The 57,316-nt window shown below is 48.7% G+C and carries 58 protein-coding genes and 1 rRNA gene (1 of these 59 cut by a window edge); 33 read left to right on the top strand and 26 right to left on the bottom strand.

Annotation, left to right across the window (positions count from 1 at the left end; translation table 11 throughout):
• Window positions 1-64 carry the 3' end of an RNA ligase family protein gene (locus DSZ37_RS15280; protein ID WP_242978644.1) on the top strand. 983 nt of this gene lie to the left of the window's left edge, so the window shows 64 of its 1,047 coding nt (coding positions 984-1,047); its start codon lies off the left edge, out of view; its stop codon occupies window positions 62-64.
• A 733-nt stretch (window positions 65-797) separates the two neighbouring features.
• On the opposite strand, the gene DSZ37_RS15270 is transcribed toward DSZ37_RS15280, so the two are convergent.
• The 3 genes from DSZ37_RS15270 to DSZ37_RS15260 form a co-directional block, all read right to left on the bottom strand.
• On the bottom strand, window positions 798-1,703 hold the full coding sequence (locus tag DSZ37_RS15270) for a hypothetical protein (RefSeq protein WP_109727737.1): 906 nt from the start codon (window positions 1,701-1,703) through the stop codon (window positions 798-800).
• A gap of 457 nt (window positions 1,704-2,160) precedes the next feature.
• On the bottom strand, window positions 2,161-3,192 hold the full coding sequence (locus DSZ37_RS15265; RefSeq protein ID WP_278299005.1) for a BspA family leucine-rich repeat surface protein: 1,032 nt from the start codon (window positions 3,190-3,192) through the stop codon (window positions 2,161-2,163).
• 152 nt (window positions 3,193-3,344) lie between these two features.
• Complete coding sequence (locus DSZ37_RS15260; protein ID WP_109727735.1) at window positions 3,345-3,830, bottom strand: hypothetical protein; 486 nt, start codon at window positions 3,828-3,830, stop codon at window positions 3,345-3,347.
• A 128-nt stretch (window positions 3,831-3,958) separates the two neighbouring features.
• Between DSZ37_RS15260 and DSZ37_RS15255 the strand changes: the two genes are divergently transcribed.
• From DSZ37_RS15255 to DSZ37_RS15240, 4 genes are all read left to right on the top strand, one after another.
• Window positions 3,959-4,417, top strand: coding sequence for a hypothetical protein (locus DSZ37_RS15255; RefSeq protein WP_109727734.1), 459 nt, complete (start codon window positions 3,959-3,961; stop codon window positions 4,415-4,417).
• A gap of 50 nt (window positions 4,418-4,467) precedes the next feature.
• Complete coding sequence (locus tag DSZ37_RS18180) at window positions 4,468-4,659, top strand: hypothetical protein (protein WP_347504738.1); 192 nt, start codon at window positions 4,468-4,470, stop codon at window positions 4,657-4,659.
• Between the two features lies 1 nt (window position 4,660).
• Window positions 4,661-5,203, top strand: a complete 543-nt coding sequence (locus DSZ37_RS15245; RefSeq protein ID WP_181380338.1) for a GrpB family protein — start codon at window positions 4,661-4,663, stop codon at window positions 5,201-5,203.
• 96 nt (window positions 5,204-5,299) lie between these two features.
• Window positions 5,300-5,797, top strand: a complete 498-nt coding sequence (locus tag DSZ37_RS15240) for an SMI1/KNR4 family protein (protein WP_109727732.1) — start codon at window positions 5,300-5,302, stop codon at window positions 5,795-5,797.
• Window positions 5,798-5,992: 195 nt separating this feature from the next.
• Here DSZ37_RS15240 and DSZ37_RS15235 read toward each other — a convergent pair whose 3' ends face one another.
• The 3 genes from DSZ37_RS15235 to DSZ37_RS15225 form a co-directional block, all read right to left on the bottom strand.
• Window positions 5,993-6,418 carry an SMI1/KNR4 family protein gene (locus tag DSZ37_RS15235; RefSeq protein WP_109727731.1) on the bottom strand — a complete coding sequence of 142 codons (426 nt, stop codon included), beginning with the start codon at window positions 6,416-6,418 and terminating at the stop codon, window positions 5,993-5,995.
• Between the two features lie 191 nt (window positions 6,419-6,609).
• A complete protein-coding gene (locus tag DSZ37_RS15230) occupies window positions 6,610-8,361 on the bottom strand; it encodes a 1-deoxy-D-xylulose-5-phosphate synthase (protein WP_109727730.1) in 1,752 nt (583 codons plus the stop codon).
• Window positions 8,362-8,378: 17 nt separating this feature from the next.
• Window positions 8,379-8,834 (bottom strand): flavodoxin, encoded by a 456-nt coding sequence (locus tag DSZ37_RS15225; protein ID WP_109727729.1) that lies wholly within the window; start codon window positions 8,832-8,834, stop codon window positions 8,379-8,381.
• A gap of 154 nt (window positions 8,835-8,988) precedes the next feature.
• Between DSZ37_RS15225 and DSZ37_RS15220 the strand changes: the two genes are divergently transcribed.
• From DSZ37_RS15220 to DSZ37_RS15205, 4 genes are all read left to right on the top strand, one after another.
• On the top strand, window positions 8,989-9,828 hold the full coding sequence (locus DSZ37_RS15220) for a LysR family transcriptional regulator (protein WP_109727728.1): 840 nt from the start codon (window positions 8,989-8,991) through the stop codon (window positions 9,826-9,828).
• 80 nt (window positions 9,829-9,908) lie between these two features.
• Window positions 9,909-10,367, top strand: a complete 459-nt coding sequence (locus tag DSZ37_RS15215) for a hypothetical protein (protein ID WP_109727727.1) — start codon at window positions 9,909-9,911, stop codon at window positions 10,365-10,367.
• Between the two features lie 353 nt (window positions 10,368-10,720).
• Window positions 10,721-14,428: a cellulose binding domain-containing protein gene (locus DSZ37_RS15210; protein WP_109727726.1), complete on the top strand. Its 3,708-nt coding sequence runs from the start codon at window positions 10,721-10,723 to the stop codon at window positions 14,426-14,428.
• A gap of 49 nt (window positions 14,429-14,477) precedes the next feature.
• Window positions 14,478-15,143: a hypothetical protein gene (locus DSZ37_RS15205; RefSeq protein WP_109727725.1), complete on the top strand. Its 666-nt coding sequence runs from the start codon at window positions 14,478-14,480 to the stop codon at window positions 15,141-15,143.
• Window positions 15,144-15,244: 101 nt separating this feature from the next.
• Here DSZ37_RS15205 and DSZ37_RS15200 read toward each other — a convergent pair whose 3' ends face one another.
• The 6 genes from DSZ37_RS15200 to DSZ37_RS15175 form a co-directional block, all read right to left on the bottom strand.
• Entirely contained in the window at window positions 15,245-16,582 is a 1,338-nt protein-coding gene (locus DSZ37_RS15200) for an MATE family efflux transporter (protein ID WP_109727724.1), read from the bottom strand.
• A gap of 139 nt (window positions 16,583-16,721) precedes the next feature.
• Window positions 16,722-17,165 carry a flavodoxin gene (locus DSZ37_RS15195; RefSeq protein WP_109727723.1) on the bottom strand — a complete coding sequence of 148 codons (444 nt, stop codon included), beginning with the start codon at window positions 17,163-17,165 and terminating at the stop codon, window positions 16,722-16,724.
• 35 nt (window positions 17,166-17,200) lie between these two features.
• Window positions 17,201-18,976: a CotH kinase family protein gene (locus DSZ37_RS15190; RefSeq protein WP_109727722.1), complete on the bottom strand. Its 1,776-nt coding sequence runs from the start codon at window positions 18,974-18,976 to the stop codon at window positions 17,201-17,203.
• A gap of 12 nt (window positions 18,977-18,988) precedes the next feature.
• Window positions 18,989-20,014 (bottom strand): immunity protein Imm33 domain-containing protein, encoded by a 1,026-nt coding sequence (locus DSZ37_RS15185; RefSeq protein ID WP_109727721.1) that lies wholly within the window; start codon window positions 20,012-20,014, stop codon window positions 18,989-18,991.
• Window positions 20,015-20,055: 41 nt separating this feature from the next.
• Entirely contained in the window at window positions 20,056-20,979 is a 924-nt protein-coding gene (locus DSZ37_RS15180) for a DUF4846 domain-containing protein (protein WP_109727720.1), read from the bottom strand.
• Window positions 20,980-21,099: 120 nt separating this feature from the next.
• Complete coding sequence (locus tag DSZ37_RS15175) at window positions 21,100-21,696, bottom strand: helix-turn-helix domain-containing protein (protein ID WP_109727719.1); 597 nt, start codon at window positions 21,694-21,696, stop codon at window positions 21,100-21,102.
• Between the two features lie 542 nt (window positions 21,697-22,238).
• Between DSZ37_RS15175 and DSZ37_RS15170 the strand changes: the two genes are divergently transcribed.
• The 3 genes from DSZ37_RS15170 to DSZ37_RS15160 all read left to right on the top strand — a co-directional run bounded on the left by DSZ37_RS15170 (window position 22,239) and on the right by DSZ37_RS15160 (window position 25,218).
• The gene (locus DSZ37_RS15170) at window positions 22,239-23,249 is read left to right on the top strand and encodes a C39 family peptidase (RefSeq protein WP_109727718.1); all 1,011 of its coding nucleotides are present in this window, start codon (window positions 22,239-22,241) and stop codon (window positions 23,247-23,249) included.
• 272 nt (window positions 23,250-23,521) lie between these two features.
• On the top strand, window positions 23,522-24,586 hold the full coding sequence (locus DSZ37_RS15165) for an iron-containing alcohol dehydrogenase family protein (RefSeq protein ID WP_109727717.1): 1,065 nt from the start codon (window positions 23,522-23,524) through the stop codon (window positions 24,584-24,586).
• Window positions 24,583-25,218, top strand: a complete 636-nt coding sequence (locus tag DSZ37_RS15160; protein WP_109727716.1) for an HAD family hydrolase — start codon at window positions 24,583-24,585, stop codon at window positions 25,216-25,218. Before DSZ37_RS15165 ends, DSZ37_RS15160 begins: the two co-directional genes overlap by 4 nt.
• Window positions 25,219-25,278: 60 nt before the next feature.
• On the opposite strand, the gene DSZ37_RS15155 is transcribed toward DSZ37_RS15160, so the two are convergent.
• The 6 genes from DSZ37_RS15155 to potA form a co-directional block, all read right to left on the bottom strand.
• Entirely contained in the window at window positions 25,279-26,007 is a 729-nt protein-coding gene (locus DSZ37_RS15155) for a hypothetical protein (RefSeq protein WP_109727715.1), read from the bottom strand.
• A 73-nt stretch (window positions 26,008-26,080) separates the two neighbouring features.
• A complete protein-coding gene (locus DSZ37_RS15150; RefSeq protein WP_347504731.1) occupies window positions 26,081-27,037 on the bottom strand; it encodes an AEC family transporter in 957 nt (318 codons plus the stop codon).
• 39 nt (window positions 27,038-27,076) lie between these two features.
• Window positions 27,077-28,348, bottom strand: a complete 1,272-nt coding sequence (locus tag DSZ37_RS15145; RefSeq protein ID WP_109727714.1) for an ABC transporter substrate-binding protein — start codon at window positions 28,346-28,348, stop codon at window positions 27,077-27,079.
• A 2-nt stretch (window positions 28,349-28,350) separates the two neighbouring features.
• The gene (locus tag DSZ37_RS15140; RefSeq protein WP_109727713.1) at window positions 28,351-29,151 is read right to left on the bottom strand and encodes an ABC transporter permease; all 801 of its coding nucleotides are present in this window, start codon (window positions 29,149-29,151) and stop codon (window positions 28,351-28,353) included.
• 12 nt (window positions 29,152-29,163) lie between these two features.
• Window positions 29,164-29,967, bottom strand: coding sequence for an ABC transporter permease (locus DSZ37_RS15135; protein WP_109727712.1), 804 nt, complete (start codon window positions 29,965-29,967; stop codon window positions 29,164-29,166).
• On the bottom strand, window positions 29,964-31,016 hold the full coding sequence (potA, locus tag DSZ37_RS15130; protein ID WP_109727711.1) for a spermidine/putrescine ABC transporter ATP-binding protein: 1,053 nt from the start codon (window positions 31,014-31,016) through the stop codon (window positions 29,964-29,966). The genes DSZ37_RS15135 and potA overlap by 4 nt, the downstream gene beginning before the upstream one ends.
• Window positions 31,017-31,333: 317 nt before the next feature.
• Here potA and DSZ37_RS15125 point away from each other — a divergent pair, with 317 nt between their 5' ends.
• Window positions 31,334-33,946, top strand: a complete 2,613-nt coding sequence (locus DSZ37_RS15125) for a cation-translocating P-type ATPase (RefSeq protein WP_109727710.1) — start codon at window positions 31,334-31,336, stop codon at window positions 33,944-33,946.
• Between the two features lie 163 nt (window positions 33,947-34,109).
• On the opposite strand, the gene DSZ37_RS15120 is transcribed toward DSZ37_RS15125, so the two are convergent.
• The 8 genes from DSZ37_RS15120 to DSZ37_RS15085 form a co-directional block, all read right to left on the bottom strand.
• Window positions 34,110-34,457: a type II toxin-antitoxin system PemK/MazF family toxin gene (locus tag DSZ37_RS15120; protein ID WP_028519914.1), complete on the bottom strand. Its 348-nt coding sequence runs from the start codon at window positions 34,455-34,457 to the stop codon at window positions 34,110-34,112.
• A gap of 108 nt (window positions 34,458-34,565) precedes the next feature.
• Complete coding sequence (locus DSZ37_RS15115; RefSeq protein ID WP_109727709.1) at window positions 34,566-35,690, bottom strand: acyltransferase family protein; 1,125 nt, start codon at window positions 35,688-35,690, stop codon at window positions 34,566-34,568.
• On the bottom strand, window positions 35,671-36,075 hold the full coding sequence (locus tag DSZ37_RS15110) for a DUF2809 domain-containing protein (protein WP_109727708.1): 405 nt from the start codon (window positions 36,073-36,075) through the stop codon (window positions 35,671-35,673). Before DSZ37_RS15110 ends, DSZ37_RS15115 begins: the two co-directional genes overlap by 20 nt.
• Window positions 36,072-37,271 carry a [FeFe] hydrogenase H-cluster maturation GTPase HydF gene (gene hydF, locus DSZ37_RS15105; protein ID WP_109727707.1) on the bottom strand — a complete coding sequence of 400 codons (1,200 nt, stop codon included), beginning with the start codon at window positions 37,269-37,271 and terminating at the stop codon, window positions 36,072-36,074. The genes DSZ37_RS15110 and hydF overlap by 4 nt, the downstream gene beginning before the upstream one ends.
• Window positions 37,272-37,287: 16 nt before the next feature.
• Window positions 37,288-37,536, bottom strand: coding sequence for a hypothetical protein (locus DSZ37_RS15100; RefSeq protein ID WP_109727706.1), 249 nt, complete (start codon window positions 37,534-37,536; stop codon window positions 37,288-37,290).
• A 72-nt stretch (window positions 37,537-37,608) separates the two neighbouring features.
• A complete protein-coding gene (locus tag DSZ37_RS15095; RefSeq protein ID WP_109727705.1) occupies window positions 37,609-38,688 on the bottom strand; it encodes a suppressor of fused domain protein in 1,080 nt (359 codons plus the stop codon).
• 160 nt (window positions 38,689-38,848) lie between these two features.
• Window positions 38,849-40,024 (bottom strand): NAD(P)-dependent malic enzyme, encoded by a 1,176-nt coding sequence (locus DSZ37_RS15090; RefSeq protein WP_109727704.1) that lies wholly within the window; start codon window positions 40,022-40,024, stop codon window positions 38,849-38,851.
• An 80-nt stretch (window positions 40,025-40,104) separates the two neighbouring features.
• Window positions 40,105-41,049, bottom strand: a complete 945-nt coding sequence (locus DSZ37_RS15085; protein ID WP_181380337.1) for an L-lactate dehydrogenase — start codon at window positions 41,047-41,049, stop codon at window positions 40,105-40,107.
• 391 nt (window positions 41,050-41,440) lie between these two features.
• On the opposite strand from DSZ37_RS15085, the gene DSZ37_RS15080 reads away from it, so the two are divergent.
• The 20 genes from DSZ37_RS15080 to DSZ37_RS14985 all read left to right on the top strand — a co-directional run.
• Complete coding sequence (locus tag DSZ37_RS15080) at window positions 41,441-42,676, top strand: argininosuccinate synthase (RefSeq protein WP_109727702.1); 1,236 nt, start codon at window positions 41,441-41,443, stop codon at window positions 42,674-42,676.
• A 177-nt stretch (window positions 42,677-42,853) separates the two neighbouring features.
• Window positions 42,854-43,297 (top strand): GNAT family N-acetyltransferase, encoded by a 444-nt coding sequence (locus tag DSZ37_RS15075; RefSeq protein ID WP_431768069.1) that lies wholly within the window; start codon window positions 42,854-42,856, stop codon window positions 43,295-43,297.
• Window positions 43,298-43,310: 13 nt separating this feature from the next.
• Entirely contained in the window at window positions 43,311-44,690 is a 1,380-nt protein-coding gene (gene argH, locus DSZ37_RS15070; protein WP_109727701.1) for an argininosuccinate lyase, read from the top strand.
• Between the two features lies 1 nt (window position 44,691).
• Window positions 44,692-44,940, top strand: a complete 249-nt coding sequence (locus DSZ37_RS15065; RefSeq protein ID WP_109727700.1) for a hypothetical protein — start codon at window positions 44,692-44,694, stop codon at window positions 44,938-44,940.
• Between the two features lie 200 nt (window positions 44,941-45,140).
• Window positions 45,141-46,094 carry an N-acetyl-gamma-glutamyl-phosphate reductase gene (gene argC / locus DSZ37_RS15060; protein WP_109727699.1) on the top strand — a complete coding sequence of 318 codons (954 nt, stop codon included), beginning with the start codon at window positions 45,141-45,143 and terminating at the stop codon, window positions 46,092-46,094.
• A 28-nt stretch (window positions 46,095-46,122) separates the two neighbouring features.
• Entirely contained in the window at window positions 46,123-46,551 is a 429-nt protein-coding gene (locus tag DSZ37_RS15055; protein ID WP_109727698.1) for a contact-dependent growth inhibition system immunity protein, read from the top strand.
• Complete coding sequence (argJ, locus tag DSZ37_RS15050) at window positions 46,538-47,833, top strand: bifunctional glutamate N-acetyltransferase/amino-acid acetyltransferase ArgJ (RefSeq protein ID WP_109727697.1); 1,296 nt, start codon at window positions 46,538-46,540, stop codon at window positions 47,831-47,833. The genes DSZ37_RS15055 and argJ overlap by 14 nt, the downstream gene beginning before the upstream one ends.
• Before the next feature lie 31 nt (window positions 47,834-47,864).
• On the top strand, window positions 47,865-48,494 hold the full coding sequence (locus tag DSZ37_RS15045; RefSeq protein ID WP_109727696.1) for a hypothetical protein: 630 nt from the start codon (window positions 47,865-47,867) through the stop codon (window positions 48,492-48,494).
• A 16-nt stretch (window positions 48,495-48,510) separates the two neighbouring features.
• A complete protein-coding gene (locus tag DSZ37_RS15040) occupies window positions 48,511-49,221 on the top strand; it encodes a hypothetical protein (RefSeq protein WP_109727695.1) in 711 nt (236 codons plus the stop codon).
• 17 nt (window positions 49,222-49,238) lie between these two features.
• Window positions 49,239-49,964 carry a hypothetical protein gene (locus tag DSZ37_RS15035; protein WP_109727694.1) on the top strand — a complete coding sequence of 242 codons (726 nt, stop codon included), beginning with the start codon at window positions 49,239-49,241 and terminating at the stop codon, window positions 49,962-49,964.
• Between the two features lie 33 nt (window positions 49,965-49,997).
• Window positions 49,998-50,660, top strand: coding sequence for a hypothetical protein (locus DSZ37_RS15030; protein WP_112308507.1), 663 nt, complete (start codon window positions 49,998-50,000; stop codon window positions 50,658-50,660).
• A 41-nt stretch (window positions 50,661-50,701) separates the two neighbouring features.
• A complete protein-coding gene (locus DSZ37_RS15025) occupies window positions 50,702-51,391 on the top strand; it encodes a hypothetical protein (protein WP_146198201.1) in 690 nt (229 codons plus the stop codon).
• 25 nt (window positions 51,392-51,416) lie between these two features.
• Window positions 51,417-52,283, top strand: a complete 867-nt coding sequence (gene argB, locus DSZ37_RS15020) for an acetylglutamate kinase (protein ID WP_028519895.1) — start codon at window positions 51,417-51,419, stop codon at window positions 52,281-52,283.
• Window positions 52,284-52,429: 146 nt separating this feature from the next.
• Window positions 52,430-53,599, top strand: a complete 1,170-nt coding sequence (locus DSZ37_RS15015; protein WP_109727691.1) for an aspartate aminotransferase family protein — start codon at window positions 52,430-52,432, stop codon at window positions 53,597-53,599.
• 2 nt (window positions 53,600-53,601) lie between these two features.
• Window positions 53,602-54,066: a hypothetical protein gene (locus DSZ37_RS15010; RefSeq protein WP_109727690.1), complete on the top strand. Its 465-nt coding sequence runs from the start codon at window positions 53,602-53,604 to the stop codon at window positions 54,064-54,066.
• A gap of 29 nt (window positions 54,067-54,095) precedes the next feature.
• A complete protein-coding gene (gene argF / locus DSZ37_RS15005; RefSeq protein ID WP_109727689.1) occupies window positions 54,096-55,004 on the top strand; it encodes an ornithine carbamoyltransferase in 909 nt (302 codons plus the stop codon).
• Window positions 55,005-55,107: 103 nt separating this feature from the next.
• Window positions 55,108-55,650 carry a hypothetical protein gene (locus DSZ37_RS15000; protein ID WP_109727688.1) on the top strand — a complete coding sequence of 181 codons (543 nt, stop codon included), beginning with the start codon at window positions 55,108-55,110 and terminating at the stop codon, window positions 55,648-55,650.
• Window positions 55,651-55,688: 38 nt separating this feature from the next.
• A complete protein-coding gene (locus DSZ37_RS14995; RefSeq protein WP_146198200.1) occupies window positions 55,689-56,216 on the top strand; it encodes a hypothetical protein in 528 nt (175 codons plus the stop codon).
• 15 nt (window positions 56,217-56,231) lie between these two features.
• Complete coding sequence (locus DSZ37_RS14990; RefSeq protein ID WP_109727686.1) at window positions 56,232-56,648, top strand: hypothetical protein; 417 nt, start codon at window positions 56,232-56,234, stop codon at window positions 56,646-56,648.
• A gap of 439 nt (window positions 56,649-57,087) precedes the next feature.
• Window positions 57,088-57,316 (top strand): 16S ribosomal RNA (locus DSZ37_RS14985); the annotation flags it as partial.

The following is a 57,316-nucleotide window of genomic DNA, read 5'->3' as shown; positions in this document are numbered from 1 at the left end:
TATCGGCGCTGAACTGAGCATGAAGGTGGTAAGCAACAGGTATCTGCTGAAAAATGATGACTGAAATCCAATTCAACCATTTATTGGTATTCTGAAAATTTCAATAATATTTCATGATTCTCTTGATTTTTGCCTCGAAATTGTATTAAATACAATTTCGAGACGATAATCGTGATTTTTACATCAACTCAATCCGATAAAAACATAGCAGCTCCGTTCGGGATTTGCCCGTATAATCAGAGCTGCTCTGGTCATTTTTTCCGGTAGAGACGCGCCAATCCAACCACTTATTTACCACTTATTGGCAATGAAAATCGCTTAAAATCACTTGAAGATGCTAAAAGTGAAGCTTCAAAAATCGCCGAAATACAGCCATTTTCGCATTTTACCAAAAGCTGCTGAAAAGCTCGGGATTTTTTCAATTCCCGTACGGGTCACCAGATCATATGCTCGGAAACAGCGTAAATACGTTGTTTCTGAGTTTTTCTTTTATAGTGAAAAAAAGCTTTGTCCGCTATTGCGATTCCGTAGCGGACATTCTTGTTATAATCCCCACTATCCTGCGGAAGAAAGCTAAACGCTCCGTTCATCGCCTGAGCCACTCTTGCCTGTGCGGTCTGGAACATATGAGCATAGACGTTCAAAGTCGTTCCCGAATTGCAATGTCCTGACGCTTCCGCAACGGCGGACGGTCTATTTTTTCGTAATGATCTTCATAGCCTGATAGAAAACAAAAAGCCTATCTTTCGATAGACTTTTTCGACAGGCTGAGAGCTGACTGATTGGTCAGCTCTTTTTTACAGATCTTCTTCCGCCAAGTATTCAACTTCAATATTGTTTTCCGAGAAAACAGTATATCTCTCTTTATTATGTTTGTTTCTTTTCATATAATTCATAAAATCATCAATGCTCTTCTGAGGAGAAACGAAAATATAGACTAATCTGCTCTTACATTTGTTCATTTCCTCATATTTTTCTTTCTCATGTAACATCGCATAAATAGAAGATGTTTGGAACGCAGCTAAATTTTTGTAGTTTTTTATCTCAAAAATAATATCTTCATTGCTGTTTTTGGATACCGCAACGGCATCAAATCCATAACTTCCTATTTTGACATTAGATATAACATTATAGCTCTGTGAATATTTCTCAACTAATATTTTATATACCTTTTTTTCAATTTCTATATATCTCATTAATCTTTCAGAATTATAAAAATTTTCAGTATTATTTTTTTCATTCACACTATGCTCCGTTATACTATCTGTGTTGCTTTCTTCAAAAATCTCAGTCGTATTTTTTTCTTCTTCAGCTTCTTTTACAGCTTTCTTCAGTATTTCCGACGCATCCATTTGTTTCATTTGCGATTTGACTTCTTTCAGCTTCGTATCCGCAACCACCTGCTTATCAAGCTCTCGCTGCATTATGAACCAATACCAGCCGCCGATTATCAGAAAAATCAAACCAAACGTGAAGAAAACCGGTACCACATAAGCAGAATATCTGTCAATAAGCTGAAAAAGCCGCTGCTTTTGTTCCAAGCTTTCGCGTGAATACTCAGATAGCTTCTCGTATTTTTCCTGTTCGATGATAGTTACCTTGAAGTTTGCTGCATAAATAAGTCCTGCAAACGGAAGCGTTATCAGTATTACGCCCAATGACACAAGGAATTTATAAAAACTGTCATATTTCAGCTTGTCCATTTTCATTACCTTCCATAAAGCGATCTTGCCATATCTTTTTTCTTTCATTTAATGATACAATATTTACATCGCTATGTCAAAAAAAAACAAAAATAAAGCCGAAAAGCAATTGCTTTTCGATTTCAGCTTGTCAATTCCGCCTTTACGAAGCGCTTAACACTTCCTGATGAAATGGGTTGTACAAGATTTTTCCGCACTCGTTATATTCTATTTATCCACAACTTTCTTCTTAAATTCAAAAATATTTTTTGCCATAAAAAATACCGACCTCCAATCGTTAGATTTGGGTCTAACTTTTGGGGGGCGGTACATTCATCTGTCCCGTTTGTTGAGTTGTATTACTGCGGTTCAAGCTCAGGATCACTGGTTGTGATTACGTCCTCATTATCAAAAATAATAATATCCATTTCCGGAGCAGTGTATTTATCCTTCATTTTTCCTTCTCCTCTTATTTCATTTATTTGCCAATATAAGCTTCTGCTGTTTTAGCATAAACATATGTTGCCTTTGCCATATCTATAAGCTCATCACTTGCGCTTTCATTATTGAGCACACGGTAAACATATGACAGTGGAATAAACTTATACTCTGTATCATCTATGATCGATCTGTATTCGCTTCCAAGCTTTTGTGCAGGTATATTTGTTATCTCATAGTATTTTCCGTACTTTCCTGTTTTAGGAGCAATAACGCTGTCACTGTATTCGACCTTATCAGCATCAGTATATATTCTCAAAGCAGTCGCAGGATTAAGAACAAGTGAGATCTTAATATCTTTGCCGAATTCAGGAGCGTAATCCTTTACGCTGTCTGCGTTCACATTATCGATGCCTGCAATGGCATTTTTAGTGCCGTTGAAGTAATTCTCAGCAGCCTTGCAGAAATTTTCAAGGCCGTCTACAAATGCCGCTAAAGTGGGATCTGAATACAACTTGCTCTTCTTGATCTCGTTGATATAGTCATAAACTGAAGATTTGATCTGTGAATGATCACAGAGCCCATAATTGTCATTGCATACTATAAGGCGTTTACCGTCCTTGTCGTAGGCTCTAAGGGTGATCGGCTCATTTCCCTGAGCTGCATTTATTGGATATGAGAATTTGTAATATCCGCTGTCCTGAATGATGCCGGAAAAATCAATAAATTCCCTTTCACCGCAGGGACTGCTTATTACTGCCTTTGAAAGGTCCTCACAAGGCTGTAGATAAACATTTACTCCGATATTTCCGTCAAGGGTAATGCTATTGCCTTTAACTATGCATATACTTGGGTCGAGAGCAGTGCAGTTTCTGAACACATCTGAATTATATTTAGTGCTGCTTGTATCAAAGCCGGTAACATCAATGTATTCAAGGCTTGAACAGTCTTCGAACATGCTGGTCATATCAGTAACCCTGCTTGTATCAAAATTACTCACATCGATTTCTTTAAGAGACGAGCAGTTCCAGAACATTCCATTCATATCAGTTGCGCTGCTTGTATCTAAGATTATTTTTAGAACAATTTTTCCTTCTCAAAACGTACATTACTATGATTTGTCTCATATTTTTGCGATAACTGACAACAGCTCATATCCACACGGACAGGAGCTGTTTTATATTGACGAACACACTATTATAGATCAAGCAAAATGTGGGTATATCATGACTTATGATCTATATACTGTGATACTCCATAAAAATACCCATATACACCTTCTTCGCTTCCTAACTTATAACGCTTTATAGCTTTCATCATTGGATAGATCTCGGACCCGTCTTTGAATTTGAATACAGCCTTGATTTCGCCTTCAGGGTCATTATCGTCAGTTATCCACTCTCCGCCATATAGCCGTTTAGCTGTTTCTCCTATATAGCTACCTATAGCAAAGAGTATAGGTCCTCTGTTACCGCTTTCGAGAAGTCCGCCGCTCCTTTTTTGCTCATCAAAAAATCGGTCTATTTCTTTCATACTCTGTACTGTATAATCAAGCTTATATCCAGAAGAATTCATTGCGAGAACTATCCAGTCCGACATTTTTACTATATCTTCTGCAAGTGTTGCCTGTTCATTAACATTAGATAAAGTTTCTTTCTGACTTTTAGGGGCGTTTTTGTTCTTCTTATTGAATAGATCCTTGAATCCCATAACTTCTCCTTTGATAATTGTTTTCAATATTATAACATATCAAAGTTGCTTTGTCCACCATTCTAATTGAAAAACTCTCCCAAATATGATATAATTATGGAAACTATCAATTAAAGGAGCAATGTATCATGAAAAATATTATTCAAGAAGTAAAAGATGAGTTTGAGGACCTGAAAAATATTTCTTCTATGTTAGAGAAAAAAACAGAATTTGATGCTCCGTGTCCGTCTGGAAAAATTGAAGAATGGGAAAAAACTAATGGTGTAAAAATACCTGAGATGTATAAAAGCTGGTTATTGCTCACTTCATACGCAAGGATCATGGATGGCGGAATAGAGCTGTTTTTTCCTGAAATAAGCACTCCTGATAAAGAAGATGTATATATCGGGAGCCTTGGGTATGGCAGTGACAGTTTGTATTTTTCAAAAATTACAGGAGCATTTTATGCGATCGGCGATGACAGAGAAGAATATGAAGATTTTCTTGATTTTCTTACATATGTTCATGTAACTTTGGAAGATGAAGCCGAAGAGGAATACGGCGAAGAATGGCTGGAAATATATGACGAGAAGTTCGGGAATGAGTAAAATCATATCCACTTCTATTGCCGCGAACTCTACTTAACGAGGTGAATCCTATGCCAAACCCATGGGAAGAAATAAGTCTTGACGACTACGAAAAGCACATGAGCCTTGATTCTGTACGGCAGCTTCAGGCGCTTGATTCCATAATGGAGGAGATAGGCTACTCGCTGATATTTCAGGAGTCCTGCCCCCTGCCGAATGGCAAGGCACTGGTGAGGTTGGATTTTGAGAGAAATGAGGTGTAAAATGAGCATTGGAATGAAGCGCGGAACAGTTTTCCTTGAGGAACACCAGACTGCATGGGAGGAAAGTGCAAGGACTGTTATCAACGATATTCAAAGTGCACTGGACGGTCTGAACGCCGATGTTCAACACATCGGAAGCACATCTGTAAAATCCATAAAAGCTAAGCCGATAATAGATATCGCCGTTGCTGTCAATGATCTTGATGAGGTCATCGCCCGCAATGAAACGCTTGCGGAACGCGGTATAATTTTTCGTTTCGATGAGCGTCCCGAACACCTGCTTTATGTCAAGGGCGATTTTGAAAAAGATACAAGAACTCACCATATCCACGTTATTCCAAAAGGCTCGGAGGAGTGGAAGAATTACCTGTGCTTCCGCGACTATCTGAACGAAAAACTCAGTATCGCAAAGGAATATGAAGCTCTGAAACTGGAGCTGTGTGAGAAATACGGCAATGACAGAAACGCCTACACCGACGCAAAGGAAGACTTTATCCGCAGAGTCACTGCCGATGCTCGGAAAAAATATGCAGACAGGTATTGAGCAATAAAGCCTGACACCAAAAGCCGCAAAATACCAGTGCCCTGCCTAATGGCAAGGCACTGGTGAGGCTTGATTTTAAGATGAAAGGATGATTTTATGTATATTCCGGAAATACCAAATAACAGTATAACAAAAGAGATAAAAAAACTGACTGCGTTATGCGAAAAAAAGATAGCCGAATACGGAGAAAACTCCTCATGGTTCAAACCACCGATGATTGAAAATGACATTCAGAAATGGGAAACTGAAAACAATATCAAACTTCCAGCTACATATAGAGAATGGTTGCTTTTTTCCGAGGAATCATTGATCAGAAACGATCTGGCACATTTTTACAGACTTGATGATTTTAAATATAATGTGATAGATGTTTCTCCTGATCTTATAGTTATCGGAGAGATTTTCGGCGACGGCGAATTGATATGTTTATCAAGATCAAAAAACACTTTCTGTATTTTTGACCATGGTGAATCAGAAGTACAGGAAGATTTTCGGGACATTCTAAAGGAAATAATACGCATATTGGACGAGAAAAGCTCTTTATCTCCAAAAATGCAAGATTTACTAATGCAAATGGTCAAGGATAAAAAATAAGAATAAAACCACCTGACAACAAAAGCCATAAAATATCAGGACATCGAAGGATTTCCCCGACTACAAGAGCCAGATATGTATTCCTGTTGTGAGTGAGTAAAACGCACATACAGTTTTGCCCCTGAACGTTTAAATTAACGCTCAGGGGCATTATCATCTGTTTTGTTTAACGAGACAAATCAGAATAAAGTATAATCAGTTTATTGCTATATCGATAATATAATCTAAAACCTCATAAAAGTCAGAAAATTCCGAACACTCTTCTTTTATGCTGTCATAATCTTCATATTCATAAAAGAAGAACGAGCCGTATCTTGCATCATAACATATGTGACACGAATTATAAAAGCCTATGATCAGTAGTTCTTTCGGAACTTTTCCTTCTGAAAAATCATAGTTTATTTTACATTTATCACTTGCATTTACACTAAAGAGGAAAGCATCTCCACCAAATAATTCGGCTCCATTTGAGCACCTCAGGAACTCCTTATATGATTCTGGGATTTTAACTTTCATCTTCTCTTCAAACTCACTTATTTCAGAATCTGTTGCAGGAGAGTGAAAATCAGATTGCATCCAGTTTTCAACTATGTTTTTTATTTTTTCAATACGTTCTTGCATAATTAACTCCTAATAAGATATATTCCGATTTATGTTAGTTACAATTATAGCATAGCATCGCTGCTGTGTCAATAAAACTCAGTAACGGTATGCAGTTGCCCATAATAAATACACCACCGCCGTTCAGGTTAGTCCCGAGCGGCGGTGTTTTTATAGTTGTATTATCCTTTGCCGCCAATTATGGCGAGTTCTCATTTCAGCGCATCGATGATCTCAGCAGTCAGCTTTTCAGCAGAGATACCGTGAGCGTCAAGCAGTTCCTCTGCCTTGAATTCGGTGTGGAAAGCCTTGGAAATTCCGTGACAGTGTACACGCATATCACAATCGCCGTAGAATGCTGCGATATTCTGTCCGTAGCCGCCCATGACCTCGCCGTCCTCAATGGTGATGACAAGGCTGTGGTCTTTTTTCAGCGAGTCAAGAAGCTCCTCGTCCACACCGCTGACAAATCTCGGATTTATGACAGTGATATCTGTGCCTGTCTGTTCCTTTACCTTATCGGCAGCTTTCAGCGCCATGGAAACAAGTCCGCCCACTGCAATGAGCGCCGCCTTGCTGCCTTTGCGTTCGACCTTGTTTTTCAGAACGGAGTAATCGGTATCGTCAGCGACACCTGTCGATATAAGATTATCGACAACTCTGATAGCAACAGGGTGCTGCTTCTGAGTTGTGGCATATCTGAACATCTGCACGAATTCTTCATTGCTTGCAGGCGCAAGATAAACGAGATTGGGAATATGGGCAAACATCTGTATATCGCAGAGCGCAATGTGTGTATTGGAATTCATGCCGTACGCGCCGGGGCTGAGTATCAGGAATGTGGCAGGGCTGTCATTAAGGCACACATCGTGGGACATCTGGTCGTAAGTCCTCTGGAAAAATGGAGCAAATGTGCCGAATACTGCCGTGCCGCCGTTTCGTGCGATACCGCCTGCCATAGCGACTGCATTTTCCTCTGCGATGCCGACGTCGATGAACTGTCCGCGCTGTACATATTCCTCACGGATCCCCTGCACAAAGCCAAGTCCCATGGGAGTTGCGGCATTCAGAACAATGGCATTCTCATTTGTATCCAGCAGCTCTTTCAGGCAGTCAAATACAACATTTTCGCCGCCCTCATAAGGGTACAGCGGAGAGCCGTCCTCAACGTGGAATGGTCCGCCCGCGTGCCAGCTTTCACGGTCCTTTTCTGCGTAGGGCAGACCTTTTCCCTTGATAGTGTGGATATGGAGCACAACAGGGTGGTCGATGTCCTTAACGCTCTCAAACAGCTCCACCAGCTTTGCGGTATCGTGACCCTCATCAAGATAGCGGTAGTCCAGTCCCATTGCACGGAAAATATTATCCTCGGCAGTGCCATTCGATTCACGGAGCTTTTTCAGCGTTTTGTAGAGTCCGCCGTGATTTTCAGCGATACTCTGGTCATTGTCATTGACGATGATGATGAGGTTCTTGTCGTACTCTCCTGCGTAGTCAAGAGCTTCGAGAGCCTCGCCGCCCGAAAGCGAACCGTCGCCGATGAGGGCGATGATATTCTCACTGCGCTTATTCAGGTCACGTCCCTTTGCAAGTCCAAGCGCAAGGGAAACAGAGGTGGAAGTATGACCGACAATGAACATATCATGCTCGCTCTCGTTGGGATTGGTATAGCCTGTCACATCGTGAAAATGCTCCTCATCAAGGAAGGCTTCCTTTCTGCCTGTCAGTATCTTGTGAGGGTAACACTGGTGGGATACGTCAAAGACTATCTTGTCCTTGGGGGAGTTGAATACATAGTGGAAAGCCACAGTCAGCTCCACAACACCGAGGTTCGGTCCCTGATGTCCGCCTGCTTTGCTTATCTTGTTGATGAGTGCGGCTCTTGTCTCGTCCGCAAGTGTCTGAAGCTGAGAGACCTCCAGCTTTTTTATGTCGTCGGGGCAGTTGATATTTTCCAAGTACATTGTTATTCCTCCTTGTATTATAGGTTCAGCCACTCTCTGACAGCAGCTTCTGTCAGATGATTTCCGTCAATGCTTTTGTGAACATTTCCTCTGCAAAGCTTCTTCACGTCGTCTGTGCCCACAGAACCGCTTCCGCCGTGGGTATTGAAAAGGTACACGTTCTTGCCTGTGAGGTCGTATTGCTCAAGAAAGCTCAGCACTATCATCGGGCAGGTATACCACCATGCAGGATAGCCGATCACAATGTCGGTGTACTGCGATATATCCGCGATCGAGCCTGCAAAGGCAGGGCGGACGTCCCTGTCACGCTCCTTTTTCGCCTGTGCCGCACAGATGGGGTATATCTTGGAGTACGACTTTTCGGGACTCAGCTCGAATATATCGCCGCCTGTTGTCTCTGCGATGAGTTTGGCGGCTTTTCGTGTGTGTCCGCCCCATGAAAAGTATACGGTCAGGAATTTTCTCTCCGTCATAGTACACCTCCGTTCCGGTATTGATTATGATATCAGTTTGTGTTATAATTGGAACAGATATCCTGTTGTAACCATATTATAGCATGATATCCGTGGTTTGTACAATGCTAATATAGGATACTGCTATAAACGAAAGTTATACTGAGGTAAAATTATGCTGGAATTATATCTCCTGCGGCAGCTTGCTGCATTCAAAGAATACGGCACACTTTCCGAAGCTGCCGAAAGGCTGTATCTCTCACAGCCTGCACTTAGCCGCAATATGAGAAAGCTGGAGGAAGAAATAGGAGTACCGCTGTTCGTGCGCAGCCGCAACAAGCTTGAGCTGAACGAAAACGGCATACTGACCGCCGAGCTTGCCGAGAAAACTATTTCGGAGATCGACAGTATCGCAAAGCAGGTTCGCGACTTTGACCGCAGCCGCAGAACGATATCGCTGGGCGTCTGTGCGCCTGCACCCATATGGAAGCTGACTCCGCTGCTGTCGCAATCATACCCCACAATGACGATACAGACCGAGATAACGGAGGAAACGGAGCTTCTGGAGGGACTCCACAATGGGCAGTATCAGCTCATAGTGCTGCATTTCAAGCCCGAGGATAAGCACTACATAAGCACTGCCTGCGGAAGTGAAAAGCTGTTCTTCTCGCTGCCGCCGACACACAGGCTTGCAAAAGAAGCCGCACTGTCATTTTCCGACCTTGACGGCGAGAACTTCCTGCTGATGTCGGAGATAGGCTTCTGGCATGATATGACCGTCAGAAAGATGCCCCATTCCAGATTTCTGGTACAAAATGACCGCTTTACTTTTGATGAGATAGTCAGCGCCTCGGTTCTTCCTACATTCAGCACGGATACTGCAAATGAGTTTTTCGGAAGCAGTCCGGACCGTGTCGAGATACCCATTACCGACGAAGAAGCAGAGGTGAGGTATTTCCTCGTCTGCCTGAAGGAGAATGAAAAGCAGTTCGGGCAGCTGTTTGAAGCTTTATAATGCATTATTTAACGGCGAACCAAAAGCACTTTTTGCTATTATATAATTATGAAAAACATCACTTTATGGAGGAATACATCATGGAAATTATTATCCAAAGAGTATTTGACGATTTTGAGGACATAAAAAAGATATCTTCAATATTAAATTGCAGCTATAAATTTGATCCGCCTGCTTCATTTGAGGAGATATCAGATTGGGAAAAAGACAATAACATCAGTATCCCCGATATGTATAAAAGCTGGCTTATGCTTACAAAATATGCCCGTATCATGGGCGGTGAATTTGAGCTTTTTTTCCCGGAAATAAGCAAGCATTACGAAAACGCAGTATTGATCGGGAGCATAGGCGGTTCAGGAAAGGATCTTCTTTTTTCATCTAAAACAGGCGAAATATACAGCGTTGATGATGAAGTAGAAAAATATGAAGATTTTGTTGACTTCCTTGCTCATGTTTATATAAGATTAGAGGCTGAAGCAGAAGATGAATACGGTGACAGCTGGACCGATATTTATGATGAGAAATTCGGAGATGAGTAATATCAAAAAGCTCCTGCAATGTATATTTGCAGGAGCTTTTTCAGGTCTCGGTACGGTCTGCGGAGCAGGAATGTTGCCATAAGGAAATACAGTAGTTGGTTATATGATTTTTGAATAAGCCGCATTTTTTTGCTATTTTTCCCCTTTAAGTGCCATTTTGCGTTGTTGTGTGGAGTGAACGGTATTGACAAAGCACATTTTTGGGGGGTATAATTTATATAAACTGTTGCAATGGTTTTTGAGTTTTTTGATTTCGTAAGTAGTGCACAAAATTATGAACTTCAATAATTCAAGCTGCGAACCGTTTTTCGGCTCGCTGAGTACAAACAAATAACTTTACAAGGATATGGATTATGGATAATTTTAAAAAATTCAGAAGAAGACTGATCGCATTTGTATTTGCTGTCGCAACAAGTGCAAGCTTCATCCCTCAATCGGCATTTGCCGCAGAGGATGAAACAGCTCCTGCTGTTGAAACTGAAGTTGATGAGTCAACAGATGTTGATACTGACGGCGAGGAGGACATCGTAAGAGAATCTGTATACGAGGGTGACGGCTACCGTGCAACATTTCAGCTGGACGGTATCTGGGACGGCGGCTTCTGTGCCAATGTGACCATTGAAAACACAGGCGAAGAAGCTATCGAGGACTGGATAATCGGCTTTGATTATCCCGGCGAGATATCCGGCTTCTGGAACGCAGACTTCCTTTCCACAGAAGCAGGCAACTACATTGCAAAAAACAATGAGTGGAATCAGGATATCCCGGTAGGCGGAAGCATCACATTCAGCATCATCGGCGGTGAGGACTTCGTTGATTTCCCCACAGAGTACCATATGATGAGCAGAATGTCACGCCGCGATACTGAGGAGTATGAGGTCTCATACGAAGTTACACAGAGCTGGGAAAGCGCTTTCAACGCAAATGTGACTATCACAAACAATTCAGAAACAGATATTGAGGACTGGATGCTGGAATTTGACTTCAACGCCGATATCATCAATATCTGGAACGGAGAGATACTCTCGGGTGATGACGGACATTATGTCATCAAGAATTCGGGCTATAACTCAGTCATCCCCGCAGGCGAAAGCATTACATTCGGTGTGAACGCTGCCTATGCAGAGGAGGCTTGCGAGCCTGAAAACTACCAGCTTTATTCCTTCGGTATGTCAGATGATGAAACTGACGAAACTGATATGCAGACTGTTATGAATGCATATTCCAAGCTCAAAATAGGCTTTGCAGAGGGCAATGACGCAAATTCCGTAACCTCTGATCTTACGCTCTGCACAGAGCTTGAGGGTGCAACGATCACATGGATCAGCACCGATCCCGATGTCATCTCGGATACGGGTGCAGTCACACGTTCCGATGAGACTAAGAACGTTTCACTGAAGGCTGTCATCCAGTGCAACGACTACTCCATGGAAGCTGATTTCACGGTCCGCGTCATAAAGAACACCTATGAAGATTATGATACGGATTTCCTGTATGACATGGACTCATTGGAGCTTCTGTATATCTACAATGACGATCCCGATGATCTTGAGATATATCTCAGCGATGACGGCTACATTGCCGATCTCAACGGCAGATTCTCGCAGATCGTTGTAGAGTCTCCCGACGAAGCTCTCCTCTCACTGTACGAAGTCAAGTCACTGATGGGCTGCGATGACCCGAAAACACAGCTGGAGTGGGAAAAGACCAGCTTTGACAGCTGCGGATATTCCTACAAGTTCCATCAGGTAATAGACGGTATCCCCGTATATGGACAGAACATAGTTGTTTCTACCGATACAGAGGGCAATACCACAGCTCTCCACAGCAAATTCATCCCTCAGCTGTCTGTGGATACCGCTGATATCATCTCCGAAGCAGACGCACAGACGGTCATTGAGGACGCAGGATACAACTTTGTATCTTCCGATGGACTGGTGATCTATACCAAGGACGGAATAAAGCCCGCTTACAATATAAACTGCCTTATGGACGGCAAGTACTACAATCTCCTTGTTGATGCACACACAGGAGATATCCTCCTTGAGAACCTCAGAAGCGTGAGCGAGGTCATATCGGCAAGCGGCAATGATGAGTTCGGCGTAAATCAGACCTTCTCCGTAAATAAGTTTAGTATTTTTCATACGACCTTTTACACAATAGATGACCCCGTAAGGAACTTACACTATCATGATCTGGCAGGAAGCCACGACCACTCTATCTGGCCCGGAGACCCTATCGTCAAATTTTCAAATACATGGACAACAGGTGAGGTAAGTGCCATCGTAAGCGCTAATCATGTTTATGATTATTATCTTGAGACACTGCACAGAAACGGCTTTGACAATGAAAACGGCGAATTCCATGTGAGCATCAATCTCGGTGAAAACAACAGCTATTCCTCAGGCGCAGGAAATAATATCGTTTTCGGTCAGCGCGGAGGAAGCTATACCACAGCCGCTCAGGCAGGAATAGATACCGTCGGACATGAATTTACACATTCCGTTGTTGCCGACGAGACAGACCTTAACCTGAATTACAACGATGCTCCCGGTGCCATCAATGAGGGCTATGCGGATATCTTCGGATACTTTGCAGAGGGCGATAACGATCCCGATTGGAACCACGGCGAGGATAATCATGCAGCCCCCATCCGTGTAATGTCCAACCCTAATTTAAGGCATATGCCTACAGGCGTGAATGATACGACATATTTCTATGATTTCAATGTTGCAGGAAATACATTCGATCACGGCGGAGTACACACAAACAATTCCGTTATTTCCTATCCCTGCTATCTTATGTGGGCAAACGGCATCTCCGATAAGGACAGACTGGCGGCATTATGGTATAAATCTCTGTTATACGGCTATGATTCGGACGCAGAGTTCGATGACGTCCGTGTAAATGTTCTGCGCGCAGCAAAGGCAATGAGAATGTCAGGCGAGGAAATACAGATAATCAAGGATGCATTCGATACAGCAGGCATCACAGGTCCCACTGCCACTACGGTAACAGGTACGAATGTACTGTTCGGCAAGGTGGTTGAGGCTGATCTTGATACTATCGCAGGAAACAATACTCCTCTCGCAGGTTCACTGGTAACACTGAACCGCAGCGGTTCGTCTTCTATTATTTCGATACCCACAGCATTTTCATTATCCGATACCGACGGAACATTCAAATTCTATGATCTCCGTCCCGGTACCTACACATTAACTGTTTCTCATGCAGGATATATTTCAACATCACTGACAATGTCGTTAGTATCCGCAAGAATGACAAATTACTGCGACACCATCGAGCTGATACCCACATCGTATGAAGGCGTCGGCACTGCTTCGGGAACTATCAAGGATTCCGTAACGGGAAGCGGCGTATCCGGCATGACACTGAGAGTCCGCAGCGGCATGAACAATAAGACAGGTACCATACTCACCACTCTCACCACAGGTACAAACGGCAATTACACACTCTCTCAGGATGCAGGACATTACTGCATCGAAGTAATCGACCAGCGTACCCTTGCAAGCGGTGAAAAGAGATATCTTAAAACATATTTCAACGTTAAGATACTGGGCGGCAAGACCATCGCGAATCAGAACGCCACAGTTTCTCATACCCTTGACTCCAACCAGCTCAGGATCGTGCTTGAGTGGGGAAGGACACCCTATGATCTGGATTCACATCTTATCGGACCCAAGTCGGACGGCACCACCTTCCACATCTATTTCGGATACAAGCAGTACTGGGAAGGCACTACGGAAATAGCAGATCTGGACCTTGATGATACAAACAGCTACGGTCCCGAGACCACTACACTTTACAACCCCATCTCAGGAGACTATTCATTCTATGTTTACAACTTCAGCGGTTCTCCGAGTATCACATCATCAGGCGCAACTGTAAAGGTTTTCACAGGCAACAGCAATGAGCCTGCATACACCTTCTCTGTTCCGCTGACAGGCAACGGCGGCTACTGGAACGTATTTACCTACAATTCAAGGACCAGAAGAGTCACACCCGTAAATACTGTCAGCACTTCACCTGTTACGCCCTGATATCGCCACTTTTCATATCACTGAAAACCGAAAAATTTAGGAGGGTATCATGAAAAAAAGAGTACTTACAGGGATCATAGCAGCTGCTTCACTAATGATGTCGGGATGCGGCGATCAGGAACAGCTCACATCGGGCTCGGAGATCGCTCCTACGGAAGCAACTGCTGCCGATGAGGAGACTACTGCCGCAGAGACCGACACTGCCGTTTCGGCAGACACGACATCCTCTCCCGAGACGACCGTTCCGACAGACACTTCAAATGACACCGATCAGGTATGGTCGGATCAGAAAATAGTGTTCATGATGTGGATCGCCTCTTTTGACGAGCCGTATTCAAAGGGCTATTTCATCGACGGAAAGGGCATGAAGCACGTTTACGAGCGCCCCGATACGAAACCGATGTATCCCGTGGAGGATGAATATGCCTATCTTATCGAGCATTACGATGAATTTGAGTCAATGGAGTATTTCGATGATGAAACATTGAAGCAGTGCGCGGAATGCTTATATCAGGTAAATGCCGATGCAGAGGTCATCACAGAGGGCACAGCAATTGCAGATGCCCCCGAAAAGTCTCTGTACGGCGTCAGAATGAAGGACGGCAGGGAGGAATTCGTATTCCTCGGCTCTGAGCCGGGTATTTCAAAAAGACTCGATGACCCGTCGGCAGATGAGATATTTGAGCTTTTCGGCGATAAATGGTATCTGCAATAATATGCTCTGACAGTGATCTGCCCTCACAAAATAATAAAGAAGTTTCAAGGATGTGAAACCGAAAAGAGCCTGAAGAGTTTTTGCTCATCAGGCTCTTGTTTTTATTCGGAGCTTCGCTTTCTGCTCAGATATGCATATACCGCAAAGCACATGATTATCTGAATAATGGTGGAGCAGGGGGTGGCAAGTCCTATGAGGAAAAGGGAGCCGCCGCCGATGTGCTGCATGATGAATGCCACGGGTATCCTTATGCAGAAGGCGCCGCAGATGCCCTGTATCATAACAAATGTGGTCTTTTGTATGCCGTTGTAGTAGCCTATGAAGCAGAACAGGAAACAGGTCAGCAGGCAGTCGATTGCGTAGGCTTTCAGGTAGTCCCACGCATTGAGGACCGCTTCACGGTCCCCCGAGAAAATGCCTGCAAGGAGGTCTCCGCGGAAGAATGTCAGCAGGAACATCATAAATCCGAACACAAAGGAGACCGCGATGCCTGTTTTCAGCGCCTGCTTTGCGCGGTCAGCCTTGCCTGCACCGTAATTCTGCGCCACAAATGCTGACATGGACTGCATGAATGCCGCAGGTACCAGCATGATGAAGGCGCAAACCTTTTCCGCAACGCCCACACCTGCCGAGGCAGTAAGTCCTATCTTATTGACAATGGCAAGCATTACAAGGAAGGAGACTCCCACAAGGAGGTCCTGCAGGGCTATGGGAGTCCCTATGCGGAATATAGCCTTCGCGCAGACATTGTTCATCCTGATATCTGACCTGTGGAACTCAAAGGGAAGCTTTGTGCGTCGTATGATGATAAGGGAGATAAGAACGCTTATAAGCTGAGCGAGGACAGTAGCCAGAGCGGCTCCGTTTGCGCCGAGGTGAAGCACCGCCACGAAAAAAAGGTCGCCGATGATATTGAAAATGCAGGCGATACCCACGGCGATGAGGGGAGTTTTTGAGTCGCCGAGACCGCGGAATATACTTCCCAGCAGGTTGTACGCGGTTATGATGAGAAAGCCTGCGCCGCAAATGCGTATATAGCCTGCGGTGACGTCAAAGGCTTCCGCGGGAGCGTTCATTATCTTTGCCAGAATCTCCGCGCCTATGACGCTGATGACAGTCAGCAGCAGTCCCGCAGCGGCGAAGATGACCAGTCCCGTGCCTATGGTCCGAGCCGCGTCCTTCGGGCGCTTCTGACCTATTTTCTGCCCCACGGCAACGGTTATGCCCATTGAGAAGCTCACGAGGATATTGGTCAGGGTCATTATTATCTGTGAGCCCGTTGAAACCGCGGATACAGCCGCGTTATCGCTGAATCTTCCCACCACCAGCAGGTCCACCGCACCGTACAGCGATTGCAGGAACATGGCGAACAGCACAGGCAGCATGAATTTCAGCAGCTTTGGCAGTATCGCTCCGCTTGTAAAATCGTTCTTTTCCATAGTACCTCCATAAAAAAAGCCGGACAAAACAGCAGGCATTTCAGCCCGCGGTCTTATCCGGCATTGCATTTCCGTCGAATGTTTTGCCCTCCGAACCAACTTTTCCATTATATCACGGTTTGCAGGGAGTGTCAAGGGTTCAGAGCACCTCGGAAGCGGAGGTCACTCTTTTGGCGTCGGCTATTTCTCCGCCCTTTATGTACGGGGCAAGCTTTTCGGCAGTTTTGCCTATGCCGCTGCTGCCCGATGTGGCGAAGATATGTATTGTCTTTCCCGTCCAGTCATAGTCCCCGCAGAAGGTATTGACCACGTTGGGAGCTCCGTAATACCAGATGGGGAAGCCGAGGTATATCGTGTCATATTCCTCCCAGCCGCTGACCTTTCCCGATACGGGAACGTCCTTCCTGCCGAGCTTTTCGCGGTTGCACCTTGCAAGGGGATTTACCCATTTCAGGTCGGCGGCGCTGTATGGCTCCGCAGGCTTTATCTCGTAGAGGTCTGCACCTGCGGACTTTGCCAGCTCCTCTGCTATCTTTCTTGTCTTACCTGTCTCTGCGCTGAAATATGCTACCAGTGTTTTCATTGAACTTACCTGCCTTTCATATTGCTCTTAGGTCATCACATTATGCTGTCGAGATACATTGTTATATAGTCGTGTCTCTGCTCAAAGAAGCTTCTGAGGGAGCTTACTGCGGACTCGTAGTTCATATCCGCAGCGGAGCCGCCTGCCCAGCCGCTCCAGAAGCGGTCGTAGGTGTCAATGGCCATCTGTCGGTATTCCTCCGAGAGCCTGTCTGCCTCGGCAGTGACCTTTTCGGCGCCGAAGTTGTTTTCAGCGATATCTCTGAAGGTCTCTGCGAACTGCTTGCGGAAGCCCTCATTCTTCAGCGCTCCGTTGAACAGGTCTGCGAGGAAGCAGTCGCTCTCCATGAGCCTTTCAAGGCTGTTGTTGTAGGACAGAGCCTCGCCGTAGATACCCGAGCTGTACTCGGTATCGAACAGTATGAACCGCCATTTGCCGTCGGCATAGGGAGAGCTTTCGTCGGCGGTCTCAGCCTTCCAGAAAGCGGTATTCGGCTCGCCCCAGTCGCAGTTGTCTATGTATATCTCGGTGCTTATGTAGTCCATGAAGCCCTGCATATCTATGTGCTTGCAGAGCTCATCGTAATTTGCCTGAACGGAGAGATCGGTACTCTGTATCCATTTGCGGAGCTCTTTCCATTCCGCAAAGGTCTCCTCCGAGCCGTCATCGAGAGCTTCTCTCTTTATGATGCAGATATCCTTTGCAGGTACGCCGTAATGTGCGCTCACAAAGTCTGCGTCCATTTTTTCCGTTATCTCATAATGTCCCCAGAACTCGCCGTCGATAAAGACTATGCAGGGCTCCATGCCCTGAGTGAGGAACTCCCTGTCCGAGACAAGGGACTGTATGAGCTTGTCTCGGAAGCGTGTGAAGTAGGCGTCGTTTCCGCCGTTGCGGAGAACAAAGCTGTCGAACACCGTAACGGGAGAGCCGTCCGTGCTGTTCTTCACTTTTCCCGAGAACAGGTCGTATTCCAGCTTGGGAGCGCCGTAATCGCTCCTTGCGTACACGTTGAAGCTTTTCTGGGAATAGGACCGCGTGGCGCCGCCGTGTATGCGTATCCCCACATTCTGCTGCATGACGGGCTGTCCGCCCTCAAAGAACTGTATCTCAGCCTCACGCTCCCAGTCCCTGCCCTTCTGCGAGTAGTTCGCAGGTATCTCCCATTCATGAGCCTCAGGGTCATAGTCTGAGCCCTTTTTCCAGTCGTCATATACCTTTCCCGTTACATATATGCCTTTTTCAGGGTCAAAGAGGTTTCCCTCATCGGTCATGAGTGAGACTACCTTGCATTTTTTGTAGTAGTCCGCCTTGTCGGCAAATCCTACGAAATAGGTGTTCGATACCACAGGGCTCTGCTCACCGTTTTTGCCGATGGCAACGGCTCTTACCACCGTTGCTTTGTCCACCGCGGACTTGGGAACGAAATCTTCTGCGGCGTCTATGGGTTGAGCGATGTCTTTACGGGCACTGAGCCTGTTTTCCTCCGAGGAGGCGTCCTTTATCTCTATGGGAGAGGTGTATTTCGTGCTGTCGGCAGTGGGGATGCTGCCGTCAAGGGTGTAGTAAATGTCCGCGCCGTCGTCTGCGGTGATGGTAAGGGAAAAGCCGTTATTATAGAAGCCGCTTTTTGCGGAGAAGTGCATTCCCTCGGCGTCAAGGGGAACTGCTGCTTCCGGGGCTGTTTCCCCGAATACCGGGGGAGAGCTGCTGCTGTTCGCCTTTTTATCGGAGCACGAGGCCGCCGAAAATGTGACAAAGCTGACAGTAAGTGCAAGCAGTATACTTGCTGCTGTGTGTCTGTGTTTCATATAGCTCTCCTGTTACTGCTCATCGGCTATAAAAATACCGTCTTCGTCCCTGACGTAGGCTGAGCCCTCGGGGGAGTGCAGGAGCGGTATTATCTCGGGGAAGCGTCCTGCGAGACCGTGTGTGCTGTAAAGGCAGAAATTATCTGCATCTGCCCAGTAATCCTCGCCCTCGTCATAGCCGTAGAACACCCAGCCGTTAAAGCTTCCGTCAGACGACTCCTCGCGGCACATATAGGCGATATCGCCGCCGTCGGCGATGTTGTTTGTGACTATGCAGGCTTCAATGCCGTCCCAGACCTCAAGGTATTCGCTGTCGGCACGGTCGAGGAGGTCCGCATCTATCAGAGGAACAGTCACCTCACAGATATCTCCGTTCTTGTCGATGCCCCAGAATATCTGGTAAAAGCCGTCGCCGAAGCCTGTGGCGTTCATGGTGAGCCTGTGGCCTGTTTCGGGAACGGTCCACTCAATAAAGTCTCCGCCGGCTCTCTGGTACTGCGGAAGCTTCTCATAGCTCTCGTTAAAAAGGGCGGCGAAATAATCGTCGTAGTGGTTCTTGTCGGGATTGTCCCTGTGCCAGCTGTGGAGAAAATCCGAATACTCATCCATGACAGAAGCGTCCATAAAGCCCATCATTCCTGCGTCTACGGGGAAGCCTGTCAGGTCGCCGTCGCTGCAATGGAAAGCAGTTGTCTCGTGTGTAGGCTCTGCCAGCTCGTACCGCACAGCCCTTTCCTCGCTGAGCTTTATCCTTGCGGCAGTTATCCTTATTGTGTCAAATCGGGTGGTGATGAACGCCAGCTCCACGGGATAGGAGCCCTTTGGCACTGTCCTGTTGAGCTCGGGACTTGCCTCCTTTGTGCCCATATACGCCAGAGCGTCCCCTACTCTTATCCTGCCTGTGGGCAGGTCCACTGTGCCGATGACAAAATGGTCACGGGTCTCGGTCTTGGCAAATGTGCGGTCCATGAGGTCTGCATCAAGCTCCATCTGCCCGATAAACTTCAGATTTGCATCAAAAACTTCCTTTATATTCATAGGCTGCTCCTTTCAATGAATGTACAGACTGTTTGTGTGTATCAGAAGCCCTCTTTCCAGCGGCGGATATTGTCCTTTTCAAATCTGAAGGAGCCCACCACGAAGGAGTCCTGAGAGAGCTGCTCCTGAGTGAACCACGGCGAGGTGACCTTGCCCTCTGTGTGGGTCAGGATATGGAAGCATACCGCAGGAATGAAGCTCTGACCGATAAGGTAGCATTTCTCGCCGTTTTCGTTGACAGCTTCATCGGCTATGAGGACAACATGGGTGTCGTTGCATATTATATCGCCTACGCGGAGCTCATCAGCAGGGATGACCTCCGACTCCTTTTGCAGCGAGAGAGTGCCTGCATAGCGCATTACCTCCTTGAGGTAGTTCCTGTACTGCTGCTCGCTGTCGTCGGGAAGTCCCGCAGGTATCTCCGCAGAAAAGCTGCCGAAGGCGAGAAAGCGCTTGCCCTTGCGCCAGCGGTCGTAGCTGCACTCGTCGCCGTTTGAGAACATGAAGTTTATTTTGTCGTACTGCTTGTTCTCATAGAAATAGTCGCTGTAAAGCCTTATGACACTGTCAGCGCACTGCTGGTAGCCCTCGTCGCCGAGGCTTATATCAAAGATAGCAGCCACATCCGAGCTGTCAATGGTGGAGCCGTCAAAGACGGGGAGCTTGATATCATCGGGGAGCAGGGGATAGCTGCGGAGATAAGCTCCGAAGCTGCCCTCCGGGGCAGGTACACGGGTGAAGCCCTCGGGGGGAGCTATCCTCGTTTCAAGGGTCTTGCCCTCGGGTACCAATGACTCTATGTCGTAAAATCTTCCCGCAGGCTCAATGGTCAGCTCTGCGGCTTTCCACTTGGGATTGCAGCGTATATAAACGGCAGTCATAAGCGCTGCGAGAAGTATTATCAGCAGAAGTATGCGTAAGCCGCGCTTTTTGCCCTTTGGCTTTTCGATGTTGTTGCTTTTCATGGTAATTGCCTCCTCTATGGTGGGGATGTATATCTATAATTTTAACACGACAGTGGCGCTGTGTCAACAGAAACGCCGCAGTATTTCCGTGACTATCGGAATTGCTGCGGCGTTTATTTATTATCGCTTCGGACGAAGCTCCTGACAGAGGAGCCCGCATTCATTGCAGTACCACACCAGTTTTCCCGAGCGGTACATGGGGATAGTGATGTTCACCTGCCATTCGGGATACTGCCTGAACATCATTACGCTGCTGTCGGACACATATGCCGCGAAGGAGATGTAGTGCTCCTTGGTCATGGGATGGTCGGAGGTTATATACCACTCGCCGCCGATGTCCTCCACCTTCAGCTGATGGTTCTCATCTGCCTTTTTAGCTTCAATGGGCGAGAGCCTGCTTCCGCAGCAGGTCACTGCCGCGTCTGAAGTCGCCGTGATGATGTTGCCGCAGTCTCTGCATACATAAAATCTGAGTTTTTTCATATCGCCTTTCTCACTTTCGTTTTTTTCGATGCTGCCCGAGAGCAGCGCCTGTATATCCGTATCCAGCACCTCTGCCAGTGCTGTAAGCAGTGACACATCGGGACAGCCGTTTCCGCGCTCCCACTTTGATACTGCCTTGTCGCTTACATTTATACGCTCTGCAAGCTGCTTCTGGGTAAGTCCGCGTTCTGTCCGCAGCTGCCTGATGAGACTTCCTGTTCTGATCTGATCCATATTATCACCTCATTAATGACCGAAGTTCTCTTTATCTATATTATAAAGGACAGCTTCCTCCAAGTCGATCCACGCTCCGTAGAGTGAACGGAAAAGCTGCCCCATCGAGCTCATGGTGCCCGAAAACGCCGGTATATAGCCACAAACAGAGCACTTCAAATATCGCGTAAAAAGAAGTTTTTCCTGTTCACTCCCGAAAAAGTGCTGTTTACTCCGATTTTATATCCAATTTGTCAAAAGAGAGATATACTATAATCACAGCAAGGGAAACAACAAAAAACAAAGGAGGAAACACAAAATGACATGGTCAACAATACTTGATTTTCTGTTCGGAAATAACTGAGCTGACAAAGAATAAAAACACAGCAGTTCCCCGAATAAAATCATAATCCAGATAAGTAAATCTTAATGTTGTACGACATTGCTCCCGATCAGAGCATTTAAATAAAAACAAACCCCAACGACCCCTTAAAAACCAAAATCAAAAATCTAAAATCAAAAACAAAATCTAAAGAATAATTAAAATTCAGGAGGAAAAAATTATGTTTAAGAAGATCATTACAGCAGCTATGGCATTAACACTCTGCGCATCAGGTATGGCAGCATCAAACACAGGCTTTGCAAAGAACTTTGCACCCACAGCTATCACAGCAAACGCAGCATTCCAGTCATATGTAAAGGCATTCCCCGCAGGAACAAAGCTCTATACATCACCCACATCGGGCGTAGTTGCACAGACTCTTGCTCAGGGCGGCAGCTTCACTATCGTTGAGGAGCAGACTGTAGGAACCAATGTTTACGGTAAGTTCAAGAGCGGTGCAGGCTGGGCAATAGTCCGCGAAGTCCCCCCCACACCCCAGATACAGGTTCCTTTCACACAGTATTTTGGTGCAGGCACAACACTCTATACATCACCTACATCGGGCGTAGTTGCAATGACACTCACTCAGGGCAGCATATTCACTATCGTTGAAGTGCAGACAGCAAACAACGTAACCTACGGCAGGTTCAAGAGCGGTGCAGGCTGGGCTGTGCTTGAAGGTAACCCCGATCCTGATCCTGTTCCCGTTCCCACTCAGGACTACTTCATCTCCGCATACAAAAACAATGTTTCCAAGGTAATTGCAGTAGGTAGACAGACAGTATCAGGTCCCTGTGCAGCATATGCTCTTGCATACTGCCGCACAATGCTTGACGGATATGTACACAGCTATACACAGTATTATGACGGTGAACAGTGCTGGTGGAGTTGGGGCAACTATACTCCCGAGCAGTATTATACATCAAAGCTGGCAGCATTCCAGAGGACCTATGACCTTCTTAACAAGGGACAGCCCGTTATCTTCCGTATAAAGGGAACCGGCACTAATGATCATTACGTTACCTGCGTAGGATACAGAAAGGGTGCTAACCGTTCAAGCCTCACAGCAAGCGATTTCTACATAATCGATCCTGCTCGTCCTTCATCCGAGCTCAACTCACCTGTTAAGCGTCTTACATTTAATGACCTTCGTAACGTTGGCGGTTACTACAAGATCGTTGTAAAGGCATAAGAGATATCCAAGTACTTAAAGCCACTCCCGAGGGAGTGGCTTTTTCGCGGTATAGATATCAAAAACGGCATTTTATCTCCGCGCTTCTTGCTTTATCGTGTATTATATGTTATAAGCGGGGAGCCCCCGCAGGCTGTTTCGCGGTATAGATATCAAAAACGGCACTTTATCTCCGCGCCGCTTGCTTTATCGTGTATTATATGTTATAATTAACGCGAGGCATTCATTATACTTTATCCGAAATATTGCGGTAAACAGGAAAGGATGATATCATGAACCTGCACACGAGCTTTGACCTGCCCATCTGCCTTGCGGTGGAGGAGGATGCTTTTTTTCACTCAGATGAGATAATACAGCAGTATATCCCCGAGATCATCGGACAGAAGACCATCGTCATCTCGGAGGAGTTCCTCATAGGCATATACAGCGAAAAGATAAACGATATAAGCAGAGATTTCGGCAATGCCGAGATAGTCGCCATGAAGGAGGCAAGCTTTGACGAAGCCGTTGCCATCGCCAAGAAGGTCTGTGTGGAGGACGTAAAGGTCATAATCGGCATAGGCGGCGGACGAGTCCTCGACACTGCAAAGTATGCCGCACACATCAGCAAGGCAATATATATCTGTATGCCCACTTCACTGAGCAACGACTCCCTTGCGTCACCCTTTGCGGTGCTGGAGACCTACGGCAAGGCGCGCAAGACCATAGAGTGCAACATTCCAACGGCGATAATAGTTGATACCAACATGATAATAAATGCTCCCGAGGGACAGACTCTCTCGGGCATAGGCGACACCATTGCAAAGCATACCGCCCTCTACGACTGGAAGCTCTCCGCAAGAAAGACAAATACCCGTGTGAACGACTTTGCCTACGCACTGAGCAGGATGAGCTATGATTCTGTCTATCACTGCGATGAGAAGAACATGAAGAGCCGCGTATTCATAAGGATACTCTCCCGTGCTCTGGTAATGGGAGGACTTGCCATGGAGATAGCAGGCTCATCGCGTCCGTGCAGCGGCAGTGAGCATCTCTTTGCCCACGCTATCGAGGAGTATTACCCCGAGGTGAAGATATCCCACGGTATGGCAGTTGCGCTGGGAAGCATACCTGCCTGCATCTTTCAGGGACAGTCTCCCGATGGGCTTCTCAGCTTCTTCCGCACCTACGGTCTGGACGTAAGCCCTGCGGCATACGGCATAACTAAGGATATGTTCGCGGATATGTGGGAGAAGGCACGCACCGTAAGAACGGGCAGGATAACCATACTGGACGAGATAAAGCATGATAGAGTACAGCTGGACGAAATATACAGCAGAATGGCGGAGGGAAAATGAAAAAAGGAATTATTTTCGATATGGACGGCACACTCTGGGATTCCTCGGAGAATGTGGCGATATCATGGACAGAAAAGGTAAGAGAGCTGGGATATGACTTCCCCGATATCACTCAGCAGGACGTTATGGGAGTTATGGGGCTTACCATGGACAGGATAGCGGACAAACTCTTCGGCAGCCTTCCCCTTGAGGAGCGCAGGGAGCTTCTCGACCGCTGCTGCGATAATGAGGAGAAGTATCTTCTCAGGCACGGCGGAGTGCTCTATCCCGACCTTGAAAAGACGCTTATCCGCCTGAAGAAAAAGTACCATCTCTACATCGTGAGCAACTGTCAGAGCGGCTATATAGAGACATTTCTGGAGCACTACGGCTTCGGGGAATATTTCGACGATATAGAGTGCTACGGCAACAACCTCAAAGGCAAGGGCGACAATATCGCTCTCATCGTCAGCAGGAACGGACTCGACAAGGCGTGGTATGTAGGTGACATACAGGGCGACTATGACTCCACCATGGAGGCAGGGATAGACTTTATCCACTCGGCATACGGATTCGGCACTATCGACCACCCCGTCCCCGAGCTTGAGCGTTTCAGCGACCTGCCCGGGCTTATGAAAGAGCTTGACAAATAAAAAAACAGCCCCGAAGCAGTATTATTACCGCTTCGGGGACTTTTTTATGCATATTTTAGGTTATCCGAATATCTCGTCGTATGCCTTCCAGTAAAGAGTGTCCAGATTAGTCTTTTTGTCGCTGAATACTGAGCTGCCGTCCTTTGAGTATTCTCTGGGCTTGTCATCGGTGCCCACGGGCCAGGTGCCTATCTTTTCCGTCTTTTTCGTCCAGCTCTCGGACAAAGCTGCATACTCCACATAGCCGTTATTGACTACGATGAAATACTTATACTTTTCGGCGCCCTCAAAGTAGCGGTCCAGCCGAGCATTGAAGTCATCCACATCAAAGGGTACGGCAACATTGTCTTTTTTGTCGGAGCTGATTATGTATCTGCCCTTTACGTTGGAGCCCTCTTCGTCTATTTCAATCATAGAAGTTTCTGCTGCCTTCCGCAGCACATTTGCCTCGCTTCTTATGTTTGACAGCCTTGCTTTGCGGGTGTATCCCAGCATTGCGGGAACGAGTATTGCTGCGGCTATGAGTGCGAACAGCAGAACTATTCCGATGACCAGTCCTACTATCCAGCCATTGCTCTTTTTCTGCTGAGCATAGGGCGGCTGACCGTATGGCGGATAGGGCTGACCGTAGCCGTAGGGAGCCTGCGGATAGCCCTGTTGATAGGGCTGATAACCATAGCCGTTATACTGAGACTGCGGCGGCGGTGGTGTGATATTGGCGGAATTGTTCCTGCATGAGCAGGTCTCGCCCTCAGCGAGAGGTCTTCCGCACTGAGTACAGAATGGCATGGCAGTTCCTCCTTTGAACCATATATCTTAATATAACTATACACCTTTTCTGCGCGGAATGCAAGTGCTGCCGTCAGATGTATCCCAGAGTTTTCAGCACGAACAGCCATCCCGTCAGGGTAAAGGCGCTGAGCAGGGTGGTCAGCATGACCGCAAAGGCGGTTATGGTGCCCTTATGTCCGAGATTTTTCGCCATGACGAAGCAGCTTCCCGTGGTGGCACTTCCCAGCATTACCAGTATGGCTATGAGCTTTTCGCCGCGGAAGCCCAGCTTCACGGCTATGGGTAGGAATACTGCGCAGAACAGCACCAGCTTCAGAGCGGCGATACCCAACGTAACAGGCAGTTTTCCCTTTGCCTCGCCGAATTTGAAGGAAGCTCCGAGGGCGATAAGGGACAGGGGAGTCGCCATGTTCCCAAGATAGGTAACGGACTTTGAGAGTATGACGGGCTGTGGTATTTTCAGCAGTGACCATATCATTCCCACGGCAATGCCGAGGATAATGGGGTTGGTGACAATGCTTTTCAGCGTATTCAGTGCCACAGCTGACTTTCCGCGGCTCTTGTCCTTTTCGGGAGATGTCACAGCCAGAGCAGTCACGGCAATGACGTTGTAAAGGGGAACTGTTCCCACTATCATCAGCGCAGCCATAGTTGAGTGACCGTAGATGTTGTTGACGAAGGCGATGCCCAGCACAGCGGCGCTGCTGCGGTAGCTTGCCTGTATTATCTCGCCCCTTTCGCAGCCCTTCCCCACAATGAGGGAATAGACCACTGCCACGCCCACGCTGAGGAGGGTGGCGCACATACAGAAAAGGACGAATTTACCGTCCCATACCCTGCGGAAGTCCGCGGTGGACAGGTCCATGAAAAGCAGGGCAGGGAGCAGTGTGCGGAACACGAATTTATTTATCTGCGATGTTGCGTTGTCGTCCAGAAGCTTTATCCTGTGGACGAACCAGCCGAACACCATCATGAGGAATACGGGGACGGTGGCGTTCAGGCTGAACATCAGGTTTTTAAGAAACAAAAGTTATCACTACCTTGACGGGGGAGAGACCTCTCTCCCTCAGAATATATCCTTTTTGCGCCTGATATAGCGCCTTACAAGGACGAATATCATGAGCAGGACGCAGAATATGAGGAATACGGGGACTATCCAGCGGTTGGAGTTCTCGTCCTCGGCGGACTTCATGTCCGTCCACAGGGTCTGCATCTTCAGGTTTGCCTCGTCGGAAAGGTTTACGAATACCGTGGTCTTATCGGCGATGAACTGACTGTCGGGATAGGAAACGGGACTGTTCTTCACATCGTCGTCCAGCATATCGTAAGCCGCCTGATGAGGTGTGGAATAGCAGATATAGTCGATATTTGCAAAGGCTATATCGGGCTCGCACATGAAGTTTATGTACATTTCAGCCGCTTCCTTCTGTCTTGCGGCAGTGGGTATGCACATGGCGTCCACAAAGAGGTTGGTGCCGCTTTTCGGCACTACGAAGTCGAGGGAGTCGTTGCCCTCAAGTATAGTCAGGGCGTCGCCTGCGTAGTAGGGCGCGATAAGAGCGTCGCCTGCCTCCATTTTGTCGAATACCTCGTCCATGACGTAGCCCTGAACGATGCGCTTCTGCTTTTTCAGCTTGTTTGCGGCGTCTTCCAGCTCGTCGAAGTTCTCGGTGTTGAGGGAGTAGCCCTGCATTATCTCCGCGATAGCGAAGGCATCACGGGGATTGTCGAACATGAGTATCTGGTCGGCGTAGTCCTCGTTCCAGAGCAGGTCCCAGTCTATGTCCTCCTTGGGTATATCCACCATTGTGGTATCGTAGATTATTCCCACGGTTCCCCATGTATAGGGGACGGAATATTCATTTGTGGGGTCATATGCCTGATTGCGGAAGTTGTCCATGATGTAGCTGAAGTTGGGGATGTTGTCCATATCCAGCTTCTGCACCAAGCCCTCCTTTATCATCTTGCTTATCATGTAGTCCGATGGGATAATGACGTCATAGGAAGCCGCTCCGCCCTTGAGCTTGGCGTAGAGCTCCTCGTTGGTGGCATAGTTGGTGTAGTTGACCTTTATGCCCGTCAGCTTTTCAAACTCGCCGTTTACGTCGAGAGTTCCCTCGTCGGCGCCTGTGGAGATGTATTCTCCCCAGTTATAGACGTTTATTGAGATATTCTGTCCCTTGAAACGGGTGTAGTAATCGGGGTCGGAGACAGTGAGGGTCTGAGCGGAGCTCTCCTCCTCGGCGTCCTCCTCCTCGGCGGTGTCAGAGGTACAGCTCCACAGAGCCGAAACGCCCACAAGGGAAGCCAGAATCAGTGAAAATACCTTCTTTTTCATGTTCAGTCCTCCTTTGCGCCGCTCTTCTTAGCCGCTCTGTTCTCGATGGCGTTCTTCACTATGAGAACTATGATGACGGCAATGAAGATAAGAGTGGAAAGTGCATTTATCTCGGGGGATACCTTTCTTCGGGTCATGGAGTAGATGGTTATGGGCAGGGTCTGTGAGGTAGAGCCTGTGGTGAAGTAGCTGACCACGAAGTCGTCCAGCGAGTAGGTGAAGGACATGAGGAAGCCGCTTACCACGCCGGGCATTATCTCGGGGAGAACTACCTTGCGGAATGCCTTGAAGGGACTGCAGCCAAGGTCCTGTGCGGCTTCATAGAGGTGGGGGTCCATCTGATTGAATTTCGGCATTACATTGAGTATGACGTAGGGCACATCAAAGGTTATGTGTGCGATGAGCAGCGTAACGAAGCCGAATTCCAGATTCATTCTTGCGGCGAAGAATACGAACAGGAGCATGAGGGAAACACCCGTTACGATCTCGGGGTTGATGATAGGCATATTGGTAATGTTCATTACCACAGCCTTTGGCACCTTTCTCATGCTGTTTATGCCGATAGCCGCAAGGGTCCCCAGAACTGTTGAGACCACGCTGGCGACAGAGGCGATTATGATAGTGTTTATCAGTGAGGAAATGATTATCCTGTTGTGGAACAGGCGCTTGTACCAGTCCAGCGTAAAGCCGCTGAAAACGCTTCTGCTCTTGGTCTCGTTGAAGGAGAACACGATGAGCACGAATATTGGCACATACAGGAACAGCAGCACCAGTACCAGATAGAGTTTTCCGAGTTTTTTCATAGTGCCGCCTCCTTACATAAGTACCTGATCGTCGGGATCGAACTGATTCATGACGGTCATGATAACGAGGATTATCACCATGAGCACCAGCGAGATAGCTGCGCCGAGGTGGGGATTATAGGCGTTTCCGAGGAACTGCATCTCGATGAGGTCGCCGATGAGCAGGTTCGAGCCGCCGCCCAGCATACGGGAGATAATGAACGTGGAAATGGCAGGCACGAATACCATGGTGACGCCTGAGGTGATGCCGGGAACGCTCAGTGGGATTATCACGCGGAAAAGAGTCTGTCCCGAGCTGCACCCAAGGTCGGAGGCAGCCTCAAACAGTGACTTATCTATCTTCACCATTACCGAGTACAGCGGCAGTATCATAAAGGGCAGGTAGTTGTAGACCATGCCGAGGACTACCGCTCCCGAGGTGTTTATGAGCTTGTAGGGACCCAGTCCCGCAAGTCCCAGAAGGTGGTTGATGATTCCGTTGTTTCCCAGCAGAGTCATCCATGCGTAGGTACGCAGGAGGAAGTTCATCCACATGGGCAGCATTACTATCATGAGCATGGTGCCCTGCTTGTGCTTCTCCATACGGGAGAGTATGAATGAAACGGGATATGCCACCACAAGGCAGATAGCCGTGGCGATAAGCGAAAGCCATATTGAGCGGACGAAGATGTTTGCGTACTGTCCAACATCGGAGATGTATTTCAGCGTAAATCCGTTGTCATCGGTGAGGGCGAAAAATCCTATCATCAGCAGGGGGACCAGTATGAATATGATCATCCACACCAGATAGGGGGCGGAGAAATATTTCAGCTTCATTCTGCACTGTCCTCCGTTTTCTTCATGATATGTATATCAAAGGGGTCAAAGGTCATGCCTATCATCTGTCCCACGGGCTCAGCCTTTGTGGAGTGTATGACCCACTTGTGGTCAACGCCGTCAACTATCATCTCGTAGTGAACGCCCTTGAACACTACGGATTCCACTATGCCTGTCAGCTTGGCTTTTTCCGCAGGGATCACCTTAACGTCCTCGGGACGGATAACAACATCAACGGTCTCGTTGGGGTCAAAGCCCTTGTCCACGCACTCAAAGCGGCGTCCCGTGAACTCTACCACGCAGTCCTCGGGCATACAGCCGTTGACGATGTTGCTCTCGCCGATGAAGTCGGCAACGAATGCGTTGACAGGCTCGTTGTAAATGTCCGTCGGGGAGCCTATCTGCTGGATATAGCCGTTGTTCATGACAACGATGCTGTCGCTCATGGTGAGGGCTTCCTCCTGATCGTGGGTAACGTAGACGAAGGTCAGCTCCAGCTCCTGCTGTATGCGGCGGAGTTCTATCTGCATCTCCTTTCTCAGCTTCAGGTCAAGAGCGCCCAGAGGCTCGTCAAGGAGCAGCACCTTGGGGTGGTTCACCAGAGCGCGGGCAATGGCGACACGCTGCTGCTGACCTCCCGAAAGACGGTTTATGGAGCGCTTCTCAAAGCCCATAAGGTTCACCAGCTCAAGCATTTCGCCTACGCGCTTCACTATCTCCTTTTCGGGAGTATTCTTCACGCGTAGACCGAAAGCGATGTTCTCATAGACGTTGAGGTGGGGGAAAAGTGCATAGCGCTGGAATACGGTGTTGACGTTGCGCTTGTGGGGCGGAACTCCGTTTATGCGCTTGCCGTCGAAAAACACGTCTCCGCTGGTGGGCTCGAGAAAGCCTGCGATTATGCGGAGAGTGGTGGTCTTTCCGCAGCCCGAAGGCCCGAGAAAGGTAACGAACTCCTTATCCTTGATGTCGAGACTGATGTTTTTGAGGATACGCTCGCCCTCCTCAAATTCCACGATGATATCCTTTAAGCTGACGATATTTTCCATTTTTCCGGATCCCTTCCTTTTCTGATAAAGTACGGTGCAGCTGCATAGCCGATAAAATATGATTAATTATAGCACATTATTTTATTAATAGCAAGAAACGCGGAGAAAAAACTGCCGTGTATAAGAACTCTGCCGCGAAAAAGCCAGCGGGGGCTCCCCGCTTATAGCACATTATTTTATTAATAGCAAGAAACGCGGCGAAAAAACTGTCTTTCCTCTAAAACTAAGCACTAACCACTATGCACTAATCACTTAAAGAATAATTCCGTAGGGGCAGGCATATCCTTTAAGGACAAAGCTTGCGAAAGGGTGAAAATATGGGTCTTACAGAAAAGGAAGCTGCCGAAAGACTGAAAGCACAGGGGGAGAATACTCTCGGGGAGAGCAGGAGAACGGGTCCCATGAGGATATTCCTCGGGCAGTTCAGGGACGTTATGGTGATGATACTTCTGGGAGCTACGGTGATATCGGTGCTCCTCGGGGAGATATCCGACGCGGTGACTATAATCCTCATCGTTCTCCTCAACGCCATACTGGGCTTCGTGCAGGAGTACCGCACGGAGAATACACTGGAAGCCCTGCGCTCCATGACCTCGCCCACCGCAAAGTGCTGGAGGGACGGGAAGCTGAAAGAGATAGACGCCTCGCAGCTTGTGACGGGTGATGTTATCGAGCTCGAAGCAGGTGACCGTATCCCTGCGGACTGCGCTGTACTGAAGGCGGCAGGCTTCTTCTCAGACGAGGCTCTCCTCACGGGTGAGTCCGTGGCAGTCGGGAAGTCCGCAGGAGATGAGTCCGACACCGACAACTCCCTCAACAAGAGCAATATCGTCTACTGCGGAGCCTCTGCCACCAAGGGTACCTGCCGCGCAAGGGTCATAGCTACGGGCATGGCTACCCAGATGGGCAGGATATCGGAGATGCTCCGCGATATCGACAAGGAGCCCACTCCCTTACAGAAGCGTCTCGGGGAGCTGGGCAAGGTGGTCGCCATCATCTGCCTTGTGGTCTGCATCGCTGTCTTCGGAGCAGGAGTGCTCAGGGGGGAGAACGTCTTTGATATGCTCATGACGGGCATAACCATAGCCATTGCCGCTATCCCCGAGGGGCTGCCTGCAACGGTGACTATCGCCCTTGCACTGGCAGTGAGCCGTATGCTGAAGCAGAAGGCACTGGTGAACAAGCTCCACAGCGTTGAGACTCTGGGCTGCACCTCGGTGATATGCTCCGACAAAACAGGCACCATCACCGAAAACCGCATGACCGTCACGGAGCTTTCCACGGCGGAGGATACCTACCTTTTCAGCGGCATGGGCTATCGTGTCAGCGGAGCCGTCACCAAGGGTGAGATCGCAGTAAATCCCGTGACGGAAAAGGCACTGTCGGCGGCTCTGCGCTGCGGAGTCCTGTGCTCCACCGCGGAGATAAGCGCTCAGGAGCCGCCCAAAAGCCGCAACAGAGGTACTCTCGCAGGCAAGGGAGAGTGGAGCGTCACGGGAGACCCCACCGAAGCGGCTCTCCTCATCGCGGCGGCAAAGGCAGGCATCACAAGGCAGTCCCTTTCCGCAGGATATCGCAGCATAGGGGAGTTCCCCTTTGACAGCGAGACCCGTTTTATGGCGGTACACGTTGTCTGCGGCAGCGAAAAGCGTATCTATTTCAAGGGTGCGGAGGAGGTGCTGCTGCCGAGGTGCTCAATGTATCTGGACGGCAGCGGTAAGGCTGCACCCATGACTGCCGCACTGAGGAGGGACCTTGCGGAAAGGGCGGAGGATATGTCTCAGAGGGCGCTGAGAGTCCTCGCGCTGGCGGTCTGCACCTCCGAGGAGCTGGACCCTCAGCGCCGTGACCTTGTATTTCTCGGCTTTGCAGGCATGACCGACCCGCCCCGTGAGGAGGCAAAGACCGCTATCCGCAAGTGCAGTGCGGCTTCCGTAAAGACGGTGATGATAACGGGAGACCATAAAAATACCGCCGTGGCAGTTGCTAAAAAGGCAGGACTGCTCAAAGGCGGCAAGGCTATGACGGGGGCGGAGCTGGACTGTCTATCCGATGAGGAGCTGGATCGCTGTATCGGCGAATATACGGTGTTTGCGAGGGTTGAGCCCGTGCATAAGCTCCGCATCGTCCGCAGCTTCCGCCGCCGCGGCGAGATAGTCACCATGACAGGGGACGGCGTCAATGACGCTCCTGCGGTCAAGGAAGCCGATGTGGGCGTGGCTATGGGAGTTACGGGAACCGACGTAACCAAGCAGGCGGCTGACGTTATCCTTATGGACGACAACCTTGCCACACTGGTGAACGCCGTGGAGCAGGGGCGCTGCGTTTATGCCAATATACGGAAGTTCGTGAGGTATCTGCTGTCCTGCAATATCGGTGAGGTGCTGACAATGTTTCTGGGACTTCTCATGGGAATGCCCGTGGTGCTGCTGCCTGTTCAGATACTGCTGGTGAACCTTGTCACCGACGGGCTCCCTGCGGTCGCCCTTGGCATGGAGCCTCCCGAGAAGGACATCATGTCCCGACCGCCGCGGCGCTCCGACGAGGGCTTTTTCTCGGGTGGACTCATGGGGCGGATAGTGTTCCGCGGCATTCTCATCGGACTTTCCACCCTCGGAAGCTTCGGCACGGTCATGCACATGGGCGGCTCTATTGAAGCCTGCCGTACCGCCGCACTCATCACCCTTGTGGTGTCCCAGCTGATACACGTTTTCGAGTGCCGCTCCGAGAAGCGGTCGCTGTTCAGGCTGAATCCCTTCGGCAATATGAAGCTTGTGGGAGCTGCGGCACTGTCTGCGGCAGTCCTTGCGGCAGCGGTAATGGTGCCGCAGCTTCAGGTGGTGTTCAGCACAGTGACTCCCGATATGATGCAGCTCCTGACCGCACTGGGCTTCAGTGTTGCCGTGCCTGTTATCTGCGGGGTGATCTGAATTAATCAAGTTGAGAGATGAAAGCTGAGAGTGGAGAGTCAATGTGTTCGCTTCGTTCACAATATTTAAATATTGCCGCCGCAGGCGGCTCCACAGCTTTCAGCTCTGAACTCTCAGCTATAAACTAAATCGGGACCTTGCAAAGCAGGATCCCGATTTTTCATCATATTTCAAGTCCGAAGCTTATGGACAGGGCAGTGTCCACCTTGTTCATGGAGTTAAGGTCCAGCTCGCCCATTTTGTCCTTGAGCCGCTTCTTGTCGATGGTGCGTATCTGCTCCAGCAGCACTATGCTGTCCTTGGCGAGACCGCATTTATCCGCCTGCACCTCTATATGTGTGGGCAGTCGGTTCTTGTCGCGCTGACTGGTTATTGCAGCCGCGATGACCGTGGGACTGTGCCTGTTGCCCACGTCGTTCTGGACTATAAGTACAGGTCTGATGCCGCCCTGTTCCGAGCCTACTACGGGGCTCAGGTCGGCGTAATATATTTCTCCTCTTCTGACTGGCATATCAATTCTCCCGATATATTATGAATTTCAGCTGATGTTCTTATTATTGCCTTTGAGACTGAGTTTATACAGCTTCTTTTCATTATATGCTTCGGGGAGCGCTTTTGCTTATGCCGCTTTTTTGCTGTCTGCGGTCTTTTTCTTTGCGAAGAATCCGCATATGAGCTTTTCCGCAGGTGAGGAGATCAGGTATCTGTAAACTGCGGCTGATATGAGAACTACCGCGGCGTAGCTGAGCCATACCGCTTTGGTGGAGAAGTCAAGTCCGAGGGACATATACTCGTTCAGCACCGCTATGGCGCACTGTACGGGGAAGTGTACAAGGTATATCACTATGGAGAGCTCTCCCAGTATTGCAAGGGGACGGAAGCCCAGTATAGCGCGGAGCCACGGTATGAGCAGCACTGCAAGTATCAGCGAGGGCGCTGTGCCTATGATGAAGGCAGTGGTGACATCGCCTGTGAATTCGGGTCTCAGCCTTGCCGCAAGATAGGAAATAACAGCTATGCCGAGACAGATATAGCCAAGCCGCTGCGACCTGAACTTCTCACGGTGTCTGTATATCTGACAGAGCACAGCTCCAACGGAGAAGCAGGCGATACCTCTGCCCACAAGGCTGTTCCACAGGGGAAGCTCCTTCTTTGAGAGTATCATCGCCATGCCTATGAGAAAGGTGCCGAAGAAGATATAGCAGGCGCGGCGCTCGTTCTTTGCGTGATAGAGTATCAGGTAGAACAGCAGATAGCACAGCATACATATGCTTATGCACCATGACGGCGCGTCAAAGGACCAGTCTGTGCCGAAAACTCCGTCCTGCATGAGCAGCAGGTTCTGGAACAGATGCTGCAGGTCGAAGTTCCCGTAGACAAAGGTCTCGCCGCAGCGATGACGGTATATCAGCTCCAGCACTATGGTCAGCGCTGTGAAGAAAAGAAAGGGCGGATATACCTTTTTCAGCCGCTTTACTATGAATTCACGGAAGCTTATAAGGTGCCCCGTGACTCTTTCGGAATAGCCCAGCATCATGCCGAAGCCAGACAGCATGAAGAACAGCTCCACCATGAGGTAGCCGCTTTTGTAGGAAACGGGAAATATCGAGAAAAAGGGAGAGCCGTTCTGCGGCTTGAAGTGCTGATAGTGCCAGAAAAATGCTATGATACAGGCACCTATGCCCTTCATGCCGTCAATGGCAGTGAGGCGGCTGTCCCTTTTGTCAGTCTTTTTTTGTGCCATGTCTGCTCCTTTCAGTGAGCCGTCTGTATATAAATATCTCTATGATGGTCACAAGTGTTCCTGCGGTGTAGCTCCACAGGTCCTCAACGGCAAAGCTGGTGCCGATAAGCGTGCGGAGAAGCGGATTTTCAACGCCGAGGATATCGGCGATATGTGCCTTCTGGAGGAACTCCACCGCAAAGGAGAATACCAGTATCCCCACGGCGACTGCGCAGGAATTGAATCTCTTGGGAACAAAGCTCCTGAGCAGGCAGTATATGACCCATACCACTATGACATCGCCGATGTAGGAGCGGATAAAGTGGTTGAAGCGGAAAACTCCGATACAGACCTCAACTCCCAGAAGCAGGAGAAATCCGATGATATAAGGGAGCCGCGCTTTCATTCTATCTCCTTTGCAAGGTCGGGGAACACGCCCAGACTGCGTCTGAGTATGCCGTTCATCATGGCAATGGCGATACCGTAGTTGGTGAAAGGAACGTTCTGATCCTCGGCGGTCTTGCGCCGATAGGTCATCTCGCGCTCGCCCAGCATACAGCCTCCGCAGTGTATCACAAGGCTGTAGGGAGAAAGGTCCTCGGGGAAATCCCGTCCCGAGCTGAGAGCGATGTCAATATCCTTGCCTGTGTACTTTTTCAGCAGCGCAGGCAGCTTTACGCTGCCGATATCACCGCACTGACGGTGATGGGTGCAGCCCTCGGATATGAGCACTTTTGCCCCGTCCTCAAGGGACCTTATGGCGGCTGCGCCCTTGATGGCGGTCTCAAGGAAGCCCTTGTACCGCGCCATGAGTATGGAGAAAGAGGTCAGCGGAATGTCCTCGGGGACTGTTTTGCTGACCATGGCAAATGCCTGACTGTCGGTTATGACCATTTTCGGCGGCGCGGAAAGCTTTCCGAGGGTTTCTGCCAGCTGGTGCTCCTTGGTGAATACTGCCATGGCGTCGGCGTCAAGGACGTCGCGGAGAGTCTGTACCTGCGGCAGTATCATTCTTCCCTTGGGAGCGGCTGCGTCTATGGGCGTTACCAGCACCACCATGTCGCAGGGACTGAGCAGGTCGCCCACTATGCGCTTTTCTGCGGAGGGCAGCTTCGCAAGGGCGGCAATGCGCTCCTTCAGCTCATAGATGTTTTCGCCCGTGAGAGCGCTGACTTCGGTCTCGTTGTCCTGACAGACGCGCTTCTGCGCGATATCGGACTTGTTGTATACGGTCAGATATGGAATGTTCTTTTCCGTGAAAATGCCGATGAGCTGGCGCTCGGTGTCGGTGAGCCCCACGGTGCCGTCAACTATCAGCACCGCAAGGTCGGTCCTGTTGAGTATCTGCTTTGTTTTGCGGACTCTCAGCTCGCCCAGCTCTCCCTCATCGTCAAATCCGGGAGTATCTATTATGACCACGGGGCCCAATGGGAGCAGCTCCATAGCCTTGGTGACGGGGTCGGTGGTGGTGCCCTTTACATCGGACACCACTGACAGCTCCTGTCCCGTAACAGCGTTTACTACGCTGGATTTTCCTGCATTTCTCCGCCCGAAGAAGCCGATGTGGACTCTCTCCGATGACGGTGTGTCGTTAAGACTCATTTTTATTCACCTGCTTTTAGCTCATGCGTACAAAATCCGGGGAAGCCGAATACGGCAGAAATTTCAGTATTCCCGAGAAAATATGCATTAATTTTGGTGCAGGGCACTGCTTTATAAGCTCCTCAATGCCCTCGATGTATATGGGATTGATGAACAGCATTGCTGCAAATCTGCGGATATTGGGAAAGTCGAAGGTATGACCGTGCCAGAGGAAGCTGCGTTCGTCCCATGGCATATCTCCCACGTCCTTCATTACCATGCCCATGTTGATCTCCTTGAAAAGATATTTAAGTGACCGGTATCTTTTTTCAGTGCCGCTCGGGATTTACAGCATCGGTCACAGCGAGAATTTCGGCTTGCCGTCGAAGATGTGCAGATGCTGAGGGTCGGGGCACTTCTTCAGAAGCTCTGCTATGCCTATCTCGCGGAGGGCTGCAAACTCATCCGAGGTAATGGGGACCAGCCAGAGAAGATTAACGCGGTTGCCGATGAATTTTCTCCACTTAGGACACTCCATGCCCTCTATGTAGACGGGATTTATCAGGACTATCTGTGAAAAGCCCTTTATATTGGGGAAATCGAATGTATGGCCGTGCCAGAGGAAGTTCTGCTCGTTCCACGGCATATTCGCCACATCTGAGATGACAGAGAACATCATCTGTGTCAGGGGCTCATGGCGCTCCTGTGCTGCAAATCCCAGTTCTATACGGTTGCAGTCCTCATAGTGGCTGCCGAACACCATCTCGGAACGGGGCATTGCGAACTGGCTGACGCCAAGTGTGATACCGTAGATAACGCCGTTTTTTCTGCCCTGTGCAAGAGCCTTTGGCGGAAACTGTCCGCCGTCTATGGCGTAGTATTTTTCATGCTTGCTGCCGTAGAACTCCTCGATGACTCTCAGGCACTCGTCCTGTATCTCGGGCCATGAATCGTCGGCTTTAATGTTTTCCCAGAAGGTCTTCAGTCCCTTGGCGCGCTCTGCAAAAGCAGGTGTCTCGGGCATACCCCATGCGTAGCGTGTCTGACCCTTGGCAAATACGGAAAATCCGGGGAAGTCGTGAAGTCCTGCATAGGGTGGGATAGCGCAGAGCAGCTTGTCTCCGTAGAAGATGGCTGCGGAGTCGCCGGTGTCGTACCAGTAACAGGAGAGCTTGTCGGGGTTGAGGGTTATGCCTGCCGCAGGGTGTATGGGAGCTAAGTTTTCCTTGGGCAGCATGGGGGCTTTTCCGTCCTTCATGCACTGAGGATCAAACGTCTCGGGAGCAGGGCGGCGGTTGCACACCCACAGTGCCCTGAGCAGCTTTACTCCTGTCTCGGGAGCTGTCATAAGGTACATATAGTATGTGCTGTCGTCTTCTTCGATAACTGCGCTGATGTCGCAGATGGGCGAATGTGATTCAAAAATTATCTCACTCATTGTTTTCTCCTTGATCCTTTATATCATTTAACAAAAGCCGTGGAGCAAGACGCTCCACGGCTCAATTATAACATATAATATGCGATAAAGCAAGCGCCGCGGAGATAAACTGTCGGTTTTGATATCTATACCGCGAAACAGCCTGCGGGGGCACCCTGCCTTAGATTCTTGCTACGCCTGTGTCCTTTGCAGCCTGTGCAACAGCCTTTGCAACTGCCTGCGCTACGGACTTGTCCAGTGCGCTGGGGATGATATAATCTGCGCTGAGCTTGTCGTCTGTAACGAATGAAGCGATAGCCTTAGCGGCAGCTATCTTCATAGCGTCGTTGATGTCGCTTGCACGGACGTCAAGAGCTCCGCGGAAAATTCCGGGGAATGCCAGAACGTTGTTTATCTGGTTGGGGAAGTCGCTTCTTCCTGTGCCAACAACTGCGGCGCCTGCTGCCTTTGCCTCCTCGGGCATTATCTCGGGAGTGGGGTTAGCCATGGGGAAAAGGATGGGGTCGGGAGCCATGCTCTTTACCATTTCGGGAGTTACACAGCCGGGAGCTGATACGCCGATGAACACATCTGCGCCCTTGATAACTTCTTCAAGGCTGCCCTTTCTCATCTGCTGGTTGGTTATCTCAGCCATTTCGTCCTTCATGGGGTTCATGCCCTCGGGACGTCCCTTGTAGATAGCTCCGTTCCTGTCGCAGAGAACAACGTCCTTGAGACCCATGGAGATGAGGAGCTTGATGATAGCGATACCTGCTGCACCTGCGCCGCTGGTAACGACTCTTATCTCGTCCAGCTTCTTGCCTACTACCTTGAGGGCGTTGAGCATAGCTGCGAGAGTAACTACTGCTGTACCGTGCTGGTCATCGTGGAATATCGGGATATCGCAGCACTCCTTCAGCTTCTTCTCGATCTCGAAGCAGCGGGGAGCGGAGATGTCTTCCAGATTTACGCCGCCGAATGAGCCTGCAAGGAGGCGGACTGTGTTAACGATATCGTCAACTTCCTTTGAGCGTACACACAGGGGAACTGCGTCTACGTCACCGAATGCCTTGAACAGAGCGCACTTGCCCTCCATAACGGGCATACCTGCCTCGGGGCCGATGTCGCCGAGACCGAGAACAGCTGTACCGTCGGTTACAACTGCAACAAGGTTTGAGCGGCGTGTGAGCTCATAGCTCTTGTCTACGTCCTTCTGTATCTCGAGACAGGGCTGTGCAACACCGGGGGTGTAAGCCAGTGAGAGGTCGTCTCTTGTCTCAAGGGGAGCGCGGCAGATAACTTCGATCTTGCCCTGCCATTCATAGTGTTTTTTAAGTGATTCTTCTGCGTAATTCATATAGGTATTCCTTTCGTTATTACAGTTTTAAGGCGGAGAACCTAAGTCCTCCGCCGATGATTTGCATATACAGGCGGTGATCAGAACTCGATCTGGTCGATAACGCTTCTGAGTGCCTTGGCACTTGCCTGAAGCTTCTCTACCTCTGCGTCTGTCAGCTTGGGAGAGACCTCTCTCTCGATGCCGTTGCTTCCGATAACGCAGGGAAGGCTGAGACATACATCATTGATACCGTATCTGTCATTTATCATTGTTGATACTGTGATGATGTTCTTTGAGTCGCGGAGAACAGTGTCACAGATCTTGTTTACGCTCATAGCGATTGCGTAGAATGTAGCGCCCTTTCTCTTGATGACCTCTGCACCTGCCTTGCGGACCTCCTCGATGATCTCGTCCTCGTCAAGATCGGCATGATCCTGATCGGCGCAGTACTCATCAACGGGAACACCTGCGATGTTCATGATGGACCACGGTATGAATGAGGAGTCGCCGTGCTCACCGAAAACATAAGCGTGGATGCTGTTGGGAGAGAGTCCCACATGATCTGCGATGATGGAGCGGAGACGTGAGGTGTCGAGAGCTGTACCCGAGCCGATGACCTGACTGGGCTTTAAGTCTGTACACTTGAGTATGGTATATGTAAGTATATCAACAGGGTTGCTGACAACGACATAGATAGCGTCGGGAGCATACTTAGCCACCTGAGGCATAACTTCCTTGATGATATTGACATTGGTCTGAGCAAGGTCAAGACGTGTCTGACCGGGCTTTCTTGCAAGTCCGAGGGTAACTACTACGATATCGGAGTCCTTTGCGTCCTCATAGCCGCCGTCGAAAACCTCGACGTTTTCGCCGAAGGATACGCCCTGACGGATATCCATAGCCTCGCCCTTTGCCTTTGCCTTGTTTATGTCAACGAGGACGATGTCGGAACAGGTGCCTGCCACTGCGAATGTGTATGCCACAGATGCGCCTACATTGCCTGCGCCGAGTATAGTTATCTTCGTTCCGTTCTTTTCAGCCATAATATAGACCTCCATACTTAAAATAGGGATACTCTGCCTTTTTTCTCTATAATCTTTAACACTTTGCAGAGCTATATACAAGTTTATTATAATAGTAAAGCACGAAAATATCAAGTTAAATCACTTCTTCTGCGGAAAAATCGGAATTTCATACAAAACACTTCGGGATTTAACAAAGCTTTTTCACTCGGGGATTAATGAGAGCAGGAATTGGCACTACCTAATTGCGCAAGGCTTATGAATGAATAATATTCATACAAACGCGAATATTTGCCGCAAAAATGAATATTTATGCAAATCCTCTTGACATTATCTTCTTATGTAGTATAATAGAGTTATATCGCAAATACGCGCTGTGTATACGGCGCTCAATATTCAGGAGGTAATCACAATGGCTAATAAGAAGGATATCAAAAAGGTAGTTCTCGCATATTCGGGCGGTCTTGATACATCTATCATCATCCCGTGGCTCAAGGAAAACTACAACAACTGCGAGGTTATCGCTGTTTCAGGTGACGTAGGACAGGGTACAGAGCTTGACGGTCTCGAGGAGAAGGCTATCAAGACAGGCGCTTCCAAGCTCATCATCGCAGACCTCAAGGAGGAGTTCATCCAGGACTATGTTTACCCCACAGTTCAGGCAGGCGCTATCTATGAGAACAGATATATGCTGGGTACATCATTCGCTCGTCCCATCATCGCAAAGCGCATCGCTGAGATCGCTCTGGCTGAGGGCGCTGACGCTATCTGCCACGGCTGCACAGGAAAGGGCAACGATCAGGTAAGATTTGAGTTGGCTATCAAGGCATTCGCTCCCGAAATGACTATCATCGCTCCCTGGAGAGAATGGGACATCAAGAGCCGTGACGAGGAGATCGACTACGCAGAGGCTCACAACATCCCCCTGAAGATAAACAGAGAGACAAACTACTCCAAGGACAAGAACATCTGGCACCTCTCACACGAGGGTCTTGACCTTGAGGATCCTGCAAACGAGCCTCAGTACGAGAAGAAGGGCTTCCTTGAAATGGGCGTTTCACCTATCGACGCTCCCGACAAGCCCACATACATCACTCTCCACTTCGAGAAGGGCGTTCCCACAATGCTGGACGGCAAGACACTCAACGGCGTTGAAATGGTATCAGCTCTCAACAAGCTTGGCGGCGAGAACGGTATCGGTCTTGCTGATCTCGTTGAGAACCGTCTCGTTGGTATGAAGTCAAGAGGCGTTTACGAGACTCCCGGCGGTGCTATCCTTTACCATGCACACGAGGTTCTCGAGACCATCACTCTCGACAAGGAGACAGCTCGTGTTAAGCAGTACCTCGGAATCAAGTTCGCTGACATCGTTTACAACGGTCAGTGGTACACACCTCTCCGTGAAGCTCTTACAGCTTTCGTAGACAAGACTCAGGAGAGAGTTACAGGCGACGTTAAGCTCAAGCTCTACAAGGGCAACATCATCAATGCAGGCGTTACTTCACCCTATACTCTCTACGATGAGGAAGTTGCAACATTCGACGAGGATGAGGTTTACAATCAGGCTGACGCAGCAGGCTTCATCAACCTCTTCGGTCTCCCGATAAAGGTTAGAGCTCAGCTGGACAAGAAGAGAAACAACAAGTAATTCTATTTCAGCCGCAATATAAGTATATATCAGTTTCAGGCAGGGGAGCCTTCTCCTGCCTGTTACGATTTAATAGAATGCATAATTCATAATGCATAATGCATAATTAAAGCATTGCTGAACGAATAATTATGAATTGAGCATTATGAATTATGAATTGAAAAGGGCGGGGATAACATGGTGAACGTAAGAGTCATGACCATCGATGACTACGATAAGGTCTATGCACTGTGGCTTTCCTGTGCCGGAATGGGACTGAACAATCTTGACGATTCAAGAGAGGGTATAGAGAAGTACCTCGCAAGAAATCCGGAGACCTGTTTCGTTGCAGAGGAAGACGGCAGCATAGCCGGAGTTATCATTGCCGGCAATGACGGAAGAAGAGGCTACATCTATCATACGGCTGTAAACCCTGACTACAGACGCCGTGGGATAGGCTCCGAGCTTGTTGACAAGGCATTGAATGCGCTGAAGTCGCTCGGTATAAACAAGGTCGCACTGGTGGTGTTTTCAAGAAATGAGAACGGCAACGCATTCTGGGAAAAGGTCGGATTCACTGTAAGAGATGACCTTACATACAGAAACATTTCTCTCGCAGATATCGTGAGAATAGACACATAAAGGAGTAAAAGCAATGGCAGATATGATGTGGGCAGGAAGATTTTCAAAGCAGGTGGACGCAGGCGTCAACGCTTTCAATTCTTCAATAGCCTTTGACGGACGTATGTACCGTCACGATATACAGGGCAGTATAGCCCACGCAACAATGCTGGGAGACTGCGGTATCATAACCAAGGAGGACAGCCTCACTATCATCGAGGGGCTCAAGGGCATCCTCGCCGATATTGACAGCGGCAAGCTGGAGCTTGACCCCAACGCCGAGGATATCCATATGTTCGTTGAGGCGGAGCTGACAAAGCGTCTCGGCGACGTTGGAAAGAGGCTCCACACCTCACGTTCAAGAAACGATCAGGTGGCAGTTGACCTGAGACTCTACCTCCGCGACGAGATAGACGAGATATACGCTATGGTCAAGGAGCTGGCTGTTACTCTGGTGAATATGGCTAAGGATCACACCGAGACCATAATGCCCGGATATACTCATTTACAGAGAGCACAGCCCATCACACTTGCACATCACCTTATGGCGTATGTGTGGATGCTCCTCCGCGATATGGAAAGACTTCAGGATACCGCAAAGAGAATGAATTACTGCCCTCTCGGCAGCGGTGCTCTTGCAGGTACTACATATAAGACCAACAGAAAGCAGACCTCTGAGCTTCTCGGCTTTACGGCTCCCATGCCCAACAGCCTTGACGGTGTTTCCGACAGGGACTACTGCGTGGAGCTGGGCTGCGCCCTGTCGCTTCTGATGACTCACCTTTCAAGATTTTCCGAGGAAATAATCCTCTGGTGCTCATGGGAGTTCAAGTTCGTGGAGCTTGACGACGCCTTTGCAACAGGCTCTTCCATCATGCCCCAGAAGAAGAACCCCGATGTTACGGAGCTTATCCGCGGCAAGACAGGCAGAGTAAACGGCGACCTCATGACCCTCCTCACCATGATGAAGGGACTTCCCCTTGCATATAACAAGGATATGCAGGAGGACAAGGAGGCTATATTCGACGCCGTTGACAACGTGAAGCTCTGCGTAAAGACATTCACTCCCATGCTGGCAACTATGCGCGTACTCAAGGACAACATGAGACACGCTGCCGCAAAGGGCTTCATAAACGCTACGGACTGTGCAGACTATCTCGTTAAGAAGGGTATGCCTTTCCGTGACGCTTACAAGATAACAGGCACCCTCGTTGCTCAGTGCATCGAGAAGGGACTCACTCTCGAGACCCTTCCCCTTGAGGACTATCAGGCTATGACAGACCTCTTTACCGAGGACGTTTACGAGGCTATCAGCCTTGATACCTGCGTCCGCGAGCGCAAGTCCGAGGGAGGTCCCTCACCCGACGCTGTAAAGGAGCAGATCGCTCTGGCGGAGAAGGCACTGGGTCTCTGATATGAAGAAAAAGGATGTCACCTTTACTATCGGTCTCACCATCCTCATGGGCGTTATATGGGGAATAGGCGAGCTGATAATGGGGCTCTGGCTGGCAGTTATCCCCAGTGCCCATATATTCTGGTTCGCTCTCATAGTTATAATTACCCTCGGGGTCAGTGTCTGGCACTCCATGATTGAGGACAAGTCCGACACCAAGGATCCCAAGCAGGCAAAGTATGAGAGAAAGGTCGGTAAGCGCAGGAAGTGAGCCGTTAGCCATTAGCCCTTAGCCTTTAGCCCTTAGAAGACGGCTGATCATATGAAAAGGATTCCAAAGGGGTCACTACCCCTTTGGTCAGGTCAAGGGCTGACAGCCCTTGCAGGGTTCGGGGCAGAGCCCCGGATACAACAGGCACTTCGCAGGTGAAGATGCCCACTATGAAAGACATGAAAACGGAGGAAAAAACAATGTCAGTTAAAGTATATATAGACGGTCAGGAAGGTACCACAGGTCTCAAGATACAGGAGCGTTTCAAGGGAAGAAATGACGTTGAGATCATGAAAATCAGCGAGGAGCTGAGAAAGGACCCCGCCGAGCGCGCAAGACTTATAAACAGCGCAGACTATGTTTTCCTCTGCCTGCCCGATGCCGCTTCCAGAGAGGCTGTGTCCTTCATCGATAAGGATAACGACCATGTCCGTATCATCGACGCATCTACGGCTCACCGTACAAATCCCGACTGGGCTTACGGCTTCCCGGAGCTCTCTGCCGCTCACAGAGCAAAGATAGAGACCTCCAACAGAGTAGCTGTTCCCGGCTGCTATGCAAGCGGCTTTGCTTCAATAGTCTATCCGCTGGTAAGCAGCGGCATTATCCCTGCGGACTTCCCCGTATTCGCCTATGCCACATCAGGCTACAGCGGAGCAGGCAAGAAGGCTATCGCGGTATATGAGGGCGAGGATAAGCCCTATGAGTTCAACAGTCCCCGTATGTACGCACTCTCTCAGCAGCACAAGCACCTGCCCGAGATGAAGGCTGTATCGGGGCTCACCTACACTCCCATGTTCAGCCCTATGATATGCGATTATTACAGCGGTATGGTGGTAAGCGTTCCGATACAGACAAGAATGCTTGACAAGAAGGTCACCGCACAGCAGGTACATGAGATGTATGAAAAGCACTATGCAGGTGCAAAAATGATAGAGGTAATGCCTCTTATGTCCGCAGAGGAGCAGAAGAGCTTCTTCCTTGCATCCAACACTCTCAGCGGACAAAACAAATTGCAGGTCTTCGTTTTCGGCAGCGACGAGCAGATACTCCTCTGCTCACGTCTTGACAATCTCGGAAAGGGAGCAAGCGGCGCTGCTGTTCAGTGCCTCAATATAATGATGGGTATTGACGAGACCACAGGATTAATATGATATGTTTTTATATCGGGGGGAAATAAAAATGAGTAAAAAGCTTAGAGAGATCTATGAATATGATCTTATCGAGGACGACGGTATCGACTATACCGTGGATGAGTGGTTCAACACTATCATGGAAAAAACAAAGGATCAGCTCAATGTCTCTGACGTCAGCCGTATGCTCCGCCAGAAGATATGCTCAAAGGTAGCGATAAAGAGAGCTATCGAAATGCTCAGCGATGACCCCTTCATCGGCGAGATGTTCGAGGGACAGCTGATGTACAACCTCTTTATGGGCAAGGAGAAATACCTCAGGCTCTACTATCATCAGGTCGAGCCCGTTCTCGAGAACGCTGCCCTCATGGCAAAGTCCCACAACTGGGAATGCGAGCAGGCAAAAGAGGAATATATGGACATAGTTGCGAAATTCGCAAAGAAGATCAAGGAGGAAACAGAGCATGAAGCTTGTTGATGTAAAGGGTATTACTTTCGTAGAGGGAGGAGTCTGCGCCGCAAAGGGCTTCAGAGCCAACGGCGTTCAGTGCGGTCTTGCTCACAAGCCCCTGAATGACATGGACGGGGCAAATGCTGCCGCCAACAATGCACTTCCCTCAGCAAAGAAGAAAAACGACCTTGCACTCATAGTTGCGGACAAGATGTGCAGCGCTGCTGCCGTATATACCACAAACAAGGTAAAGGGCGCGCCCATACTTGTTACCAAGGAGCATATCAAGGACGGCAAGGCAAAGGCTGTTATCGTTAACTCGGTAAATGCCAACACCTGCAATCCCGACGGCGTTGAGAAGGCAACAAAGATGTGTCAGCTGGCTGCCAAGGCTCTTGGCATAGATGAGAACGACGTTATCGTGGCTTCCACAGGCGTTATCGGTCAGGTGCTCCCCATCGAGCCCATCGCAAACGCTATGGACGACCTTGCAGGCGGTCTTACCTATGACGGCAACAAGAGAGCTCTTGAGGCGATCATGACCACAGATACACGCGAGAAGGAGATAGCTGTTCAGTTCGAGCTGGGCGGAAAGATATGTACCATGGGCGGTATGCTCAAGGGAAGCGGAATGATCCACCCCAATATGGCTACAACACTTACCTTCCTTACCACCGATGCCGATATCTCTCCCGAGATGATACAGCTGGCTCTCAGCGATATCATCAAGGTAACTCTCAACCGTGCAAGCGTTGACGGAGATACCTCCACAAACGATATGGTATGCATCATGGCTTCGGGCGAGGCAGGCAACAAGCCTGTTACATCCGAGGACGGCGAGTATGAGAAGTTCAGACACGCTCTCTATGCTATACTCATGAACCTTGCAAGAATGATGGCAAGGGACGGCGAGGGCGCTACAAAGCTCATCGAGTGCGCTGTAAGAGGTGCAGAGACCGATGAGATCGCAGAAAAGGTAGCAAAGTCCGTCGTAACATCCAGTCTCATAAAGGCTATGATCTTCGGCGAGGACGCCAACGCAGGACGTATCTTCTGCGCTCTGGGCTATGCCGACGCTGATTTCGATATCAGTAAGGTAGACGTGGAAATGGCTTCTGAGGGCGGAGTTATCCCTCTCGGACGCAAGGGCTGCGTCATTGAGTTCTCAGAGGAGCTTGCCAAGAGGATACTCAAGGAGGAGGAGATCAAGATCCTCATCTCTCTGGGCGACGGCAAGGGCAAGGCTATCACATGGGGCTGTGACCTTACCTATGATTACGTCAAGATAAACGGCGATTACAGAAGCTGATACATTACTTTCGGGAAACAGGGGGATATGTATGGCAGAGAACAGCGGTATCAGCCATGAATATGAGAGTTATGAGCTTGAAATGACTTTTCGCGGACTGCTGCTCCCCGATGAGGAGCTGATCTGGTGTGCAAGGTCCCATAAAAAGATCAATCTTTTCGTGCTTTCCCTTATGTGGAATTTCGGTATCTCATATGTAGTGGTCGGAGTGTTTTTTATCATCCTTGCTGTAAGGGAAAAGAGACCGGCGTCAGATATGATCTTACACTGTTCCGTTATGAGTCTGTTTATCATCACAGGACTGGTCTATCTGATAAAAACGATAAAAAGCAGAAAACGACGTATAAAAAAAGGCAAATATGCTCTTACCGACAAGCGTGTCATTGCTATAACCGGTAAAAATGTGAGTTCTATCGACCTTACGGAGATATGCAGGATATCGATCGAAAAGACAGCACCTGCTGTTGGTCATATCACGATATATAGAGCTTCCGGTCCTTTCGGAGGAAGCAGCGTAGGTGCGGTATTCTGTTCGATAAAGGGACCTCTGCATATTGATGATATCATAAGAAAGCAGATAGAAACAGCCAGAAAAAAAGCAGGCATTCCCGAGATAGAGATCGAAGGTCAGTCGTTCAGACAAATGACCGCAGGTATGTGATATAGGGGGAAAGAAGATGTTCGGCAGGAAAAACAACGAGGACTACGATGACTATAACGAGAAGTACGCCTCGAAATACGATGACGATTATATAGCTCCCTCAAAGGAGTACAGAGAAGAATGTGATCACAGTCACGAGCAGTCTTACAGCGATATAAACGAGGTCAGAGAGTGCGGCCACAGTCACGAACAGACCTACGAGGACGCAGACACGGAGCAGAAGCCCTACGATAAACGTGTCGGCCTTGAAAACAGCATGGAAAAACTGCTGGCTCCCAATGAGCATCTGCTCTGGGCAGGCGGCAGCCCGAGAGCGTTCAAAAACAAGAAAGCCACGGGAAATACACTGCTTATAGGGGGCACGGCGATGTTCTTTCTTGGCGGTCTGATCGCAGAGTGGGTGTGTATTCTGGGCATCTTGATCCTGACATTAGGGATATGCTTGATGATACTGGAAAATGTGAATGCCTATGCTGTTACCGATATCAGGGTAATAGCTGTGCAGGGCGGCAAAAATATGTCTATCCCTCTCGGATGGATACAATATGCCAGCAGTCTCGGTTCGGCAAGCGGCTTGGTGAAGCTGAATCTGGATTTTCCCGTAAACAGTTCCCCATGCCGCAAGGACAGAACGAGAGTTTTCACGATGTACAAGATAAGCGATGCTCCCAGAGTAAAGCGTATAATCGAGGACGCTTCTGCAGGAGCCCGTATAAATAAAAAGTAGCGAAAGGCGGTGTCAGCGTGTTCGGAAGGAAGAAAAACGAGGACTACGATGAATATAACGAGAAATATGCCTCGAAATATGATGATGACTATATAGCTCCGTCCAAGGAATACAGAGCGGAATGCGACCACAGTCACGAGCAGTCATACAGCAATGTGAACAACGTCAGAGAGTGCGACCACAGTCACGAGCAGACCTACGAGGACGCTGATTATGAGCAGAGGTCCTACGATAACTACACAAGCATCGAGAGCAGGTTCCAGCCATATCTCACGGCTAATGAGCATATCTTATGGGTGGGCGGCCATGACAAGCAGAGCCCTGCTGCCAAGGACGATCCTACGGCTTCAAGGAAGGGCGCTGTCATAGGGCTGATCATTGGTATCATCCTGACCACCGTGGGCGCAGTGACCTGTGTACTTTCATTGATAGGCATAGTTGTTATAATCATTTCGGCGCTTTGCCTTTCGGGAGTATTTGATGCGCTCTATGCCATTACCGATATAAGGGTGATCATGCTGCAAGGCGGAAAGGTGACCAATTATCACCTGAGGTCATTGTCAAATGTCAGATACATCTCACAGCAGGGAAATATCGGATATGTGACCTTTGAAAACAACAGTATGAGAGGACCTAACGGCGCACCGTACTCCTGTCGGATAGGCAAGGTCCACGATCCTGCAAGAGTCAGCAGGATACTCTCGGATGCCGTACGCGGTGCAAATGCTCCGAGGAACCGATGACTCGCGAAAGGCTGAGAAAGGACGGTGGGAAACGTGCCCGGAAGAAGCAGAGAAGACACTGACGAATATAATTACAGTGCCTCCCCGGAATATTACGGCGGATATCCCACGGAACTCCCCGACGGCAATGAAAAAGAGCGGAAGTCCGCAAGCCCCGAAGCTCTGGAGGAGGAGTTCAGCTCCTACCTCGGAAGCGGCGAGCGGATAAAGTACGTCTGCGGCAGAGGAATGGGAAATCTCGGAGCTCCCACGGCAAGACAAAAAGTCCGGCGAAAAAAGCTCCTTACGTTTGTTTCCGTAACAGCGGTCGCGCTGATCCTTGCACTGTTTATCGCACTTATACTGATGGAAATATTGCCGTTCGTGCTGATATTTATCATGCCGATAGCTCTTATAATAATGATCACCGCCATCGCAATAGTGCTGGGAAAGCTCTTCGGCAGCGCGGATTATGCCATTACAAACAAAAGGATACTGAAACTTCAGTCGGGTGAGCCGGATCAGGTGAGCTTCGAGAGTATCACTGATGTCAGCGTGACAGATGAAAACGGCAATAAGGGAACTGTTACTGTTACATCGGTGCTGAATGATCCTGTGACCGCGGTCAGGATCATGACGCTCCGTGATGTGGACGATCCGCAGCGGGTAAAGCAGATCATCGAGGACAGTATAGGAATATATAAGGCTTCCCGCTGATCATGGCGGACAGCATATTAAGCGAAAGGGCGGTGAGGACCGTGTTTGGAAGCAAAAACGATAACGAGGAGTATGAATACATAGAAAATTACTTTGACAGTGAAGTTTACGGCAAGCCTGCCGACAGAACACAAAACGCACCAAAACAGCTGACCTCCGAATACTTTGAACGGCTTTTCACGCCGTATCTTGACATGGGCGAGCAGATATTATACGCCTTCGGAGGCGGAATCGGAGATGAGCAGAACCCTCTGGAAAGTGAGAAAATGATTAATAAAGCCCAAAAATTCTCCAAGCTGGCAAAGGTGTTCGCGGGTATGTTCGCTGTGGGTATAATAATGACGATGTTCTTCAGCAACGTTATTTTTGAAAGCATCGGTTTTCTGATAATCATACCATATTTGCTGATGCCGATCGCGGTCTTAGGAATAGTGGTGGCGATCATAATATGGGGAGTCTCAAAGACAAAGAACGTAGATTACGCCATTACAGATAAAAGGCTGATCATCGTGGCTTACGGCCATATGCAGCAGGTCATCTATGAGTGTATCACTGATGTGAAGTGTACTCTGAAAAGCGGCAGCACAGGCACGATAACTATGAAAACAAAGGCGTATGGCAGCGAGCCGTCCAAAGGATTAGTTATCATACCGGATGTAAAGGACGCCGCGCGTGTAGCTCAGATACTCGATGATGCTATCAGGAATCATATTCCATGTCAGTATCAATAACATATATAAAGGGAGTAAAGGAAAAATGGAAAAGATATCAAATAACGAGAAATCACAGGTGCTCATTGACGCACTGCCGTATATACAGAAGTATAATAACAAGATACTCGTTATCAAGTACGGCGGAAACGCCATGACCAACAAGGAGCTCAAGGACGCTGTTATGACAGATATCGTCCTCCTGTCGCTGGTGGGTGTAAAGGTAGTCCTTGTACACGGCGGCGGTCCCGAGATAAGCGATATGCTCAAAAAGCTCAATATCGAGAGCAGATTTATCAACGGTCTCAGATATACCGATGACGCCACCGTTGATGTGGTAAAGATGGTGCTCTCGGGCAAGGTCAACAAGGAGCTGGTACAGCTTCTGGCTCAGCATAAGGGCAGCGCTGTTGGACTCTGCGGTATTGACGGTGAGATGCTCATGGCTGAAAAGAAAAAGACCGACGACGGTCAGGACCTTGGCTGGGTAGGCGAGATAACAAAGGTCAACACAAAGCCTATCACAGATGCTCTTGCAAACGGCAATATCCCCGTTATCGCAACAGTTGCCACCGATGAGGAGGGCAATACATATAATATCAACGCCGATACGGCTGCTGCAAGAATTGCCGCTGAGCTTGGCGCCGAGAATCTCATCCTCATGACTGATATCGCAGGACTTCTCCGCGATAAGGATGACCCGTCCACACTTATCCCCGAGGTCAACGTCAGCGAGGTGCCCTTCCTCAAGAGACAGGGCATAATCTCGGGCGGCATGATACCAAAGATAGACTGCTGTGTTGAGGCTGTCAGACGCGGCGTAAGCAAGACAGTTATCATCGACGGACGAGTTCCGCACTCTATCCTTATCGAGATACTTTCCAACGAGGGCATCGGCACACAGTTCGTGTGAGAGATACTTCTCGTAAAATAATTTACTTGTATACAAAAAATTTACTTATAATAAAACTTCAAAGATTGATTTTGACTGCCTTTCAGCGTTATAATAATAGTGTGTCTGAAAAAGTCCGATAGGCAGTCTGCCATAAGGAGGACTTTATGAATACCATTGATAAATTTAATTCGCACGTTATGCAGTCCTACGGACGCTATCCGCTGGTAATGGAAAAGGGAAGCGGCAGGCGCTGTACGGACGAAAACGGCAGGGAATACATCGATTTCGGAAGCGGCATCGGTACAAATTCCCTCGGCTACTGCGACGAAAAATGGGCTGACGCGGTATGCGCTCAGGTGCGTACTCTCCAGCACAGTTCAAATTACTACTATACGGCGGTTCAGGCGGATCTCGCCGACAGGCTCTGCAATATCACGGGCTATAAGTCGGTATTCTTCTGTAACAGCGGTGCCGAGGCAAATGAGTGTGCTATCAAGGTGGCAAGGAAGTACAGCTTCGATAAATACGGCAAGGGCAGACATACTATAATCACCCTTGTAAATTCCTTCCACGGCAGAACTATCGCTACCCTTTCCGCTACGGGACAGGATGTGTTCCACAATTACTTCTTTCCGTTCGTAGAAGGCTTCGTGAACGTTATCGCCAACGACATCGACGACCTGAAGGCTAAGCTTGAGGATAAGTCGGTATGTGCGGTAATGATGGAGTACGTTCAGGGCGAGGGCGGCGTCAATAAGCTCGATAAGGAGTTCGTTGATGCGGTCTATGAACTCTGCGCTCCCAAGGATATCCTTGTCATCGCCGATGAGGTGCAGACAGGCGTGGGACGTACAGGTAAATTCCTCGCAGGAGAACACTACGGCAGAAAAGCCGATATCACCACACTTGCAAAGGGTATCGCAGGCGGTTTGCCCATGGGCGTCTGCCTTGTGAATGAAAAGTGCAGCGGAGTCCTGACACCGGGTACTCACGGAACTACATTCGGCGGCAACCCCATTGCCTGTGCAGGCGGTCTGGCTGTTCTTGATACCATCGAAAGCGACGGCTTCCTCGATGAGGTAGGCAAAAAGGCAGAGTTCATAAAGGGCGAGCTTGAGAAGTGCAGCGAGGTCGCAGGCATAAGCGGGCTTGGTCTCATGATAGGCATTACGCTGAAGACCAAGGATGCTCACGATGTGGCTGCAAGGGCTCTTGAAAAGGGGCTGCTCATACTCACCGCAAAGAAGAAGGCAAGACTCCTGCCGCCGCTGAATATTTCCTACGATGAGCTGAAGGACGGACTGAAAATTCTGATAGAGGTACTGGAGGAATGATTATGGAGCTGCAGGTAACAGGCAAGGGTAACAAATATGTAGCCACTGACAAAACAGGCAAAGTCTTATACAGCGTCAGAAAAAAAGGCTTCGGTTCGAGATATAATCTCATGGACGCAAGCAACTATTATAACCTTTATACTCTCGTTCAGACAGGCGACGACAAAAAGCCGGGGTTTACCATAATACTCAACGATAATGTGTTCCTTTCCATGGAGTGCAAGTCGCTTTTCCTCGATCCCACCATTGTGGCAAGAGGCAAGGAGTTCTCATTCGAGCTCAGAAGCAAGGACAGAAAAGAATTTGAGATAATCAGAAACGGCACCAGCGTCGGGCATATCCATACTCTTTCCGCTGTGAACGGCGAGTTCCAGTACAGCATAGAGATAGAGAACACCGCCTTTGATGATTACATTCCGCTTTTCGCCGTTGCGATAGACAAAGCCTTCGGCGAGATGAACAAGTAAATATACTGAATTTTGAAAGGATAAATATTATGAAGCACTTACTTAAAATGCTGGATCTCAGTACAGATGAGATCATAGACATACTTAATCTTGCAGATCAGCTCAAGTACGAGCTGAAGCACGGTATCCCACATCCCCACCTCAAGGGCAAGACCCTCGGAATGATATTCCAGAAGGCTTCTACCCGTACCCGTGTCTCATTCGAGACAGGTATGTATCAGCTGGGCGGATATCCGCTGTTTCTCTCCTCCAACGATCTCCAGATCGGACGCGGAGAGCCCGTTCAGGACACAGCACGAGTTCTCTCGCGCTACCTTGACGGTATCATGATCCGTACCTTCGAGCAGAAGGAGGTCGAGGACCTTGCTCAGTACGGCTCTATCCCGATAATCAACGGACTTACCGATTTCTGTCATCCCTGTCAGGTACTGGCTGACCTTATGACTATCCGCGAGTTCAAGGGAAGCTTTGACGGACTGAAGATGTGCTTCATCGGTGACGGAAACAATATGGCTAATTCTCTTATCGTAGGCTGCCTGAAGGTGGGCATGAGCGTTTCTATCGCCTGCCCCGACGACTATCAGCCCCCTGTTGAGATACTGGAGTTTGCTGCTAAGTACGGCGACAAGTTCGAGATGACAAATTCTCCTGTTGTCGCTGCAAAGGACGCAGACGTTCTCATTACTGACGTATGGGCTTCCATGGGTCAGGAGGGCGAAGCCGAGAAGCGTAAGAAGGCTTTCGCAGGCTACCAAATCAACGACGAGCTCATGGCTCAGGCTCATGCAGACGCTATGGTGCTCCACTGTCTCCCTGCACACCGCGAGGAGGAGATCACAGAGAAGGTATTCGAGTCTCACGCAAATGAGATATTCGAGGAAGCCGAGAACCGTCTCCACGCTCAGAAGGCTGTAATGGTAAAGCTCATGGCAGACTGAGCCGTTAAAGACGTATTTATGCAGGGGATTCTCTGCACAAAGGGGTAAATTCAAGCGGACAGTTTACGGGCTGTCCGCTTTTTGCAAATGATATAGGAGAAAAATGAAAAAAGTTAAAGTTGAGTCTGTGATAACAGGCTTTGTATGGAAAATGTTTGGGCTGGAGCTTCCGCTGATAGCTGTGCTGATATTGTCTATAATGATGGATATATCCGTTCTGCCGATGATACTGCTGTTTGCGGTGTTCATGCCCGTGGTGCTCATAGTGGCGCTGGGACGCCGCGGAATAAATCTGTACTTCAAAAGGACTGTCCGATACGACGAAAACGAAGTGAACTGGTGGGGCTTTTGCAGGCACAACAGGATAAGAATGGAAAAAGTCACACAATTCCGCTGCGAAATAATATACTTCACGGAAAATCTTGACCGCAGCCTTGATGGCAGCGCTTCTGCCATGGAGCTGAGCTTTGAGCAGACGGGACTTTTCGGTATCAGGTGCAGAAAGCGCATAAACGATGTGCTGAATGTGAGTCAGCTGGATATAAAGCACGGCGACTACAAGGGGAGCCTTCCCCTTGCAGATGTATACCGATTCCTTGAGGAGAGATATCCCGAAAAGGCAGGCGGTATGCTGAATATGAAGTAAGCATAGGGGCTTTAACTGATGATATGGGGGTATCATTTATGAAAACATTAAGGATAAAATACATACCGCCAATGATAACGGGGATAACGGTGGTGCTGTCTTTCGGACTGTGGCTGCTGCCGATGTGTCTTTCTTACAATGAAAAGATGGCGGACTATGCACTGGTGGGGAGTTTAGCGGGAATGGCAGTCGGTTTACTGCTGCTGGTGGCGGTGGGCTCGACAAAAACACTGGTAAAGCTTGGGGACGACGGCGTTATCAGGTGTATATGGCTGTTTTACAGCTGGGAGATAGACCTTGCAAAGACTGAGAGCTTTTCCTGCTGTGTACAGCCTCACCGTGCAAGGGGCGGAACGGTGTATTCCCTTGATCTGGTGTTTATAAGCAAGAAGGACGGCTATGAAGACGAGAGCAGTCTGAAGGTGAACGTCGGTGCGCCCGAGCTCAGAAAGCTGCTGAAGGGCGAAGCTGATGACATTGATATTATGAAGATATACAAGTACGCCGAGGCTCTGTACCCGGATAAGGCGAAGGGGCTGGACGTCGGCGAAGAAAGCATATTCTGATAAATGAGGTGAAACATGAGAGACATCATACTTGCCTGCGTGGGCGGCATTATCGCTCTTGCAGGAGGAGTTTACCTTGCGCGGCTTCTGTATTATAAGAAGTTCGGCGTGATTGCAAAGGCTGAGGTGACTGACGCAGCGGCAGTCACGAAAAGAGCAGGTGTTTTCAGCTATATTATAGTGACTGCCAAGCGTATCAGCCATTATACCCATACTCTGCGCTATGAGGTGAATGGCAAGGTGTATGAGGAGAAGGATAGTGCAGCCTATACCCAGCCTTTGAAAATAGGCTCCACCCACCTGATACTCTGCGATCCCAAGGACCCGAAAAAGTTCAAATTTGAGGCAGATGTCAGCAGGCATATAACTATTACGGCAGCTCTGGTGGTCATGGCAGTCATATTTGCACTGAGATTTCTGCTGGTGAAGTGAGCTTGGCATATGAAACGGCATATGGAGTAATAATAGATAAAAAGCTCACGATTCAACCGCTGCTTTTTTAGTTGACAAAACCTTCCTGCCGTGCTATAATAATTAAGTCGCCTCGAGGGGACGCAAACAGTAAGCCTGCTGGCGCAGCGTGGGAGCGTAAACGGAAAGAGAACGGCGAAAAAAATCACAGAAAATTTTTCAAAAAGGTATTGACAAAGAAAAGAAACTGTGATATAATATTAAAGCTGTCTCAGAGAGGCAGAGGAAACAGCATCTTGAAAATTGAACAATGCGAATAAAAAAGTAACGACCCTTGAGATTCCTTTATGAAGATAAAGGGAAGTCAAGAAAAGACTTAAAAAAACACGAAGAGTAATAACGCAAGCGTTATGAATTAGGATCGATATTTTAGATGCGAAAGCATCTGATATATACAACTTTAATAAAGAGTTTGATCCTGGCTCAGGACGAACGCTGGCGGCACGCTTAACACATGCAAGTCGAACGGAGATAATTTGAGTTTACTTAGATTATCTTAGTGGCGGACGGGTGAGTAACACGTGAGCAACCTGCCTTTGAGAGAGGGATAGCTTCTGGAAACGGATGGTAATACCTCATAACGTAGTTTTACCGCATGATAGGACTACCAAAGATTTATCACTCAAAGA

It is taken from the genome of Ruminococcus flavefaciens, from assembly GCF_900116855.1.
GTDB classification, from domain to species: domain Bacteria; phylum Bacillota; class Clostridia; order Oscillospirales; family Ruminococcaceae; genus Ruminococcus; species Ruminococcus flavefaciens_R.
Note: the sequence above shows the minus strand (reverse complement) of the source record. Positions and strands in the feature narration are given on the sequence as shown.

What these genes read in the sequence shown, in the direction of transcription:
- DSZ37_RS15270 (WP_109727737.1), bottom strand. Translation starts at nt 1,703, where the DNA reads ATGGACAAGCTGAAATATGACAGTTTTTATAAATTCCTTGTGTCATTG.
- DSZ37_RS15260 (WP_109727735.1), bottom strand. Translation starts at nt 3,830, where the DNA reads ATGGGATTCAAGGATCTATTCAATAAGAAGAACAAAAACGCCCCTAAA.
- DSZ37_RS15255 (WP_109727734.1), top strand. Translation starts at nt 3,959, where the DNA reads ATGAAAAATATTATTCAAGAAGTAAAAGATGAGTTTGAGGACCTGAAA.
- DSZ37_RS18180 (WP_347504738.1), top strand. Translation starts at nt 4,468, where the DNA reads ATGCCAAACCCATGGGAAGAAATAAGTCTTGACGACTACGAAAAGCAC.
- DSZ37_RS15245 (WP_181380338.1), top strand. Translation starts at nt 4,661, where the DNA reads ATGAGCATTGGAATGAAGCGCGGAACAGTTTTCCTTGAGGAACACCAG.
- DSZ37_RS15240 (WP_109727732.1), top strand. Translation starts at nt 5,300, where the DNA reads ATGTATATTCCGGAAATACCAAATAACAGTATAACAAAAGAGATAAAA.
- DSZ37_RS15235 (WP_109727731.1), bottom strand. Translation starts at nt 6,418, where the DNA reads ATGCAAGAACGTATTGAAAAAATAAAAAACATAGTTGAAAACTGGATG.
- DSZ37_RS15230 (WP_109727730.1), bottom strand. Translation starts at nt 8,361, where the DNA reads ATGTACTTGGAAAATATCAACTGCCCCGACGACATAAAAAAGCTGGAG.
- DSZ37_RS15225 (WP_109727729.1), bottom strand. Translation starts at nt 8,834, where the DNA reads ATGACGGAGAGAAAATTCCTGACCGTATACTTTTCATGGGGCGGACAC.
- DSZ37_RS15220 (WP_109727728.1), top strand. Translation starts at nt 8,989, where the DNA reads ATGCTGGAATTATATCTCCTGCGGCAGCTTGCTGCATTCAAAGAATAC.
- DSZ37_RS15215 (WP_109727727.1), top strand. Translation starts at nt 9,909, where the DNA reads ATGGAAATTATTATCCAAAGAGTATTTGACGATTTTGAGGACATAAAA.
- DSZ37_RS15210 (WP_109727726.1), top strand. Translation starts at nt 10,721, where the DNA reads ATGGATAATTTTAAAAAATTCAGAAGAAGACTGATCGCATTTGTATTT.
- DSZ37_RS15205 (WP_109727725.1), top strand. Translation starts at nt 14,478, where the DNA reads ATGAAAAAAAGAGTACTTACAGGGATCATAGCAGCTGCTTCACTAATG.
- DSZ37_RS15200 (WP_109727724.1), bottom strand. Translation starts at nt 16,582, where the DNA reads ATGGAAAAGAACGATTTTACAAGCGGAGCGATACTGCCAAAGCTGCTG.
- DSZ37_RS15195 (WP_109727723.1), bottom strand. Translation starts at nt 17,165, where the DNA reads ATGAAAACACTGGTAGCATATTTCAGCGCAGAGACAGGTAAGACAAGA.
- DSZ37_RS15190 (WP_109727722.1), bottom strand. Translation starts at nt 18,976, where the DNA reads ATGAAACACAGACACACAGCAGCAAGTATACTGCTTGCACTTACTGTC.
- DSZ37_RS15185 (WP_109727721.1), bottom strand. Translation starts at nt 20,014, where the DNA reads ATGAATATAAAGGAAGTTTTTGATGCAAATCTGAAGTTTATCGGGCAG.
- DSZ37_RS15180 (WP_109727720.1), bottom strand. Translation starts at nt 20,979, where the DNA reads ATGAAAAGCAACAACATCGAAAAGCCAAAGGGCAAAAAGCGCGGCTTA.
- DSZ37_RS15175 (WP_109727719.1), bottom strand. Translation starts at nt 21,696, where the DNA reads ATGGATCAGATCAGAACAGGAAGTCTCATCAGGCAGCTGCGGACAGAA.
- DSZ37_RS15170 (WP_109727718.1), top strand. Translation starts at nt 22,239, where the DNA reads ATGTTTAAGAAGATCATTACAGCAGCTATGGCATTAACACTCTGCGCA.
- DSZ37_RS15165 (WP_109727717.1), top strand. Translation starts at nt 23,522, where the DNA reads ATGAACCTGCACACGAGCTTTGACCTGCCCATCTGCCTTGCGGTGGAG.
- DSZ37_RS15160 (WP_109727716.1), top strand. Translation starts at nt 24,583, where the DNA reads ATGAAAAAAGGAATTATTTTCGATATGGACGGCACACTCTGGGATTCC.
- DSZ37_RS15155 (WP_109727715.1), bottom strand. Translation starts at nt 26,007, where the DNA reads ATGCCATTCTGTACTCAGTGCGGAAGACCTCTCGCTGAGGGCGAGACC.
- DSZ37_RS15145 (WP_109727714.1), bottom strand. Translation starts at nt 28,348, where the DNA reads ATGAAAAAGAAGGTATTTTCACTGATTCTGGCTTCCCTTGTGGGCGTT.
- DSZ37_RS15140 (WP_109727713.1), bottom strand. Translation starts at nt 29,151, where the DNA reads ATGAAAAAACTCGGAAAACTCTATCTGGTACTGGTGCTGCTGTTCCTG.
- DSZ37_RS15135 (WP_109727712.1), bottom strand. Translation starts at nt 29,967, where the DNA reads ATGAAGCTGAAATATTTCTCCGCCCCCTATCTGGTGTGGATGATCATA.
- potA (WP_109727711.1), bottom strand. Translation starts at nt 31,016, where the DNA reads ATGGAAAATATCGTCAGCTTAAAGGATATCATCGTGGAATTTGAGGAG.
- DSZ37_RS15125 (WP_109727710.1), top strand. Translation starts at nt 31,334, where the DNA reads ATGGGTCTTACAGAAAAGGAAGCTGCCGAAAGACTGAAAGCACAGGGG.
- DSZ37_RS15120 (WP_028519914.1), bottom strand. Translation starts at nt 34,457, where the DNA reads ATGCCAGTCAGAAGAGGAGAAATATATTACGCCGACCTGAGCCCCGTA.
- DSZ37_RS15115 (WP_109727709.1), bottom strand. Translation starts at nt 35,690, where the DNA reads ATGGCACAAAAAAAGACTGACAAAAGGGACAGCCGCCTCACTGCCATT.
- DSZ37_RS15110 (WP_109727708.1), bottom strand. Translation starts at nt 36,075, where the DNA reads ATGAAAGCGCGGCTCCCTTATATCATCGGATTTCTCCTGCTTCTGGGA.
- hydF (WP_109727707.1), bottom strand. Translation starts at nt 37,271, where the DNA reads ATGAGTCTTAACGACACACCGTCATCGGAGAGAGTCCACATCGGCTTC.
- DSZ37_RS15100 (WP_109727706.1), bottom strand. Translation starts at nt 37,536, where the DNA reads ATGGGCATGGTAATGAAGGACGTGGGAGATATGCCATGGGACGAACGC.
- DSZ37_RS15095 (WP_109727705.1), bottom strand. Translation starts at nt 38,688, where the DNA reads ATGAGTGAGATAATTTTTGAATCACATTCGCCCATCTGCGACATCAGC.
- DSZ37_RS15090 (WP_109727704.1), bottom strand. Translation starts at nt 40,024, where the DNA reads ATGAATTACGCAGAAGAATCACTTAAAAAACACTATGAATGGCAGGGC.
- DSZ37_RS15085 (WP_181380337.1), bottom strand. Translation starts at nt 41,049, where the DNA reads ATGGCTGAAAAGAACGGAACGAAGATAACTATACTCGGCGCAGGCAAT.
- DSZ37_RS15080 (WP_109727702.1), top strand. Translation starts at nt 41,441, where the DNA reads ATGGCTAATAAGAAGGATATCAAAAAGGTAGTTCTCGCATATTCGGGC.
- DSZ37_RS15075 (WP_431768069.1), top strand. Translation starts at nt 42,854, where the DNA reads ATGGTGAACGTAAGAGTCATGACCATCGATGACTACGATAAGGTCTAT.
- argH (WP_109727701.1), top strand. Translation starts at nt 43,311, where the DNA reads ATGGCAGATATGATGTGGGCAGGAAGATTTTCAAAGCAGGTGGACGCA.
- DSZ37_RS15065 (WP_109727700.1), top strand. Translation starts at nt 44,692, where the DNA reads ATGAAGAAAAAGGATGTCACCTTTACTATCGGTCTCACCATCCTCATG.
- argC (WP_109727699.1), top strand. Translation starts at nt 45,141, where the DNA reads ATGTCAGTTAAAGTATATATAGACGGTCAGGAAGGTACCACAGGTCTC.
- DSZ37_RS15055 (WP_109727698.1), top strand. Translation starts at nt 46,123, where the DNA reads ATGAGTAAAAAGCTTAGAGAGATCTATGAATATGATCTTATCGAGGAC.
- argJ (WP_109727697.1), top strand. Translation starts at nt 46,538, where the DNA reads ATGAAGCTTGTTGATGTAAAGGGTATTACTTTCGTAGAGGGAGGAGTC.
- DSZ37_RS15045 (WP_109727696.1), top strand. Translation starts at nt 47,865, where the DNA reads ATGGCAGAGAACAGCGGTATCAGCCATGAATATGAGAGTTATGAGCTT.
- DSZ37_RS15040 (WP_109727695.1), top strand. Translation starts at nt 48,511, where the DNA reads ATGTTCGGCAGGAAAAACAACGAGGACTACGATGACTATAACGAGAAG.
- argB (WP_028519895.1), top strand. Translation starts at nt 51,417, where the DNA reads ATGGAAAAGATATCAAATAACGAGAAATCACAGGTGCTCATTGACGCA.
- DSZ37_RS15015 (WP_109727691.1), top strand. Translation starts at nt 52,430, where the DNA reads ATGAATACCATTGATAAATTTAATTCGCACGTTATGCAGTCCTACGGA.
- DSZ37_RS15010 (WP_109727690.1), top strand. Translation starts at nt 53,602, where the DNA reads ATGGAGCTGCAGGTAACAGGCAAGGGTAACAAATATGTAGCCACTGAC.
- argF (WP_109727689.1), top strand. Translation starts at nt 54,096, where the DNA reads ATGAAGCACTTACTTAAAATGCTGGATCTCAGTACAGATGAGATCATA.
- DSZ37_RS15000 (WP_109727688.1), top strand. Translation starts at nt 55,108, where the DNA reads ATGAAAAAAGTTAAAGTTGAGTCTGTGATAACAGGCTTTGTATGGAAA.
- DSZ37_RS14995 (WP_146198200.1), top strand. Translation starts at nt 55,689, where the DNA reads ATGAAAACATTAAGGATAAAATACATACCGCCAATGATAACGGGGATA.
- DSZ37_RS14990 (WP_109727686.1), top strand. Translation starts at nt 56,232, where the DNA reads ATGAGAGACATCATACTTGCCTGCGTGGGCGGCATTATCGCTCTTGCA.